The organism is Adlercreutzia sp. ZJ138 (genome assembly GCF_011038935.1).
In the GTDB taxonomy this organism is placed as follows: Bacteria; Actinomycetota; Coriobacteriia; order Coriobacteriales; family Eggerthellaceae; genus ZJ141.
In genome coordinates this window covers 1-57,671 of the sequence record NZ_JAAKEA010000006.1, presented here as the reverse complement: position 1 = coordinate 57,671, position 57,671 = coordinate 1, and the positions used below count along the sequence as shown (strand labels likewise).

The 57,671-nt window shown below is 56.9% G+C and carries 60 protein-coding genes (1 of these 60 running past the window's edge); 8 read left to right on the top strand and 52 right to left on the bottom strand.

Annotation, left to right across the window (positions count from 1 at the left end; all coding sequences use genetic code 11):
- The 16 genes from murJ to G7Y43_RS04045 all read right to left on the bottom strand — a co-directional run.
- Window positions 1-1,273 carry the 5' portion of a murein biosynthesis integral membrane protein MurJ gene (murJ, locus tag G7Y43_RS04120; RefSeq protein ID WP_165044377.1) on the bottom strand. The gene continues 437 nt to the left of window position 1, outside the view, so only the first 1,273 of its 1,710 coding nucleotides appear in the window; the start codon lies at window positions 1,271-1,273; the stop codon falls past the left edge of the window.
- Window positions 1,274-1,279: 6 nt separating this feature from the next.
- The gene (rsfS, locus tag G7Y43_RS04115) at window positions 1,280-1,801 is read right to left on the bottom strand and encodes a ribosome silencing factor (RefSeq protein WP_165044375.1); all 522 of its coding nucleotides are present in this window, start codon (window positions 1,799-1,801) and stop codon (window positions 1,280-1,282) included.
- Window positions 1,798-2,583 carry a bis(5'-nucleosyl)-tetraphosphatase (symmetrical) YqeK gene (gene yqeK / locus G7Y43_RS04110; RefSeq protein ID WP_241158149.1) on the bottom strand — a complete coding sequence of 262 codons (786 nt, stop codon included), beginning with the start codon at window positions 2,581-2,583 and terminating at the stop codon, window positions 1,798-1,800. Before yqeK ends, rsfS begins: the two co-directional genes overlap by 4 nt.
- Complete coding sequence (nadD, locus tag G7Y43_RS04105; RefSeq protein ID WP_241158148.1) at window positions 2,576-3,301, bottom strand: nicotinate-nucleotide adenylyltransferase; 726 nt, start codon at window positions 3,299-3,301, stop codon at window positions 2,576-2,578. The genes yqeK and nadD overlap by 8 nt, the downstream gene beginning before the upstream one ends.
- Window positions 3,301-4,590, bottom strand: coding sequence for a glutamate-5-semialdehyde dehydrogenase (locus G7Y43_RS04100; RefSeq protein ID WP_165044373.1), 1,290 nt, complete (start codon window positions 4,588-4,590; stop codon window positions 3,301-3,303). Before G7Y43_RS04100 ends, nadD begins: the two co-directional genes overlap by 1 nt.
- Before the next feature lie 88 nt (window positions 4,591-4,678).
- Window positions 4,679-5,872 carry a glutamate 5-kinase gene (gene proB, locus G7Y43_RS04095; RefSeq protein ID WP_165044371.1) on the bottom strand — a complete coding sequence of 398 codons (1,194 nt, stop codon included), beginning with the start codon at window positions 5,870-5,872 and terminating at the stop codon, window positions 4,679-4,681.
- Entirely contained in the window at window positions 5,872-7,266 is a 1,395-nt protein-coding gene (gene obgE, locus G7Y43_RS04090; RefSeq protein WP_165044369.1) for a GTPase ObgE, read from the bottom strand. Before obgE ends, proB begins: the two co-directional genes overlap by 1 nt.
- Before the next feature lie 140 nt (window positions 7,267-7,406).
- A complete protein-coding gene (gene rpmA, locus G7Y43_RS04085; RefSeq protein ID WP_165044367.1) occupies window positions 7,407-7,670 on the bottom strand; it encodes a 50S ribosomal protein L27 in 264 nt (87 codons plus the stop codon).
- A gap of 17 nt (window positions 7,671-7,687) precedes the next feature.
- A complete protein-coding gene (rplU, locus tag G7Y43_RS04080; protein WP_165044366.1) occupies window positions 7,688-8,071 on the bottom strand; it encodes a 50S ribosomal protein L21 in 384 nt (127 codons plus the stop codon).
- A 278-nt stretch (window positions 8,072-8,349) separates the two neighbouring features.
- The gene (polA, locus tag G7Y43_RS04075; protein WP_165044364.1) at window positions 8,350-10,977 is read right to left on the bottom strand and encodes a DNA polymerase I; all 2,628 of its coding nucleotides are present in this window, start codon (window positions 10,975-10,977) and stop codon (window positions 8,350-8,352) included.
- Window positions 10,978-11,065: 88 nt separating this feature from the next.
- Window positions 11,066-11,740, bottom strand: coding sequence for a winged-helix domain-containing protein (locus tag G7Y43_RS04070; protein ID WP_165044362.1), 675 nt, complete (start codon window positions 11,738-11,740; stop codon window positions 11,066-11,068).
- Between the two features lie 21 nt (window positions 11,741-11,761).
- Window positions 11,762-13,111, bottom strand: a complete 1,350-nt coding sequence (glnA, locus tag G7Y43_RS04065; RefSeq protein WP_165044360.1) for a type I glutamate--ammonia ligase — start codon at window positions 13,109-13,111, stop codon at window positions 11,762-11,764.
- 206 nt (window positions 13,112-13,317) lie between these two features.
- Window positions 13,318-13,656, bottom strand: a complete 339-nt coding sequence (locus G7Y43_RS04060; RefSeq protein ID WP_165044358.1) for an AzlD domain-containing protein — start codon at window positions 13,654-13,656, stop codon at window positions 13,318-13,320.
- Window positions 13,657-14,385 (bottom strand): AzlC family ABC transporter permease, encoded by a 729-nt coding sequence (locus tag G7Y43_RS04055; protein WP_165044356.1) that lies wholly within the window; start codon window positions 14,383-14,385, stop codon window positions 13,657-13,659.
- 163 nt (window positions 14,386-14,548) lie between these two features.
- Window positions 14,549-15,592: a deoxyguanosinetriphosphate triphosphohydrolase gene (locus G7Y43_RS04050; RefSeq protein WP_165044354.1), complete on the bottom strand. Its 1,044-nt coding sequence runs from the start codon at window positions 15,590-15,592 to the stop codon at window positions 14,549-14,551.
- A 111-nt stretch (window positions 15,593-15,703) separates the two neighbouring features.
- Complete coding sequence (locus G7Y43_RS04045) at window positions 15,704-16,093, bottom strand: GtrA family protein (RefSeq protein WP_165044352.1); 390 nt, start codon at window positions 16,091-16,093, stop codon at window positions 15,704-15,706.
- 116 nt (window positions 16,094-16,209) lie between these two features.
- Here G7Y43_RS04045 and G7Y43_RS10715 point away from each other — a divergent pair, with 116 nt between their 5' ends.
- Entirely contained in the window at window positions 16,210-16,335 is a 126-nt protein-coding gene (locus tag G7Y43_RS10715; protein ID WP_255464313.1) for a hypothetical protein, read from the top strand.
- Here the strand turns inward: G7Y43_RS10715 and G7Y43_RS04040 are convergent.
- The 8 genes from G7Y43_RS04040 to G7Y43_RS04005 all read right to left on the bottom strand — a co-directional run bounded on the left by G7Y43_RS04040 (window position 16,332) and on the right by G7Y43_RS04005 (window position 23,897).
- Window positions 16,332-18,005 carry an RNA-binding domain-containing protein gene (locus G7Y43_RS04040; RefSeq protein ID WP_165044350.1) on the bottom strand — a complete coding sequence of 558 codons (1,674 nt, stop codon included), beginning with the start codon at window positions 18,003-18,005 and terminating at the stop codon, window positions 16,332-16,334. The genes G7Y43_RS10715 and G7Y43_RS04040 overlap by 4 nt on opposite strands.
- Window positions 18,006-18,237: 232 nt before the next feature.
- Window positions 18,238-18,462 (bottom strand): hypothetical protein, encoded by a 225-nt coding sequence (locus G7Y43_RS04035; protein WP_241158147.1) that lies wholly within the window; start codon window positions 18,460-18,462, stop codon window positions 18,238-18,240.
- A gap of 467 nt (window positions 18,463-18,929) precedes the next feature.
- Window positions 18,930-20,231, bottom strand: coding sequence for an MFS transporter (locus tag G7Y43_RS04030; RefSeq protein ID WP_165044452.1), 1,302 nt, complete (start codon window positions 20,229-20,231; stop codon window positions 18,930-18,932).
- A 21-nt stretch (window positions 20,232-20,252) separates the two neighbouring features.
- Window positions 20,253-20,954, bottom strand: a complete 702-nt coding sequence (locus tag G7Y43_RS04025; protein ID WP_165044346.1) for a DUF6179 domain-containing protein — start codon at window positions 20,952-20,954, stop codon at window positions 20,253-20,255.
- Window positions 20,938-21,504, bottom strand: a complete 567-nt coding sequence (locus tag G7Y43_RS04020) for a DUF6323 family protein (RefSeq protein ID WP_165044344.1) — start codon at window positions 21,502-21,504, stop codon at window positions 20,938-20,940. Before G7Y43_RS04020 ends, G7Y43_RS04025 begins: the two co-directional genes overlap by 17 nt.
- A gap of 366 nt (window positions 21,505-21,870) precedes the next feature.
- Window positions 21,871-23,139 (bottom strand): HipA domain-containing protein, encoded by a 1,269-nt coding sequence (locus G7Y43_RS04015; RefSeq protein WP_255464312.1) that lies wholly within the window; start codon window positions 23,137-23,139, stop codon window positions 21,871-21,873.
- A gap of 5 nt (window positions 23,140-23,144) precedes the next feature.
- Window positions 23,145-23,390, bottom strand: a complete 246-nt coding sequence (locus G7Y43_RS04010; RefSeq protein ID WP_165044340.1) for a helix-turn-helix domain-containing protein — start codon at window positions 23,388-23,390, stop codon at window positions 23,145-23,147.
- 300 nt (window positions 23,391-23,690) lie between these two features.
- Window positions 23,691-23,897, bottom strand: a complete 207-nt coding sequence (locus tag G7Y43_RS04005) for a hypothetical protein (RefSeq protein ID WP_165044338.1) — start codon at window positions 23,895-23,897, stop codon at window positions 23,691-23,693.
- 202 nt (window positions 23,898-24,099) lie between these two features.
- On the opposite strand from G7Y43_RS04005, the gene G7Y43_RS04000 reads away from it, so the two are divergent.
- The 5 genes from G7Y43_RS04000 (at window position 24,100) to G7Y43_RS03980 (ending at window position 28,364) form a co-directional block, all read left to right on the top strand.
- Window positions 24,100-24,831 carry a phosphatase PAP2 family protein gene (locus tag G7Y43_RS04000; RefSeq protein ID WP_241158145.1) on the top strand — a complete coding sequence of 244 codons (732 nt, stop codon included), beginning with the start codon at window positions 24,100-24,102 and terminating at the stop codon, window positions 24,829-24,831.
- Window positions 24,801-25,403: a helix-turn-helix domain-containing protein gene (locus G7Y43_RS03995; RefSeq protein WP_165044337.1), complete on the top strand. Its 603-nt coding sequence runs from the start codon at window positions 24,801-24,803 to the stop codon at window positions 25,401-25,403. Before G7Y43_RS04000 ends, G7Y43_RS03995 begins: the two co-directional genes overlap by 31 nt.
- A 331-nt stretch (window positions 25,404-25,734) precedes the next feature.
- Window positions 25,735-27,054 (top strand): AAA family ATPase, encoded by a 1,320-nt coding sequence (locus G7Y43_RS03990; RefSeq protein ID WP_165044335.1) that lies wholly within the window; start codon window positions 25,735-25,737, stop codon window positions 27,052-27,054.
- Window positions 27,055-27,516: a PD-(D/E)XK nuclease domain-containing protein gene (locus G7Y43_RS03985; protein ID WP_165044333.1), complete on the top strand. Its 462-nt coding sequence runs from the start codon at window positions 27,055-27,057 to the stop codon at window positions 27,514-27,516.
- 47 nt (window positions 27,517-27,563) lie between these two features.
- Entirely contained in the window at window positions 27,564-28,364 is an 801-nt protein-coding gene (locus tag G7Y43_RS03980) for an EFR1 family ferrodoxin (protein WP_165044331.1), read from the top strand.
- A gap of 51 nt (window positions 28,365-28,415) precedes the next feature.
- Here G7Y43_RS03980 and G7Y43_RS03975 read toward each other — a convergent pair whose 3' ends face one another.
- The 4 genes from G7Y43_RS03975 to G7Y43_RS03960 form a co-directional block, all read right to left on the bottom strand.
- On the bottom strand, window positions 28,416-28,871 hold the full coding sequence (locus G7Y43_RS03975) for a hypothetical protein (RefSeq protein ID WP_165044329.1): 456 nt from the start codon (window positions 28,869-28,871) through the stop codon (window positions 28,416-28,418).
- A 2-nt stretch (window positions 28,872-28,873) separates the two neighbouring features.
- Window positions 28,874-29,332, bottom strand: coding sequence for a DUF3990 domain-containing protein (locus G7Y43_RS03970; RefSeq protein ID WP_165044327.1), 459 nt, complete (start codon window positions 29,330-29,332; stop codon window positions 28,874-28,876).
- 54 nt (window positions 29,333-29,386) lie between these two features.
- A complete protein-coding gene (locus G7Y43_RS03965; RefSeq protein ID WP_165044325.1) occupies window positions 29,387-29,686 on the bottom strand; it encodes a hypothetical protein in 300 nt (99 codons plus the stop codon).
- A gap of 107 nt (window positions 29,687-29,793) precedes the next feature.
- The gene (locus tag G7Y43_RS03960) at window positions 29,794-30,396 is read right to left on the bottom strand and encodes an HD family phosphohydrolase (protein ID WP_165044323.1); all 603 of its coding nucleotides are present in this window, start codon (window positions 30,394-30,396) and stop codon (window positions 29,794-29,796) included.
- Window positions 30,397-30,639: 243 nt separating this feature from the next.
- On the opposite strand from G7Y43_RS03960, the gene G7Y43_RS03955 reads away from it, so the two are divergent.
- The gene (locus tag G7Y43_RS03955; RefSeq protein ID WP_165044449.1) at window positions 30,640-31,494 is read left to right on the top strand and encodes a deoxyribonuclease IV; all 855 of its coding nucleotides are present in this window, start codon (window positions 30,640-30,642) and stop codon (window positions 31,492-31,494) included.
- An 83-nt stretch (window positions 31,495-31,577) separates the two neighbouring features.
- Here G7Y43_RS03955 and G7Y43_RS03950 read toward each other — a convergent pair whose 3' ends face one another.
- The 19 genes from G7Y43_RS03950 to rpmF all read right to left on the bottom strand — a co-directional run bounded on the left by G7Y43_RS03950 (window position 31,578) and on the right by rpmF (window position 52,665).
- The gene (locus G7Y43_RS03950) at window positions 31,578-32,531 is read right to left on the bottom strand and encodes a spermidine synthase (RefSeq protein WP_165044321.1); all 954 of its coding nucleotides are present in this window, start codon (window positions 32,529-32,531) and stop codon (window positions 31,578-31,580) included.
- An 80-nt stretch (window positions 32,532-32,611) separates the two neighbouring features.
- On the bottom strand, window positions 32,612-32,845 hold the full coding sequence (locus G7Y43_RS03945) for a hypothetical protein (protein WP_165044319.1): 234 nt from the start codon (window positions 32,843-32,845) through the stop codon (window positions 32,612-32,614).
- On the bottom strand, window positions 32,842-33,621 hold the full coding sequence (locus tag G7Y43_RS03940) for a Fic family protein (protein ID WP_165044317.1): 780 nt from the start codon (window positions 33,619-33,621) through the stop codon (window positions 32,842-32,844). Before G7Y43_RS03940 ends, G7Y43_RS03945 begins: the two co-directional genes overlap by 4 nt.
- A 245-nt stretch (window positions 33,622-33,866) precedes the next feature.
- Window positions 33,867-36,584, bottom strand: coding sequence for a pyruvate, phosphate dikinase (ppdK, locus tag G7Y43_RS03935; protein ID WP_165044447.1), 2,718 nt, complete (start codon window positions 36,582-36,584; stop codon window positions 33,867-33,869).
- A gap of 63 nt (window positions 36,585-36,647) precedes the next feature.
- The gene (locus G7Y43_RS03930; RefSeq protein WP_165044315.1) at window positions 36,648-37,550 is read right to left on the bottom strand and encodes a pyruvate, water dikinase regulatory protein; all 903 of its coding nucleotides are present in this window, start codon (window positions 37,548-37,550) and stop codon (window positions 36,648-36,650) included.
- Between the two features lie 2 nt (window positions 37,551-37,552).
- Window positions 37,553-39,643, bottom strand: coding sequence for a glycine--tRNA ligase subunit beta (gene glyS, locus G7Y43_RS03925; protein ID WP_165044313.1), 2,091 nt, complete (start codon window positions 39,641-39,643; stop codon window positions 37,553-37,555).
- Window positions 39,636-40,607 (bottom strand): glycine--tRNA ligase subunit alpha, encoded by a 972-nt coding sequence (locus G7Y43_RS03920; protein WP_165044311.1) that lies wholly within the window; start codon window positions 40,605-40,607, stop codon window positions 39,636-39,638. Before G7Y43_RS03920 ends, glyS begins: the two co-directional genes overlap by 8 nt.
- Before the next feature lie 42 nt (window positions 40,608-40,649).
- Entirely contained in the window at window positions 40,650-41,216 is a 567-nt protein-coding gene (gene lepB / locus G7Y43_RS03915) for a signal peptidase I (protein ID WP_165044309.1), read from the bottom strand.
- Window positions 41,217-41,284: 68 nt separating this feature from the next.
- The gene (gene trmD, locus G7Y43_RS03910) at window positions 41,285-42,184 is read right to left on the bottom strand and encodes a tRNA (guanosine(37)-N1)-methyltransferase TrmD (protein WP_165044307.1); all 900 of its coding nucleotides are present in this window, start codon (window positions 42,182-42,184) and stop codon (window positions 41,285-41,287) included.
- 9 nt (window positions 42,185-42,193) lie between these two features.
- Entirely contained in the window at window positions 42,194-42,685 is a 492-nt protein-coding gene (locus tag G7Y43_RS03905) for a 16S rRNA processing protein RimM (protein WP_241158144.1), read from the bottom strand.
- A gap of 27 nt (window positions 42,686-42,712) precedes the next feature.
- Complete coding sequence (locus G7Y43_RS03900) at window positions 42,713-42,967, bottom strand: KH domain-containing protein (protein ID WP_165044303.1); 255 nt, start codon at window positions 42,965-42,967, stop codon at window positions 42,713-42,715.
- A 4-nt stretch (window positions 42,968-42,971) separates the two neighbouring features.
- Entirely contained in the window at window positions 42,972-43,217 is a 246-nt protein-coding gene (gene rpsP / locus G7Y43_RS03895; RefSeq protein WP_165044301.1) for a 30S ribosomal protein S16, read from the bottom strand.
- A 234-nt stretch (window positions 43,218-43,451) separates the two neighbouring features.
- Window positions 43,452-44,255, bottom strand: a complete 804-nt coding sequence (locus G7Y43_RS03890; protein ID WP_165044299.1) for a GNAT family N-acetyltransferase — start codon at window positions 44,253-44,255, stop codon at window positions 43,452-43,454.
- A 12-nt stretch (window positions 44,256-44,267) separates the two neighbouring features.
- Window positions 44,268-45,686, bottom strand: a complete 1,419-nt coding sequence (gene ffh / locus G7Y43_RS03885; protein ID WP_165044297.1) for a signal recognition particle protein — start codon at window positions 45,684-45,686, stop codon at window positions 44,268-44,270.
- Window positions 45,687-45,711: 25 nt separating this feature from the next.
- Window positions 45,712-46,635 carry a signal recognition particle-docking protein FtsY gene (gene ftsY / locus G7Y43_RS03880; protein ID WP_165044294.1) on the bottom strand — a complete coding sequence of 308 codons (924 nt, stop codon included), beginning with the start codon at window positions 46,633-46,635 and terminating at the stop codon, window positions 45,712-45,714.
- 176 nt (window positions 46,636-46,811) lie between these two features.
- Window positions 46,812-50,378 carry a chromosome segregation protein SMC gene (smc, locus tag G7Y43_RS03875; RefSeq protein ID WP_165044292.1) on the bottom strand — a complete coding sequence of 1,189 codons (3,567 nt, stop codon included), beginning with the start codon at window positions 50,376-50,378 and terminating at the stop codon, window positions 46,812-46,814.
- A gap of 2 nt (window positions 50,379-50,380) precedes the next feature.
- On the bottom strand, window positions 50,381-51,247 hold the full coding sequence (rnc, locus tag G7Y43_RS03870; RefSeq protein WP_165044290.1) for a ribonuclease III: 867 nt from the start codon (window positions 51,245-51,247) through the stop codon (window positions 50,381-50,383).
- Window positions 51,248-51,344: 97 nt separating this feature from the next.
- Window positions 51,345-52,337 carry a phosphate acyltransferase PlsX gene (gene plsX / locus G7Y43_RS03865; protein ID WP_165044288.1) on the bottom strand — a complete coding sequence of 331 codons (993 nt, stop codon included), beginning with the start codon at window positions 52,335-52,337 and terminating at the stop codon, window positions 51,345-51,347.
- Window positions 52,338-52,485: 148 nt separating this feature from the next.
- Window positions 52,486-52,665: a 50S ribosomal protein L32 gene (rpmF, locus tag G7Y43_RS03860; RefSeq protein WP_165044286.1), complete on the bottom strand. Its 180-nt coding sequence runs from the start codon at window positions 52,663-52,665 to the stop codon at window positions 52,486-52,488.
- A 626-nt stretch (window positions 52,666-53,291) separates the two neighbouring features.
- On the opposite strand from rpmF, the gene G7Y43_RS03855 reads away from it, so the two are divergent.
- The gene (locus G7Y43_RS03855) at window positions 53,292-54,392 is read left to right on the top strand and encodes an AAA family ATPase (RefSeq protein WP_165044284.1); all 1,101 of its coding nucleotides are present in this window, start codon (window positions 53,292-53,294) and stop codon (window positions 54,390-54,392) included.
- 194 nt (window positions 54,393-54,586) lie between these two features.
- On the opposite strand, the gene G7Y43_RS03850 is transcribed toward G7Y43_RS03855, so the two are convergent.
- The 5 genes from G7Y43_RS03850 to G7Y43_RS03830 all read right to left on the bottom strand — a co-directional run.
- Window positions 54,587-55,318 (bottom strand): molecular chaperone, encoded by a 732-nt coding sequence (locus G7Y43_RS03850; RefSeq protein ID WP_165044282.1) that lies wholly within the window; start codon window positions 55,316-55,318, stop codon window positions 54,587-54,589.
- Window positions 55,319-55,477: 159 nt separating this feature from the next.
- Window positions 55,478-55,870, bottom strand: coding sequence for a GntR family transcriptional regulator (locus G7Y43_RS03845; RefSeq protein ID WP_165044280.1), 393 nt, complete (start codon window positions 55,868-55,870; stop codon window positions 55,478-55,480).
- Between the two features lie 86 nt (window positions 55,871-55,956).
- On the bottom strand, window positions 55,957-56,913 hold the full coding sequence (locus tag G7Y43_RS03840) for a slipin family protein (RefSeq protein WP_165044278.1): 957 nt from the start codon (window positions 56,911-56,913) through the stop codon (window positions 55,957-55,959).
- Window positions 56,914-56,924: 11 nt separating this feature from the next.
- Window positions 56,925-57,512, bottom strand: coding sequence for an NrfD/PsrC family molybdoenzyme membrane anchor subunit (nrfD, locus tag G7Y43_RS03835; protein ID WP_165044276.1), 588 nt, complete (start codon window positions 57,510-57,512; stop codon window positions 56,925-56,927).
- Window positions 57,499-57,671, bottom strand: a 173-nt coding sequence (locus G7Y43_RS03830; protein ID WP_165044274.1) for a transposase, incomplete at its 5' end; no start/stop codon positions are given. The genes nrfD and G7Y43_RS03830, both read right to left, overlap by 14 nt.

Here is a 57,671-nt window from a genome sequence, read left to right as displayed (position 1 = left end):
CGATCTGCGCCGCACCTGCCAACACGTTGAAGGCAGCAAACAGGTGCATAATACGCAAGCTGCTACACACCTTCTGCATGTAGGTGAACACAGCGTAAAACGGCAGCGCCACAGCAAACGCCGCAAGGAAGCTCGCGATGGTCGACACGCTGTCGAGCGAAAACGCCCCCACGTGGTACAGCGTAACAAGCGGCAGCGAGAATACCGCCAGATACAAGGCAAATGGAATCATGAAGAACAGAATTTGGTTCGTCCCACTCACAATACCGCGCTTCACGCCTTCGATGTTGCCTTCCGCCTGCATATCCGAAAGCTCGGTGAACATCGTGGTGGTAATAGGCACCGCCAAAAATGCGTACGGCAGCGTAAACCACAAGCGAGAATACGCAATAATGGACGGCCCGCTATCGGTGAATGCGTACGATGCCGCATTCTGCACCGACACCACCACAAACGAACAAAGCATCACAAACACAGCCGGCACACCGATACTCACCGTTTCACGCAACGCCGGATCATGCAGATTGATGCGCGGACGCAAACGAATGCCGTTGCGCTTGAGCGCGGGCCATTGCATGAGCGCCTGCACGATAACACCCGCCGGGTTGCCGATAGCAATAATGTAGAGCGCCACTTCGGGCGCGCGCGGTGCCACAACCGCATACGCTACGAAGGTTACAATAACGATAAGGTTATTCGCCACGGGGGCAATAGAGGACCACAAGTAATCGCGATTGGCGTTGAGCAGCCCCGACAGAATGGCACTGATGCCATAGAACACAATTTGAATGGCGAAGAACTGGAAAAAGAACACCGACTGCGCCATTTCGGCCTGGTCAGACAGAAAGCTCTGCGTGTAGATGACCACACCCGGAAACACCATACACAGAAGCGACGCTGCGCCGAGCAGCACCACCACGATGGTGAGCAGGTTCGATGCGTAGTCATTGCCCGCATCGTTGCCCAAGCGCTTCTTGACCGACATGTACACCGGCAGAAACGCCGTAACCAACATGCCCCCCACAACCATCTCGTAGAGCATGTTCGGCAGCGTGTTGGCCACCTGATACGAGCTCGACAACAGCGTGGCGCCTAAGGCGAAAGCCATAGCCCACGTGCGCAGAAAACCCGTAATGCGCGACACGAGCACGCACACGCTGATAAGCGCCGCTGACGACCCTACTGCAGCAACATCGTCGGCGGGCTTGACCACCTCCGCGCTCGATGCACTACGGGCGTTGGGCGCGGACGGTTTGGCAGACAAGCGCGTCATGACTGGCTATTCCCCAGCAACGCTTTCAGCAGGCACCGCCTGGCGATCGGCAGCAGGCTTACCAGCATCAGCGACATCGGCGACATTGGCGGCAGGCTCGCGCCGATCGAGCATCTTTGCGATGCGATCGGAGTACTCGACATCAACAAGCCCCGCTTCGGCCGCCAAGTCGATAACAGGAGCGTCATTCCACAGATCCTCAAGGCGGTAGAACTCGCGTGTTTCGGGCTGGAACACATGGACAACAATGTTGCCGTAATCTAACAGCGCCCAGGTACCATCCTGCGTTCCCTCGCGATGCAGAGGCTTCACCCCACCGTCAACACGCAGCTTTTCTTCAACCTCGTCGATAATGGCGTTCACCTGGCGGTCGTTGCGTGCGGTGGCGATAACGAAGTAGTCGGTGACGCCGATCAGCTCGCGCACCTCCTGCACCATGATGTCAGTCGCTTTCTTCGCATTAGCCGCCTTCGCAGCAATGAGGGCACACTCGCGCGAAGGTGCCTCGTTTGTTTGCTTTTTGGTCACCGGTTATCCTTTCCTTGTGATGCGTACGCAATGGCACTCTGCTCAGCAGAAGCTCGCTTGCGGGCCCGCATCATATAATGGTTCCATACGCCCACCGTGGGCGTGTACAGCAGTTTCCTTCGTCTGACCAGCATTCGCATCACATGTGCGAATGAAGCGACGAACAACTCTTCGAGCGACGTGCGCCCCACGAGAGCCCGCAGCTCATCGAGTCCGTCATAGCACCGGCCCGGCTCGATCATGTCCGCTACGTACACAATCATGTCGAGGTCGGTCATACAAACGCTTCCTGTCGTATGAAGCCGCACCGCTTGGAGCACCTCGTTCGGAATGCTGGGGTACTCTGCGGCGAGCGCCGCTGCGGCAGTTGGACCGTGCAGCAGTTGAGGCATCGACTCCATCATATCGGCATGCACCTCAGCATCTACGCCAAACTCACGCGCGCGAGCTCGAATGCCGTCATCATCATACGCCTTGTCCCAATCGTGCAGCAGCGCAGCCAGACGCGCCATCGCAATATCGGCCCCATACTCACGCGCCAGGCACTCAGCGGTTTCCACCACGCCCATAACATGAGCGAAGCGCTTCTTCCCCACACGCCCAGAAAGCTCGGTTTTACGCGCGCAGAAAAACTCGTCAGACAGGGCGTCGGGATCATGCGTGCCCAATACACCGAAAGCGGTTTGAGGATCGGTGGCACACATGCTCGCGCTTTTGGAAGCACGCTCGACGCACGCGCTGCGCTTTGACGCTCGCTTCTTTCGCTTGCCTACATCAGCCACGCACCGCACCCCCCTTGCCACATTGCTTCGCTTTCCATTCGCCTGCGCAACGGTACAGGCCGTGCGCGCTCACGTAATCATACACGTTTGGCGCCAACAGATCGCGAACCGATTCGCCCTTCGCAAGCTTTTCGCGAATGGCACTCGACGACACGGGGTAATCGGCCACGCGTACGTAATCGACGGAGAAGCCTTGCACCGCAAGACTCGCCCGGCACTCCGGCGCCACGATATGCCCTGGACGCGTCATAGCGATGATGCGCGCTGCACGCGCAATAGCTTCGGGTTCGTGCCAGCTACCAAGTGTGGCTGCCGCATCGGCCCCAACGATGAAGAAAAGCTCCACGTTTTTCGGGTAGTGCGCCCGCAGCTGCCGCAACGTGTCTGCAGTGTAAGAGTCACCGGGACGGTTAACCTCGATGGCGCTCACGTCAAGCCCTGAGTGTGCGGCAACGGCCAAGCGGCACATGTTCAAGCGGTGCGCAGCTAGCGCAACATCGCGGCCCTTCTTGAACACCGACACACCCGCAGGAACAAGCAGTACGGCATCGAGCCTGCAGATGCGGCGCACTTCATCAGCACACGCCACGTGCCCCACATGAACAGGATCAAACGTACCACCCATGATGCCTAAACGCCGTGGTGCACCATCGGCCCCTAATCGCTCGAAGCGCTGGCTCACCACAACGTCGGCCACACCATCAAAGAGGGTATCCACTATGCGCGCACCTGTCCGTTGCCGCGCAGCACGTACTTGTATGAGGTGAGCGCATCAAGCGCAAACGGCCCGCGCGCATGCAGCTTCTGCGTGGAAATGCCGATCTCAGCTCCCAAACCGAACTGCCCACCATCGGTAAACGCCGTCGACGCATTCGCATACACCGCTGCCGCGTCAACCCGTGCCAGAAACGCCTCAATGGCCGCCACACCCGCTGCAGACGCTTCATCTGCAACAATGGCTTCGGAATGCTTCGTGCCGTAGCGATTCACGTGTGCGATGGCCTCATCGACACCACAAACGCACTTCACCGCGATTTCAGGTGCTAGATACTCGGTAGCCCAGTCGTCCTCGGATGCGCTCACGCAGCGCACGTTGTTGCCCGCCGCCAACGCGCAGGCGCATGCCGTCTCATCACCATGCACGAGCACACCGCGCTCGGCGAGCGCCGCAAGCACATCTGGCAAAAACTCATGTGCAACTGACGTATCTACGAGCAGCGTTTCAGCGGCGTTGCACACACCGAAACGGCGGCACTTCGCGTTCACCACGATATCACGCGCCCTGTTAAGATTGGCAGATTCGTGCACATACACATGGCAGTTGCCTGTACCCGTTTCGATGACCGGCACCTTCGAGCATTCCACGCAGTGGCGGATAAGCCCCGCCCCTCCACGTGGAATAAGCACGTCGACTATGCCGTGGAGCTGCATAAGTGCGTCAGTCGCTGCGCGGTCGGTAGTAGTGATAGCGCAAACAACATCGGCTGGCAAACCAACGCTTGCCGCCGCTTCAGACAGCACCCGTGCGATAGCCTCATTCGAATGCGCCGCCAAGCTGCCGCCGCGCAGCACGACCGCATTACCGGACTTCACGCAAATACCTGCCGCATCGGCCGTCACGTTCGGCCGTGCCTCGTAGACCACGGCAACCACGCCAAGTGGCACGCTCACGCGCGTAAGCTCAATGCCGTTGTATAGCGTACGCTGCGCCTGCACACACGCAAGCGGATCTTCAAGCTCGCGCAATTCCTCAAGCGCACACGCCATGGCATCCACGCGCGCCGCATCGAGCATCAACCGGTCGAGAATCGCCTCAGACGTGCCCACCTTACGAGCAGCTTCCATGTCGCGCTCGTTTGCCGCAACAACGTCTGCCACATGCTCTCGCAACGCCGAAGCCATCGCGGAAAGGGCATTGTTGCGCGCCTGACCACTCGCAGCGGCCAGTGCCACGCTTGCGTCGCGCGCCCGCAGCGCTAACGCGCGCACCTCTTCCTCAACACCCATGTTGCCCCCTTTCGGCTGCGCCGGTTTCCAGATCTATCAAATGTCAAACTCACAGGTTTCCTACTACGTCAGCGAGAGCCTTTGATAGTTACTCAAACACTACCAGCTCGTCGCGGTGTACGAGCTCGCGATCGGCCAACTGTGCCAGAATGGCGTTCGCACGCAGCTGTGCGCGAGCTCTCCCAACAGCAAGATCAACCAGGTCGGCATCGGCACGCACACGACCGCGGGCAAACACGTGCCCGGTCGTGTCCTTTATGTCCACAATGTCGCCTTCCAAGAAGCGCCCTTCCATACCACACACACCAACGACAAGCAACGAGCTACCCTTGTCAATGAGCGCCGCTTTTGCGCCCGCATCCACCATAAGCGACCCTCGTGGAGAATCGGCGAGCGCGATCCAGAGCTTTTTCGCCGTAACCTCATGCGGCTTTTTCTCCGCCGTGAACCGCGTACCGATGCGCTTACCTGCGGCAGCGTCCACAATGCAGTCGGGCGTGCGCCCATGGCAGATGACCATGGGGATGCCCGCCACCGTAAGCACACGCGCGGCCTTGATTTTGGTAACCATGCCACCTGACCCTACCGACGACCCCACGCCTCCTGCAACCGACATGATGTCGGGCGTGATGGCGCCAACCTGCTCGATCAGACGCGCCGTGGGACACGTGTGGGGATTCGCATCATAGAGTCCGTCGATGTCGGACATAATAACCATCAGATCAGCATCGATAAGACACGCCACCAAAGCCGCCAACGTGTCGTTGTCGCCAAAGCGAATTTGTTCAACCGACACCGTGTCATTCTCGTTCACAATAGGAACCACACCAAGCTCCAACAGCCGGTTGAAGGTGTCGCGCGCGTGCAGGTAGGCCGTGCGATCGGCTGTATCGCGCCGCGTGAGCAGCACAAGCGACGTTCCTACACTGTATGCGGAAAACGCGCGGGAGTACGCAGACGAAAGCACGCTTGCACCAACCGACGCAGCCGCCTGAAGGCTGGGCATGTCCTTCGGCCGCACCTCAATGCCCATGGCTTCAAGCCCGCACGCAATAGCTGCCGACGTAACGATAACCGGATCCCACCCCGCCTCGCGAACGCGGGAAATCTGATCGGCAACTGACGACAGAAATGCGTAGTCAACCTTACTTTCCGACGTAGTTAGCGTCGAGGACCCTATTTTCACGACGAGACGCCGACGACGAACATCGCCACCTTGCGAACACGAACCGATACCTTCACAATCAGTCGGCCGCGCAACCGCTTGCTCACAGCCACCCATTACAGATCAAGCTCCTCGTAGTCGTCGTTTGCCATGCGGGCCGACTCGAAGTTGAATGCGTACCCGAGAATGCGTATCTCGTCACCATCGACAGCACCGGCGCGCTCAAGCTCCTTATCAACACCCAAACGCTTGAAACGGTGCTGGAAGAAGGCGACAGCTTCCTCGTTTTCCCAATCGGTCTGCACAACCATCCGCTCCACCTGCGGACCCGACACGCGGTAAACACCATCGCTGAGCATCTCGACAGAAAGTGTCTTGTCTTTTGCTGCGCGACGATGCTCCCATACCTGGTCATAGCTCGCCTCACTCGCCACCGCATCGCGGGCCGCCTCGCGAAGCTCGCGAACCTTGTGCGCAATGGCAGCTTTCAGGCTCTCCACCCCTTCGCCAGTAAGCGCGCTGATACGATAGAGCTTCGGGTCGATCGGGCTTGGCGCGAACTCATCACCACCAGCAGCCGCAATAGAATCGGCCAGCACCATATCGGCCAACTTGGCCACAACTACATCGTCATGCGCAGCGTCAATTTTGTTCGCCACAACAATGCGCGGCCGAGCTGCCAATTCATCGGCATACAGCGCCAATTCATTGTTGATAACACGATAGTCTTCGAGCGGGTCGCGCCCTTCCCAGTCGCCCGTTAAGTCTACAATGTGCACGATAAGCGCCGTGCGCTCGATATGCCGAAGAAACTCATGCCCCAGCCCACGGCCTTCATGCGCGCCTTCGATTAGGCCCGGAACGTCGGCTACTACAAAGCTGTAGTCGCCGCTCGTCGCCACGCCTAAGTTCGGCACGAGCGTGGTGAAAGGGTAGTCGGCGATCTTCGGACGAGCAGCACTGATGCGCGCGATAAGCGACGACTTGCCAGCTGAAGGCATACCCACCAGCGCTGCGTCGGCCATGAGTTTCATCTCAAACTCAATCCAGCGTTCCTGGGCAGGCTCGCCCAGCTCGGCGAATGCCGGCGCGCGGCGTGTCGAGGTGACGAAGTGGATGTTGCCTCGGCCGCCCATACCACCATCAGCCACGATCACGCTCTCGCCGTCGCGCGTGAGATCAGCGATCGTCTCGCCGGTTTCCTTCGTTTCTTCGAAGTACTCGCGCACGATGGTACCCACCGGCACCTTCAACACCAAATCATCACCTGTGGCACCATGCATGCGGCTACCCTTGCCATGCACGCCACGCTGCGCCTTAAAATGATGCTTGAAACGGTAGTCGATCAGCGACGACAAGCTGGCATCGGCCTTTACCACCACGTTACCGCCATGTCCTCCATCGCCGCCGTCAGGCCCTCCCTTCGGCACATGAGCCTCGCGACGAAATGACATGCAGCCCGCACCGCCGTCGCCGCCCTTCACGAATATCCGAACCTTGTCTACGAACATGCAAACACCCTTCTTTAGATCATTGGCTCAAACGCTTCATTTGCACATCAGGCACAGACACCCGCACTCGGCGCACTATGCAAAGTGCCCCCTGATGCGCAGGGGGCACTCGAAATCATACGATATCGTTGAAGACGAGTTTACGCCTCGGCCTCAACTTCGGGACGCACGTGAACACGGCGCTTCTGCCCGCGCGTGAACTCGAGCGTACCATCGCACAGAGCGAACAGCGTGTCGTCGCCACCACGGCCGACGTTCTCGCCCGGATGGATGTGCGTGCCGCGCTGGCGGACGATAACATTGCCGGTGCGCACCTTCTGACCGGCAAACATCTTCACGCCAAGTCGCTTCGAATGGGAATCGCGACCGTTTCGAGTAGAGCCAAGACCTTTCTTATGTGCCATGACTATCCCTCCTTCGCTTACTCGGCATCGGCGGCTGCAGGTTCCTCAGCGGAAACCTCAGCCTTCTTCGCTGCGGCCTTCTTAGGGGCCTTATCAGCACCGACAGATTCGATCTCAACACGGGTCAGACGCTGGCGATGACCGCGCAGCTTCTTGTAGTTCTTGCGCTTCTTGAACTTGAAGATCAGCTGCTTGTCACCCTTGAACTGCTCGATGATGACCGCGGTCACCTTCGTCTGCGCAGCCTTGGCGGGGTCAACTTCAACCTTGTCGCCGTCAACAATGCAAATTGCCTCGAGCTCGATTGTGGCGCCAACCTCAGCATCGATCTTCTCGATGTTGATCCTGTCGCCTGCGGCAACCTTATACTGCTTGCCGCCCGTTTTCACGATTGCGTACATGTTTTCTCCTTGTATGAAAAGTCGCATGGCGATAACTTGTCAACGTGTCCGTAGCATGTTGCCAAAGCGGTTTGCACGGTCCGCGTGTATCATCGCGCTCTTCCTACGCTGTGCCCATTTGGGCGCAACGTTTGCATGGTACCAGAAAACCCCCGCCCACAAAAGAGAAACTTATGGTTTTTTCCTACTACAAATCACTACAAATCGCCACATACGAAAGTAAATCTTCGCCAAACATGAAAAAAGTTCGCCTACGTCTGCTCGTACCACTCGTGCCGCTAGTGGGCTTCGGCCCAGGTGGTGCCAGCTGATACGTCTACCACCAGGGGCACGCGCAGCGAAACGACGTTTTGCATGACGTCAGTGACCATGCGAGTCAAGGCATCTACCTCGTCAGCTGGCACGCTGAAGTCCAGTTCGTCGTGTACTTGCAGCAGTAGCTTTGCGCGGAAGCCTTCTTCGCGCAAGCGACGGGCCACTTCCAACATAGCTAGCTTTATGATATCGGCTGCACTTCCCTGCATAGGATGGTTCATGGCTGTACGCTCACCGAACCCGCGCTGCGTGGCGTTGCTCGCGCGCAGTTCGGGAATGTGTCGCTTGCGACCGAACATCGTTTCGGCGTAACCATTCTCCTTCGCCTGATTCACGGTTTCATCCAAATAAGCGCGCACGCCCGGATACGCCTCGAAATAGCGATCGATCATGTTCTTCGCTTCGCCAAAGGGAATATCCAAGCTTTGTGAGAGGCCATACGCCTGCTGACCATACACAATGCCGAAGTTTACGGCCTTCGCGCGGCTTCGCAGCGTTGGTGTCACCTGATCAACCGGCAGCCCAAACACACGCGCGGCGGTGCTGGCATGGAAGTCCTCACCTGAATTGAACGCGGCCACCAGGTGCTCGTCGGCCGACAGGTGTGCAAGTAACCGCAGCTCGATCTGCGAGTAGTCAGCCGATAAGAACAGACTGCCCTGCTCAAGCGGCACGAAACACTCGCGAATCTGACGTCCGAAGTCGGTGCGCACAGGAATATTTTGTAGGTTCGGGTTCGACGACGACAAGCGGCCCGTCGCTGTAACCGTCTCGTTGAACGACGTGTGCACGCGCCCATCACTTGCCCGCATAGCCGGCAGCGCATCGATGTAGGTCGACTTGATCTTTGCCAGCTCGCGATAGCGCAGCACCAGCGCGGGCAGCTCATGCACCGAAACGAGCTCCTTGAGCACACTGGCGTCGGTTGAATACCCCCGGTTCGTCTTCTTCTTGGCGGGAAGACCCAGTACGTCGAACAGCACATGCCCAAGCTGTTTAGGTGAATCGATATTGAATTCCTCGCCCGCCGCCTGATGAATAGTCGTCCGCAGCGATTCGAGTTCTTCGCCCGTCGAGCGACCAAGCTCAGCCAAACGATCCGTGTCGATAGCGGCCCCCGTGCGCTCCATATAAGCGAGCACGGGTACCAACGGCAGGTCGATATCGGTATACGTCGAAAGGCTGCCATCACGGCGAAGCACGCTGACAAGCGGGTCAACTAGCGTTCGCGACGCCGCGGCCGCCAAGACGGCTCGATCGGCATCAGTTTTCGCCTCGGGTATGCAACCACCCGCGTATTCTTCCAGCAGCGCATCGAGCGAATAAGCCGACTGCGACGAATTGAGCACATACGCAGCTAGCCCCAGGTCGAAGAAATCGGCGTCAAACAGCTCTTTTTCTCCGATGAGTGTTTCCGACAGCGAATCGGCCGGAAAGATGCGGTGTAGATCAGACTTCACATCGAGCGAGGCGAAGCGGCACCGACCCACCACGTCAGCAAACGCGCGAAGCCCGTCGTCGCCATCAAACACAGCAGTGCCAGCACTCGAGTTTACCGCAAACACTACTTCGCCACCGAAAAGCGTTGTCTGTTCCGGCTCAGCGAACGCCACACCCACCGTTGCTGCGCCCTCGCACGCACCGCGCAGCAACTCCCATGCATCCTCGCCATGCATTACAGGTTCCCAAGAAAGCTCCGCCGACTTCTTCACGGGTTCCTGCCCCACGAGCTTCAGAATGCGCGCCAGGTGGGAATTCAACCGATACTCACCAAAGGCCTCTGCCACCGCCTTGGGATCAAAGGAGGGAAACGACGCCTGCTCAAGATCGCATTCGACGGTAAGGTCACGCACGATAGTTGCCACCTCACGGCTCAAGTATGCCGCCTGCTCGTTGTCAACCAGGTGCTCTTTCTGCTTACCCTTCAGCTCGTCAATGTGCTCGTAGATACCCTCGAGGCTTCCAAAACGCGAAAGCAATTTGGAAGCAGTTTTCGCACCAATGCCAGGAACGCCAGGAATGTTGTCGGATGAGTCGCCCATCAATCCTAAGAAGTCGGGGAACTGCTCGGGCGTGACACCGTAGCGCTCGAACACCTCTTTGGGACCATACACGGCAATGTCGGTGATACCCTTCTTGGTGGTGACCACGCGCGTGAGTTCACTCGTCAGCTGGTAGACGTCCTTGTCGCCCGACACGAGCAGCGTTTGATAGCCGAGCCGCTCACCTTCAGCCGATATCGTTCCCAACACATCGTCGCCTTCCCAACCGTCCACGCGCACAACCGGCACATTCATAGCGACGAGCAGCTCTTCAATGATGGGAAACTGTGTTTTCAGACTCTCATCCATCGGCGGGCGTTGCGCCTTGTACTGGGCAAGTGCCTCGGTACGAACCTTCGGACGCCCAGCATCGAACGCACACACAATGGCGTCGGGTGCAGCCACATCCACGAACTTGAGCAGCATTGACAGAAAGCCGAACACAGCGTTCGTCGGCCGCCCATCGGGAGCGTTCATGGTAGGCGGCACCGCATGAAACGCGCGATGCATGAGAGAATTACCATCGATGACAGCCACTTTTTTAGGCATGAAAACAAACCTCCGTCGCTTTGCGTCTTGCGGCTTTCAGTATATGCATGCTTACCACCATCGCGGCGCGCATCGTGCTTTAATAACCCTATGCGTTCCACAAATACCCGACGCCGCGCACCGTTTCTAAGCGCTGTGCCAACTCGGGGCCAAGCTTCGCTCGAACGCGGCGCACGTGCACGTCAACCGTGCGCGACCCGCCGTAATAGTCAAAACCCCACACGCGGCGAAGCAGCGCATCGCGCGAATACGTGCGACCCGGATGCGTAACCAAAAACGACAGCAGAGCATATTCCAAATACGTAAGGTCGAGCGGTTCGCCACCAACCGACACCTGATAGGTTGCCAAGTTCACCGTCATGCCGTCGATAGATATATAGTCCGACGATGACGACTCGTTGCCCGGCCACAAAAGCTGCCGAATGCGCGCTGTACATTCCTCACTCGTTGCACCGCGTACCACGAAATCGCTCTTCAGCTGCAACGGAAGACGGAAATCGACCAGCTGTTCGGCCGATAGAATAACCAGCAGTGCCGCTTGCGTATCTTCCAAAATAGCCTGTTCGATACCTGACACGTCGGCACTTGCGTCGGCACGCATTTCGTAGATAACCAGATCGGCACCGGCATGCTGCACCAGCAGCTTTTTAAACTGCATCGACGAGCCCGCCACCACATCAACATCAAAATACGAAAGCACCTGTTGGAACTTATGTGCGTTGTCCAGGCTGTCCGCCACAAAAATAACTGTCTTACGTTGCATGGGTTGCACCTTCCCTCCCGCCTACAACACGGCGAGGAAGCGATCGCGCTCCCATTGCGAAACGAACCCCTGATAGTCGCTCCATTCTTTCCGCTTCGTGTCGACTAGGTAGGAATGGATGTGATCGCCGAGTGTCTCACGCATGAGGTCGGATGCGGCGAACAGATCAATTGCCTCGCCCAGGCTCTCGGGCAGCGTACGAAGCCCTTGTTCGCGCAGTTCCTGACGCGAGTAGCGGAACAAGTCTTGACCTTCCACAGGACACACGAGTTCAAGTTTGTCTTCGATACCGCGCAAGCCCGCCGCCAGCATAACCGAAAATGCCAGATAAGGGTTCGCTGCCGGATCGGGGCTGCGCAACTCGATGCGACACGCCGACTCATTTCCGGGGCGATACCCCGGCACACGCACGAGCGTCGAACGGTTAGAACGGCCCCATGACAGATACGTCGGCGCGTTGCCGCCTGCGGTCAAGCGCTTGTAGGAGTTCACGTACTGGTTGGTGACCAGGCAAAACTCCGGCGCGTACTTCAAAAGACCTGCCAAGTAGTGCTTGGCAAGCGCCGAAAGACCGTAACCTTGCGGATCATTTGCGTCGAAGAAGGCATTGTTTCCGTCCATATCGAACAAGCTCTGATGAACGTGCATGGCGCTTCCCGGCGCATCGGAAAGCGGCTTAGGCATAAACGACGCGTACACGCCATGCTTCATGGCGACTTCCTTCACCACCAGCTTATACGTCATCACGGCATCAGCCATGGACAGCGCGTCGGTGAAGCGCAAATCGATTTCGTTTTGGCTGGGGCCGGCCTCATGGTGGCTGTATTCCACAGGAATGCCCATGCGCTCGAGCATAAGTACGGTATCACGTCGCAGGTCGCTGGCGGAATCGAGGCTGGTCAGATCGAAGTAGCCACCGCGATCAAGCGGCTCGGGGGCAGTTGCGCTCGCGTTCGCGAAGTAATAGAACTCAACCTCGGGTCCAACGTTGAACACGTAACCCATCTGAGCTGCCTTGTCTACCATGCGCTTAAGTACGAAGCGCGGGTCGCCCTCAAACGCGCGCCCATCGGGCGTGCGAATACTGCAGAACATGCGCGCTACCGCGTTATCAGACGGACGCCACGGCAGCACTTGAAACGTTGAAGCATCGGGAAATGCAAGCATGTCGGATTCCTGCATACCGGAAAAACCGTTGATACAACTGCCATCGAAACCCATTCCTACCGAAAACGCATCCTCCATCTCGCTGGGTATGACAGCGAACGACTTCATGGCACCCAGCACGTCGGTGAACCAGAAACGCACGAAATGGACATCGCGAGTTTTGATGGTTTTCAGGACGAAATCCTGATCGGGATTCGACGGCATGCGCCTACGCCTCACTTTCGATCATATGGTATCGGGCCACAACAGGCAGCTTGTTTGCAAAGCCTCGACAGGCGGCTTGTTGGCAGGGCCGCGACGAGTGGTTTGTTCGAGCCGCAACGGACAGCTTGTTCGAGCCGCAACACACGGCACGCTCCCACGTGCACGGTGGCATGCGGTGCGTGTCACATCTTACCAATTCGCCGGCACTACAGCGGAATGGCCATCAGAAGCGCATACGCGATAACACCCGCAATGCCGCACCACAGAAGCGAATGTGTACGCTTCGCAACCACTACCACCACGGCTGCGGCAAGCAAGGGAATAGCCGCTGGCCACAAGCCCGCATCGAACATGTTCGGCGACAGCAGGTCGTTGGCCACAAGCGCCGCAAACGCCGCCGGTGGGATAAAGCCCAGCGCCCGCTCAACATGTTCAGGTAGCGCACGGCCCTTCAGCAAAAAGAGCGGTGCCACGCGGCAGATGATCATAGTCACCGAACAGCAGGCGAACACGATGAAAAACTGAGTCCAACCCATTGGTTCCATCTAGCTCACCTCCGCTTCCCTGCTACCGTCAGCCTCACCGTGAAGCGACTCGCCCCGAACCGTTGCGAACACCATGGCCGCCACCACACCACAAACCGCACCAATGAGAATGGCCGGGCCAGAAAGCCCCACGCACTTACACACAAACACGCCTATGAACGCCACCACGATGGCAACCACGTTCGACGGCGTCATCTTCTGATCAAGCAGCAGGCAAATGAAAATGGAGGTCATAGCGAAGGCGGCCACAGCAAGCGGGATACCAATAGCGTCGCCCACCAGCACGCCCAGCACATTCGAAAGCGTCCATGAGCTATTGGAGAAGGCGTTCACCATTGTGGCTCGCGCCACCGTCCAGCCGCCTTCCTCAAACTTGATCACATTCACGCCGTAGCTCTCGTCGGTTACCGACGCTGCAAACATGAACGACAGCAGCTTATTCGCCGTTCGACACACCGGCGCGAAGGCTGCGGAATACAGCATTTGACGCGTGTTCACCAACGACACGCTGGCGATGATGGAAGCCATGGGAGCACCGGCAATCCACATGTTAGGAATCATGAACTGGCCGGCGCCCGAGTAGAACACGATCGACATGACAAACACCTGCAGGGCGTTCATACCAATAGAGTTGCTTAAGATGCCACAGGGTATGCCAATAGCGACGTACCCCAACATGATAGGAAACGCCGCCTGAAACGACTGTCGTATGTCATCGCGAGAAATCACAGCCCCCGATTATAGCGGTTTTGAGCATGTGAGCAAGATATTTGATCCCGCGTAGAACAACCCCACGGAAACGCCGGTTACAAGCCGGTTACAAGCCGACTGCTGGCGTGCGGGTGTTGTCGCACCCGCACAAAACCCGAGACGACCTTACAGGCAGCTATCCCTAAAACCCAATGGATGAGGGCGAGAACAAGCTATGGAACTGGGTTTTCGCGTAACGGTCGGTCATGCCAGCAATGTAGTCTGTCACCGCACGCAAATCATCGCCTCCAGATATGGCTCGGTATTCCTCGGGAACGTCATCCATATGAGAAACGTAATAGTCAAACAAACAGTCGATGAGCCGGGTTGCCTTGCCCACCTCGGCCACCACCACCGGCGCGTAATACACGCGTTCGAACAGGAAACGCCTCAGCTCCATCATCGCGTCCCATACCGCAGGACTCATGGCAATCTCGCCCGCATCCGCCGAAGTTGACACCATGTCGAACACCAACCGTTCAATGCGCGAGGAATGATCAGGTCCGAGCACACGATGCGTAGATGCAGGTAAATCGCTCTCGCACAAGATGCCAGCGCGAATAGCGTCGTCAATGTCGTGGTTCACATACGCAATGCGGTCGGCCGTAGCAACAATGCGGCCTTCCATGCTCTCGGCACGCAAGTCGCCTGTGTGGTTCACAATACCATCGCGCACCTCGGGCGTGAGGTTGAGCCCCTTGCCACCGTTCTCGATAACCTCAACAACGCGCAGGCTCTGCACGTTGTGTTGGTAGAGCAGATGCACACGAGGGTCGTCGGGTGACATTCCCCGATGTCGCGCGATTGAGCGAGCAAGCGCTTCCTCGCCGGTATGTCCGAACGGCGTGTGCCCTAAGTCGTGACCGAGCGAAATAGCCTCGGTTAGATCCTCGTTTAATCCCAGCGCGCGGGCAATGGTGCGGGCAATCTGCGCCACTTCCAGCGTGTGTGTAAGCCGCGTGCGGAAGTGGTCGCCCTCGGCCGCAAGAAACACCTGTGTCTTGTGCGACAACCGCCGAAACGACTTCGTATGCAAAATCTTGTCGCGATCGCGCTGGAAATCGTTGCGCAAGATGTCGGGTTCAGTTGATCGGTCGCGCCCCTCCGATTTGTCCGCGAACATCGCCGCCGGGTCAAGCACAACGTGTTCGCGCGCCTCTTGATCTTCGCGGTAGATGATGCGCATGATGAAGCTCCTAACCCCTCTGCCCGCCGAGCGCCTTCACTCCCCCGTTCGACGGTTCCACCTCTGACGGATCGCGCTGCTCAACGGGAATCTGTGCGCCATTGTACGCCGCTACTTCCCGCCGTCTAAAAACTTCTTCCGCGTGACGAAATTCCATACCATAACCACCGCAGTAGCCGCGAACTTAGTAATGCGATAATCGATGCCCAAAAGGTCAGTTCCCGCCCACAGGCACGCATTGTTAATAAGAAGGCCCGCAACCGACAGCACCACGAAGATAATAAACTCGCGACGGCGGCTCATACCTTGCTTGTGTGAGAACACGTAGCGCATGGACGCCAGATAATTGAACACTACCGACACCGTAAACGAAATAGTAGCCGACACCAAATACGGTATGCCGAAAAGCTCGGTGAGCAGCACCAACAAACCGTAGTCAATGACGAACGCTAACACGCCCACCACGCCGAATTTCATTATTTGTGCAATCAATCTTCCCATGGGCGTAAATTGTACAACGCAAGCGCGTCACACAAGCCCGAACTTCCCTCGCCATCGCGATTTCACGAATTGAAGACGAATTGAGAAATGGTTCGGCGGGGATCGACGGGAGTTCGGTGACAATCTGGCAGAAATTCGGCGTGGTGGGCGTGTTAGCGTTCGTCATTGACTACGGTTTGTCGGTGCGCCATGATCCATCAACCAACGCAGGCGGCAAAAGCTTCTACAGTCCTTACTGCTAGTCGGCGATGCGCCACTCGGCAGCCGACGTGCTCCCCGTGTTCGTGATCCGGCCCGCCTTGCGCAGCGACTGGAGCAGATAGCTCACGTGGTCACCCTTCTGCTTGGCTGTGAGGTCAGCCGGCAGCGCGTGGTCGAGCTCGGCGATGATCTCCGCACGCGAGCACGGACGCACTCGCAGCAGCTCCAGTATTAGCTCCTTGAACACGCTGTTGTCCAGCCCCTTGGTCCTCACATAGTCGCCGTGTGTGCCGGTTGCCGCAGCCACCTCAGCCGATATCGTGAGCTTCGGGTAACGTCCCCTCACGAGCTTGCTCTCATGCAGCAGCCGCGACTGGTCCTTAGTGATAGGAATCCCCTTCTGCACCAGGTCGAGCAGAAGAACCGTGACGAGGTCCAGGTTGGGGTCTTTGGCGAGCAGTCGGGAGTAGTCCTCGTTCAGCACGGTCCCGTAGAGCGTCACCGACACGCGAGCCGGCTTGGTGAGATCGTAGGTGGGCATGGGCAACAGGCGGCCGCGCTGGATGTCGAAGACGTTGCGGATACCGATGGCGTTACGGTCCATCATCCCCGTCTTGTTCATCGCACTCGAAAGCAGCGGATTGCGGTAGTAGGGAGGCTTATAGCCGCTCTCGAGTGCCGCCTCTATGGTCTCAGGAATGAACGTGCCCTCGTTCTTGAACACGAGTCTATCCTCATACTCCAGCACGTTAATCTTGCCCGACATCCGGAAATCCTGATGCGCTATCGCGTTGTGTAAAAGCTCGCGGATGACCTCAGGACTATAGCGGTACGCCTCAGTTGGGAACAGCGTGTCCTCGCGGTCGAAGAAGCGGTACTTCTCGTTTCTAATCTTGCCGAGCACGCAGTCGACCTGCATGATGAAAGGTGGCTCGAAGTGCTCGTATGCAATTGTGGAGCCGTCGCTCGCGTAGAGCGTCCAGGTGATGCGGGGTTCTATGCCACCCAGAAACACGCTCGACTCCGACTTGCCCAGAAGAACGAGTGCAGCGTTCGTCACATGCCCATGGATGATGAGCCCCATCTTGCTCAGGATGGAGACCTCGTCCAGGTCGCGGACGGCTGGCTGATTCTCCTCGAACTTCTCCACATACTTCTTGCAGGCGAACGACACCGCATCAGGGTCGAGGTCATCAAGGTTCGCCTCGAACGCGAGCTGCCGCGACCAGTCAGGACGGCTCTGCCCGTAGATGGCCTCTAGCTTGAACTTGGGCATCTCGGCGAGTGACTCGTTCTCGCGCGACCAAGGAATGCCATGCCAGGTGGTCGGCGTTGCGAAGGTTCCCGCGGGAATCTGGAAGGCGACGATGCGCTTCCCCTCCATCTCGAACTCGTATATCTCCTCGAAGGTCATGCCCTCGTTGGTGAACTTTGCAATCTCGCGCTTGAGGCGGTGCAGCCCGACGCTAGGCATCCTCGCCTCCTTACGGTAGGCGGTGCCATTGATCTTTCGGTCGTTCGTGATGCCGAAGAGGAGCCACCCGCATTCCGTGCCGCGAAGGTTCGCCTCGTTGCTGAGCGCCGAGAAGTACTTCCCGATATCCTCGAAGTCGTAGTTCTGCTTCGCGGTCTTGTACTCGACGACCTCCGTTTCAACGTCTCCGATGAGACGCAGAACCAGGAAAGGCATCTCGCTCAGCTGTCGCATCATGACACTCCCAACTAATGTAATTCCATTTCAAAACTAATGTAATTTTACGCCCATTTACATTAGTTGGTAAAGTCCCCATTTCGGTTCTCTCCAAGAGCCCACAGGACAAACTAATGGAGGAGAGAGCACCTCCATTACTGGACAAGCTCATGACCTGCGAATATCAGTAGATGTTGGATGGAAACTAATGTAATGGCGCATGGAAACGCTTTGTTACTCAGCCGATTTTACATTAGTCCGCACGCACCTCAGCAGACGCGCTTTTCTTGCCCAGTTCCCGCGCTGCCAACTTGTTCGAGCTGGCAGGAATCACGGCTTCTAATTCTCCTACAAGCTGTTGGAGTAATTCGTTCTCAAATCCGCTGGCATCGAACCGATACCATTTCTTCATGTACCACAGGTTCGTAATGCTGAATGCCTTGGCGTCTGGATACTCGCTTTGCGAATCGAGGCTCACCTGCGCCTCCTGTTGCTCTTGGCCCTGCTGTTGCGACGCGTTCTCCGCAATCAGATTTGCCGAAGGGGATGGAGATAGTCTCGCCCCCGCTCTTCTCCCTGTCAAAGAGCACGTCGGAAAGGAACACGCGCATCTTGCTCAGGTCAAAGCGTTCCTGGCGCTATCCGTGGACGTGGAGCATTTCGCCAAGATGAAGGTCTCCCGGGTGGCGGGGTCCGCCTTTGTTCCCACCAGAAGGCCGTGCAGAGCCACGGTCGTCACCAGCTGCTGGGTGCGGCGGTTGCGCAGCGTCGCGCGGGCACGATTCTTGACTCTTTCTTTACCGAAAGGATGCAGGCAGACACCCCAACCCAAAAACAAGCCGTCTACTTGCACCTTTGCAAGTGGGATTCAGTTACAATCCCAACACACAAAATACCCTGACCCTATTGTCGCAGGGGAAGTAGGTTCGGGCGAATCTTGCGCGCTCACCTTCTGCCTGAGCCGGTATCCTCATCAAGAGCTCGGATGGCCTTCGGAAGATAGGTGACGCAGCCCACGACAAGGCAGATCAGGCCGTCGATTATGAAGAACGGGGCAACACCAACTGCTTCGGCCAGCACGCCGCCGAGCGCCACGCCCACTGGCGTGGCCAGCCCGAGGGCCGCAGTGATGAGCCCCATGGCACGTCCGAGCTTTTCTTCTGTAACCGTACGCTGCACAAGCGTCATAAGGGGCCCGTTGAACCAGGCACACGCCACGGCCATGATGGCGACGAGGACAACAAATGTGCCGAACGCGTCCGATGGCAACAGCCCACATGTAGCGGTGGCCAGACCAACGACGATGGCCGCCGCCGCGATGAGCGCCGCCAGACGCTTGCCACCGCCCCACACCATAAGCACGACCGAACCCGCCAACATACCGATACCGAACGCTGCCTCCGTAAGCGACGCCGCGTAGCCGTCGCCGCCGAAGTGATCGTAGGTCATGAGCGGGAACACGGCCGAAAGCGGCCCGAAGGTCATCATGCCCGCGGTCACCATCACGATGAGCAGCCCGAGCCCGCGATGGGCGGTCACAGCGCGCCAACCGTCGCGCAGATTGGCAAGGACGTGCTGCTGCTTTGCCGCCTTGTCGGTCACAGTCGGCACCTTCGCCAGCGCAAGCCCCAGAATGGCGAACACCGCGCCTGCGAAATCGAGAAACATCACCGACGAGAACCCCAGCGTGGTGTACAGGAATATGCCGAGCGCGGGTGCCCCGATGGACGTGAGGGAAACCAGCAGTTGGTCGAGCACGTTGATACGCAGCAGATGCTCGTCGGGCACAAGCAGTGGCATGGCCGCCATCATGGCCGGAGAGTGGAAGGCCTGGGCGACTGCGCGGGCGATACACACCGCAAGCAGAAGAGGGAGGGACACGTCGCCCGCAAGGATGAGCAGACCAGCGACAAGCGATATGAGCCCGACCGCTCCGTCGGCGGCGATCATGATAGCCTTGCGGTTGTGCCGGTCGGCCACCACCCCACCAAACGGCGAGATGAGCCCCGTTGGCAGCAAGACGCATACGGTCATAAAAGCCAGCACGAGCGCGCTGCCAGTCGATTCGGTTACATACCACACCACGGCGTACCCCGCGGCACCGCTCGTCAACATCGACATCGCCTGACCGGCCCAGATGAAAGCGATGGTCGCAAGCCAGCGTTTCGGTAACGGCAGGCCGGCGGCACTCACAGGGGCAGGACGGCCGACGTGTGACGCGGGCGAAACGCTTTTGTTTTCGGTCATGATGATCTCCTTCAAGCCAACCTATCCCACGACGTAGTCCCAACACATTTCGACTGTCAATAGAGCAGGACCCCCTACCCGGGTGAGTTTGTCTTCCTGAGGAAGCAGCAGGTCGTAGAGATTTACGTGCAGGCCGCGATAGTCAGGACAGACGCGCTCAAGTACAGTCACGCAGCTGGCCGTATCGAATTGTGCGATCCAGCGCGTCTCGGCAAGGAGCTGCGCCAGCCACACTTCAACGTAGTCGAGTCCCAAGAGGCTTTGGTCTACAGGCACACTCAACTGGTAGTCGATGTCACAAGGGACCTCGTGCGCGGCGAAGTACACATTGTAGCGTTTCTTTATATTGCCCAGGCTTGCCAGGGTATCGCGAAGTGCGACGTTGCGAATGGGCGGCATGGTCGCCACCGCCTCGCGCCAGAGAGCCAGTGCGTCATTGGTGCGTCTTTCCAGATCTTGGATGGCTTCGCGCCACAGCGCGACAGGGTCGTCCACGTCAAGGATGCGAGCGGCCTCATCAGGTGTGGCGTCGGCGACACCAAGCACGTAGGCCACTGACGCTGCCAGCTCGTGCGCTTCGTGGGCAGATATGCTCGAACATCCGCCCGCGCAGTACAGGTCGACAACGTGCGCCATAAGGTGGGCGAAGCCCTCCGACGCCCTGCCGATGTCGGGGATGCGCTGGCTCTGTTCTAGCCCATTTCCGCTAATCGTCCCAATCATCGGCCCATCCCTCTCCGTTCCATCCGTCGGCCTGTTCGTCATAGTCCCACTTGACGGGGTCGAACGTGTATATGTGTCCCTCGTCGTCTGTTATGCGGTACGTCTCATAGTTCTCCGCTTCGGCCACTCGCACGTATTCAGCGGAAAAGCGCATGATCTCATCTGATGGCATCGAAGTGACTGTGGCGACATCGCCCCATGCGTCCAGGCAGCCGCGCATGGCTTCGGCAATCTCCGTGTCGGGCACGTCGGCCGGCAGCTCGTCGCGTATGGCATAGAACGCGTCCTGTAGATCGGCCAGGTCGCGGGCAAGACCATCTTGAAAAAGGCAGGGCGACGTAGCCACGGCCTCCGTCACGATCGCGATCGCGGGAACCCCAAACTCCACCCGTCCGGTCTCTCTCAGCGCTTCGTCTCTGCGCTCTGCAAGCATCCGGGCGTCTTCGCAGGAGATGGACAGCCCTCCTGCGGCCAGCCGCCCGTTCACCTCGGCAAGCATCGAATTCGCCCGTGTCCGCGCCGGTGCCGAAAGCCATGCGTTTGCGTCCATGCACACCATCCCTTTCAAATCGCTGACAATGCTTAATACCGCGAAGGGATGCACAGTTCAAGACTGCAATTTCAGGCATAAAAATGGTAATGTAGGCGGTATCAGAGAGCGATTCTCCACGAAATCCTTTGCAGTGGTTGTAGAGTCAGGTGCTTGCGCCATGCCTGATACAGGGTGACAATAGGTGACAGTAGGGTCGGGGGCATTCTTTCGCATTTTCCCCAGGTCGGAGTGAGTAGCATCAGGCACCTCGGCGCGCCTGTGGGACTTGGCCTTTTCAAGGAAAGGCGTGGCGGCGGTTACAACAATTACAGCAGTCTCACCAGCAACATTGTCGTAATGCGCACACGCTATTCGCATCCTCTATCAATCACGGCAAAGGAGTTCCCGTCGCTCTTTGAAGCTTTCCCCAATGTTTTCTCCCACGCTCTGAGCCGCCAGAAAACCATCTTTACAAACAAGGTCGGTGGCTTTTTTTAAGGCATCGGGAAATGTCTCCAAAAGCTCATTAAGCTCGTTGTTGGCGAACTTTTCGCCAACTCCACAAGACCGGGCAGTCGTCAAAACGTCGTCACGTGTTACTTTGTCTATACGGCGAGAACGTCCGAACGAAACCCCCATCTCTCTATCTACCTCAGGGTAGATTGTTGTGCAGGTAATGTCGTACAGCGGCGACACCTCTCGCGACGACCAATCCTCGCTCCAAAGCATCGAGTGGTTTTTCAAATGGTTGTCAGCATTTCCCAAAGCCCAGTCAAGCAGCAGGCGCGAGAAAAGCAGCCTTCTATCGCCAAATGGATTCCGACTTTCCTCGCTGATGAGTCTCGCGCAATGGTTAGCATAGTTTCCATCGGTGGGTTCGTATTTGTCATAGAAATGCGGCAAAGCTTGGAAGAAATCCTCCTGATGTCGACGATGCAAGAAGATGTCGCCGACATCGTAGCGATCGAATCGCTTGACGGCGATAAGGGGATCGCGGCCGGCAATAGGGACAAGACGACATGATGCCGCCTCGAAGCCAAGCAGCGAGACAACTTTCATACAAATAGCTTCGTTGATTGTTTGGTGAGGGAAACTACCGTCGCATGCTTTGACAATATGGCTTGAAGGAGCTGATCCTTCCGGATAAAACCAGCTGTTTTGCGCGTCATCAAAGAAGAGGCCTACCTTCATCTGAGCTCCCGCCAAAGACAGCCTTGAACGGTGTGCGGCGCGCGGCGCAAATTCTCGCGGGTGTTCCGTAAAACGCCCAAGATCACCCTCATCCAGAGGAAGATATCCGCGATTTGCACTTGGTGGTTCCCCGTCGGTCTTGAATACCAACGCACCAGCAGATTCGTTGTTCAAGTGCTCCAGAAAAGAGTGTATGTCGCCGATATTGGCGTGAAAAGCGCGACTCAGGCTTTTCCGCATGCTTCCCTCCGGCAATATACCTTCGAAAAATGATGTCGCCTCACTAGAAGGGAAAGCCCCTTCCCGCAAAGGAAACACATGGGAAATCGACTGAGCGGTTTCGTTTTGAAGATAGCTGTCGGAGTAAGAGAAGCCAACGCCTTCCTCGGTAGACACCACGCGTCCCACCTCTTCGAAGCTGCCGCAGTACTCGCGATATACGATAAGGTCTTGGTTTGCCATGAGCGCTACCTCTCGAACGCGACAATGTCGATACCCATTGCTGTTGCATAGAGCAGGATTTTGCCGATCCCTACCGTCTCTCTGCCGCGTTCTATTTCTCCTACCAGCCGTGGACTGAACCCCAGCATGTCAGCGACGTCTTCCTGCGTGTACCCTAACTTCTTTCGACGCTGGCGAAGAGCTGCGCCTATGATGGCCACCTTTGTCACGTGCGTACCCTGCGCCAATATCTGGTCGCGACTTATGTTCATGTGAGCCCGATTCTTACATATAGGTATGGTAATTCGTCGAGTTCATAGTATCATACCTATGCGTAAGATATTGTTTGAAATCCGCTATATCTTACCTATAGGTAATCTATCGACTCCGACTATTGTGCAACAGTTTAACCAACCGAACACCGTCCATTTTGTTATGGAATCCCTCCCTTTACCTCTCTGATACCAGCCGCTGTGCCGTCCGCACCGTCCGCAATTGGAGACCGTCACTCGTGTGACAAAATGTTACGTCTATTGTCACAGGGGAAGTAGGTTCGGGCGAATCTTGCGCGCTCACCTTCTGTCTGAGCCGGTATCCGCATCAAGGGCGCGGATGGACTTCGGAAGATAGGTGGCACAGCCCACGGCAAGGCAGATCAGGCCGTCGATTACGAAGAACGGGGTGACACAAACTGCTTCGGCCAGCACGGTTTCGTTTCCTGCGGCTAGACTACATACACCAGAGATGCCGCTGACGCCGAATCTCGCAAACTGCGGCATTTGAGCAAAACTCCTGGAAAACGGCGTGAGACACGGAACGTATCGTCGATGCGACGTTGCGGCTCTTTCCAACGCCGCCCGCACCTCCTACCTTTGATCTCGCATCAAGGGAAATGCTGATTAACCCCGCCAGCCTCACACAGACGTGGCACGACGACGCCAGTCAGCGTTTCCCTCAGCGAGACGAAGGGAAGTGGTGCACGTGTCGAATACAACAAGCAAACGCAACGTAGGAGGAAAAGAACTGATCGCGGGGTTGGGGCTACTGGTCACCTTCACGCTGTGGACTGCGCTCATCCAATGCGTGGACATCCGTCCCGTCGGCCAGAACGGGACGGATGTCGGCTTCGCGACGTTCAACGTGTGGTTCCACGGACTGACGGGCGTACACATGGGGGTCTATTTGATCACGGACTGGCTCGGCCTGGTGCCCATCGCGATATGCGCGTGTTTCGGCGCATTGGGCGCTGCGCAGCTGGTCAGGAGAAGGAGCCTACTTCAGGTGGACACGGACCTCCTTCTGCTGGGCGCCTATTACCTTTTCGTTATCTTCGGGTACCTGATCTTCGAAATGATCCCGATCAATTACCGCCCCGTGCCCATAGACGGGATGATGGAAGCGTCGTATCCTTCTTCTACGACACTCCTGGTCTTAAGCGTCATGCCGACGCTGAAGTACCAGGTCGACCGCAGAGCGAAGAGTCCCGTTCTCAGGAGTGCCACAACGGCGTTCGTGGCCGCGTTCTCGGTACTCATGGTGCTCGGACGGCTGGTGTCGGGCGTACACTGGGCGACGGACATCGTCGGGGCGGCTCTTTTGGCGGCCGGGCTGTTCGTGATGTACTTGTCGGCCGTCACGTTCGCAAACCACAGAGGGACAAAGCCTGACACGGAGGGACGAGGATGGAGTTTTGCGAGAAGCTGCAGGAACTGAGACGGGCACAGTCTCTCACACAGGAGGAGCTCGCACGGGCCCTTTACGTCTCCCGAACGGCGGTGTCGAAGTGGGAGTCGGGCAGGGGCTACCCGAGCATCAACTCGCTCAAGGAGTTATCCCAGTTCTTCTCCGTGTCCATAGACGAGCTCGTATGCCCAGACGAGCTCGTCGCGGCAGCAGACGAGGACAAGAGGGAGCTTGCCGGCAGGTACCGCTCCCTTATTTGCGGCGTGCTCGACGTGCTGCTTGTTGTGCTTCTATTCGTACCCGTCTTCGGCAACGGCGCGGACTCCGACGCCGCAGTGGCACTGGCGGATCTAACCAGCATCAGCCCCTGGCTGAAGGCCGTGTTCGCGGTGCTTATCTGCGCCACGGTTCTGGAAGGTGCGCTCGAGTTGATTGCGGCCAACCTCGACAAGACGGCGTGGGCCAAGGGTCTGCTTGCTGCGGGCATGATCCTCTCGATCGCGGGCGTCGCGGTATTCATCGCTTCCAGGCAGCCGTATGCAGGCATCGTCTGCTTCGCCTTGCTGGTGGCAAAAGGCTTCTTCATCTCCCAGGGGAAGTAGGCTTAGACGGACCTTGCGCGCTCGCCTTCTGTTCCGACAAGCATTCTCGTGGTGAGCCATATGTTTGCATCCATGCGCAACACCCCTTTCAAATCGCAGACAATGCCTAATACCGCGAAGGAGGGCGCGGTTCAAGACTGCAATTCTTGGCGAATACGTGGTAATGTGGGTAGCATCAGGGAGGCGATTCTCCACGAAATGCCCTGTTGTCACACGCTCCCCTTCAAACGTGCAAACGCTTCGGAGTGCGTATGCTCTGGTATGATGGGATTGCCCTGGGACGGGGCGCAATCGCGTTTGCGAGCGACTTGACGCGTGGAGGTAATTGCTCATGGCAGACACAACAGCAACTTACGAGAACGGCATCTACCGGGTGGGCAGTGTACGCTTGTCAGACCTGGCGGGACGCAAGGCGCTGCCCATCGGGGTGAGCAACTTCCGCATGGTGATGGAAAACTACGTGTTCATTGACAAATCACTGCTCATAGCCGACGTGCTTCGCATGCCGGGAACCTCAAATTTGTACTGCCGCCCGCGCCGATTCGGTAAGTCGCTCAACCTCGACATGCTTCAAACCTTCTTGGAAGCCCCCGTGCTGGGCAGCCCAAATGCGGCCGATCCGCGCCCCCTTTTCGAGGGACTTGCCATATGGGATGCCGAAGACGGGCGCTTTCGTGAACACTGCGGTGCCTATCCGGTAGTGCGCTTCTCGTTCAATGATGTAAAGAAGGCCGATTGGGATCTTGGGTACGGCGTCGTGAAGGCGGCGTTATCCATGGAGTACGGGCGCCATGGCTATCTGCTTAACAGCAATGCATTAAACGATACTGAGAAAGAGCGCTTCGGTCGTATTGTTGCGGGGAAAGCTAGCGATGCCGATTATGCCGCGTCGCTTCTCTTCCTCACTCAGCTACTGCAAAAGCATCACAACAGGCAGGTAGTCGTGCTCATCGACGAGTATGATGCGCCGGTCATGGCTGGCTACACCTACGGCTACTACGACGAGGTGGTAGCTTTCCTTAAAGGCTGGCTCACCGGTGCCCTTAAGGATAATAACGCTCTGGCCGTTGCGGTGCTCACCGGGGTACAGCGCATTTCGAAGGAGTCCATCTTCTCGGATTTAAACAATCTTCGCGTGGACACGTCTCTGAATGTCGCCTCAGACGAGCGCTACGGATTCACTCAGTCGGAAGTGGATGCCCTAGCGACATACCGTAGTCAAACGGAAGGCCTTAATGAGGCCCGCACGTGGTACGACGGCTATCGATTCGGGAATGTGGACGTATACAACCCCTGGAGTGTACTGAGCTATCTCAACCACGAATGTGCGGCTGATGTTTACTGGGGTAACACCTCGGGCAATGGCGTGCTCGCCGACATGGTGCGCGATGCCAACGAGGAAACATTGGGGAAACTCTACCGACTGCTGGAGCCCAGCGGCACAGTGGAAGAGCCATTGGACACAAGCGTAGTGTTTCCTGATGTGGGAGTTCGCGAGGGAGCGATTTGGAGCATGCTATACCTCGCTGGATACTTGACTACCGACGATACGTCCTTACCGGGAATGACCCGGCGTCTGCGTCCTTTGCGCATTCCCAACGAAGAGATAGCGCAGCTGTATCGTGGCGAAATAATTGACCGCTTCACGTAAGTGGCCGGCGGGCGCGACCGCCTGGCGGCGCTGCACCGGGCTTTTGCGGAGGGCGACGAAGACGGAGTAACCGCCGAGCTTGCCGACATCCTGCTGCGAGCACCAAGCTACTACGACCTTGCCTCTGAGAACAGCTACCACATGCTCGTGCTGGGGCTTCTGTTCAACATGCGCGGCTACGATACGCCTGTCTCAAACCGCGAGGCCGGCCGTGGACGCTTCGACGTGCGCGTGATGCCTGAGGAGACGGACGGAGGCCCAGCGGTGCTGGTCGAGGTGAAGTGGGCACGGCCCGGCTCCCCAGAGTCCACCGACCTGCCTGCCCTGGCCACTACTGCCCTCGCCCAGATTTCCGACCGCAACTACGCTGCCGATCTGCCCGCAGGCACCACGGTGCGCCTATGGGGTCTGGCCTTCTCGGGGAAAGACGTGGCGGCGGTTACGACATCCACGTTATCGTAGTGCGATAATAGGCCTTCGAACGGCGCATACAAGAGAGGTTAAACGCTATGATCTACTGCTTCTCAGGAACGGGAAACTCGCTTTGGGCGGCACGCGAGCTGGGCTCGGCTCTTAACGAACCTGTTGAAGGTATCATCTCGTATCGCAGCACAGAGCGCGTCATCTGCAATGACAACGTTGTCGGCTTTGTATTCCCCACTTATATGAACGACATTCCTTGGATCGCCAAGGAATTCCTACTGAAATTGCTTGTGCGTCCCAACTGCTACGCCTTCGCGGTAATGACCTCAAGCCGTGGAGTCAGCAAGAACTCGTTCGAGAATATCGACGCAGCGCTCTGTGCAAACAACGCGAAGCTCTCAGGGGCATTCAACCTGCAAATGCCCGGCAACTGCATCCAAAGCAGCCACGAACAAAACGCCGAGCGCCTCGCCGACGCACCGTCTCACGTGACACACATCGCGCGAGAGGTGAGTTCGCGCACAGTCAACTTCACGTCCGTCGACAAACCACCAAAACGTAACTTCATCGAAAGCTCGTTCTATTATGGAACGAAACGTTTGGGACACTTAAACGCTATGAAGCGCTTTGAGATCACCAATGCCTGTAATGGATGCGGCGATTGCGCGCGAGCGTGCCCAACCGGCAACATTCGCATAGCAAACGGCACTGCAGAACACGACACGAACTGCGCAGCTTGCTACACATGTCTGCACTGGTGCCCGCAGCATGCCACCCGCGTCAAGCTGCCGAGCCTGCGCAATCGCTTCCAGTACCACCACCCCGCCATCACACTGGATGACATCGAGCACGCAAATGCCCACACCGAACATCCGAGCTCGGAATAGTTTCGAGCAGAACGACTGCAAGCAAAAGCAAGAGAAGCACGACGGCAGACGCTAATCCAGTTCGCCGTACTTGTATGCTACAAAAATAGCTTGCGGTGACTCGTAGAAGAAACTGCTGTTGTAGTCGTCAATGAGTTTGCTCACAGGTGAATTGTATGCGCGCAGAACCGCTTCCTCATCACATACCTGTTCATCTTCAGCAATGTTAATCACCAAACGCTTGTACACTTTTCCGATATCCCAGTGGCTCGGAACTGCATAGCGAGCTGAGGATACATTATCGAAACAACCCGCAGAAATACCAGCATCTTCGATAAATGAATCGCTCACAGCATCAATGTTGTCACTGTGATACACATCTGCAAGCTCGATTATCTTGCCGATACGCTTCACTCCAAGCGCGTTGGCCACATCGCTTCGACGATTGGTTGTCTTCCTCGCTATGTAGTCAATGAGACTGCACGTGAAGAAAATGGCATTCGCTCGCTCACTTTCCCTTCCCTCCATGATCACGCCCTCTCACTTGAAACGAACTCGAGACAACGGAGTGCCTTCTGCGAGCAAAAGGCGATTTGATGAGTAGGATATTTAAACTTCGCAAGCACCCAGAATTGCTCTCGCGTGATAGACCCATCAAGATAGTCCGATACGAAGTTGTATATTTGGTCATCCGCCATCGCGCCGATCACGATATCATGACAATGAGGCTCGCCATGCCGACACGCAATAATAAAATCGAGCCATTCCTCTGTCATCTCATGAAAGTTGAGAATGTCCAGATCGGAACCAAAATGCACCGTGTATGTGTTGACGACGGGAGTGTCAAATCGCTTCGCCCAACGTTCGGCCTGTTCGCGAATGATAGTACAATAAAACCCCGAACCGAAGTCTTTCGTGTACCGTCCAACGCGGACTTCCGGATGAGGAACCGTCACCCCGCTCCCGTGGTAAACCGTCATCTTCGACATGAAAATCCTTTCCATTGTGCAATGCCAGTATCCCTTTCGGCAGGAAGAAGCTACTTAGTCATCCGCAGAATTAGATGAAGTCTCAATGTGCTCAAATATCCCATCAACGTAATCCATTAATTCCTCAACAGCAAGTCGATAGTTTGGGTCAGGCAGTGAACCTGCATTAAACTGCCACTTATATGGCACACCTTTATCATGTAGTTGATCACGTAACTCTTTGGGCAGATCAAGCCAAACATCGCAAGACCATGTATCGAGCTCACTCTCTAATGAAAACGTTAACCCCCTGTATTGATAACGGCGTCCCCTTAATTCGATGCTTTCGAAGTTATCGCGGGTGATTTCAATCATTTTGTTTCCTGTCTTATTGTGGGAGCGCGGACTATTTCTGTTCCTTAGATGCGTCACAGTGATACTTAGCCTAATGACATTAGCTGTGACTCTGTCGTGGGTGGTTTCTACTCTCCGGGCACAAACGTATCGCGATCGGGAGCGAAGGACTGCATGGCCTCTATAGTTCGAGCGAACAACTCGTCGAGCTCCCAGCCGAGCATCTCGGCACCGCTGCGAATAACGTCGCGGCTTACGCCGGCGGCGAAGCGCTTGTCCTTGAATTTCTTCTTGAGCGATTTCACGTTGAAGTCTATCACCGAATTACTCGGGCGCATGACTATAGCCGCACCGATAAGCCCGGTAAGCTCTTCGGTTGCAAATAAGATCTTTTCCATCTGCAACTCAGGTTTCGGCAGGTCAGGATTGAAATCGGAGGTGTGCGACTGGATAGCGCGCACAAGCTCTGGCGTGCCACCCGCAGCCTCAATGAGCGGCGCGGCATACAACGTGTGCTTTTCGGGTTCGTCGTCGTGTTCTTCCCAATCCAGATCGTGAAGAAGACCTACGATGCCCCAGAATTCCTCGTTTTCAGGATCGAACTTGCGGGCGAAGTAGCGCATGGTCTGCTCAACCGTCTCACCGTGTTCGATATGGAACGCATCTTTGTTGTGTGCAGCGAGAAGCGCATATGCCTCTTCTCGAGTCATACCGGCCTGCATAGTTGCCATCCCAGACTCCTTTCAATGCTGCGTAGCGTAAACTGACCGTCATCTTCAGTCTGAAAGCCCTTTCCATCGGGCAATGTAAGTATACGCTCTTCATATGTCAAAAATGCGACCTCGGTCTTTTAGATGTGACTGGTACTTTACCCTCAAAAGTCACCGGTCATTTTGCAAGCCTTACAGAGTCGGAAAGGAACCGCTATGTTCGAGAAAAACCCCGATACCACACCGGTTGCCACATCGGCTTCGATGGCACACAGCTCTGAGTTCACTATCGGTTGCCACCTTTCGAGTGCGAAAGGCTATGCGCGTATGGCGAAAGACGCAGCTTCCATCGGGGCAAACACATTCCAGTTTTTCACCCGTAACCCCCGCGGCGGCCGCGCGAAGGCCATTGACCCCGCCGACATAGCATCGTTTCAGGCGCTCGCCGAAGAGCACGGGATCATACGCTTTCTGGCACACGCCCCCTACACCATGAACCCGGCAGCTGCAAAGCCGGAAACACTCGAGTTCGCGCTGCAAACGCTGGCCGATGACCTCGTGCGCATGGAACACACGCCGCATCAGCTGTACAACATGCATCCCGGATGCCACGTAGGGCAAGGTGCGAACGAGGGCATTCGTAAGATTGCCGATGCCTTGAACACCGTGCTCGCACCACAACAAACCACCACGCTGCTATTGGAAACTATGGCCGGAAAGGGAACCGAAATCGGCGGTCGGTTCGAAGAGCTGGCCGCTATCATCGAGCGCATTGAGTTGTCCGACCATGTGGGTGTATGCCTGGACACCTGCCATGTATGGGATGCCGGCTACGACATCGTAAACGATCTCGATGATGTGCTCGAACAGTTTGATCGAACGCTGGGGCTACGCAACCTGCGCGCCATCCATCTGAACGACTCCAAAAACCCGCTCGGATCACACAAGGACCGTCACGAAGTCATCGGCAGCGGATTCATTGGCGCGGCGGCATTTGCGCGCATTATCAACCACCCCGCACTGCGCGATCTACCGTTTTTCTTAGAAACCCCGCACGATGCGCTCGACGGATGGGCCCAAGAGATTGCCATGCTGAAAGAAATGCGCGCAGACGAATAACGAAACAGCACTGTCACGATGCACGTCGTATCCCATGCGTTTATTATGCGTCCGTGCACACGAAGCAGACGGTCAAAGGTACCTTACTGTTGCTTGACGCCGCCTACTGGTATGACGTCCGAAAAATGGTATTTAGCATCTGATGCAATGACCAGGTAGTTATCTTTGTTGCTGAACCTATCGTCTGTTGCCAGAATAACATCTGCAAAAGCGAACTGGCGATCAAGCTCGTTCAGTAGGCGAACAAGATGGCGAAACTCACGCCACTCGCTGCCACTTACCACATTTACCAGATACAGACCGCCGGGATTCAAGCGGTTCTTCACCGCTCGGATACCCATTGCGCTGGCAAGATCAGCTGCTGCAGCTTTTCCGGAAAACGCGTCGTTAACAATGGCGTCATAGCGTTGCTCGCAGCCGGCAAGGTAGGCCAGGCCATCGTCGTTGATAAGGCGGAATCGATCGCTTGAGCCTTCTCGTTCGCACAGCACGCGCACAAGCTCGTCCACATAGAAGTAGCGCTTTGCAACGTCGATAATGACCGGGTCCGACTCAACAACGTCAACGTGCACATCAGGCCGCCCCATGAGCACGTGCTTAGGCCACGCGCACCCTCCGCCACCGATCATCAGCACGTCACGGATGCAAAATGGCGCGACTTCTCCATCTTTATCACCATTGCCGTTGGTGTTTCCATCACCATGTTCAGCCTCAAACATATGATCGAACGCACGGTAGTACTCGAGCACGGGTTCATGCCAGCGCTCCCCAAAATACGTGGCCGACTGATATGCTCCCCCAACCGAAAGAACACGCACCGGTTCTTCCGCTTCGTCGCGCACGGTACGCACCACCGCCAAGCCAGCTTGAGCATGCGGAATCAGGTGAATATCCTGGCGACGCAACGTTTGTACGGCAGCAAACCCGGCAACCGCGCCCGCCACACCTGCGGCAACGCCGGCAACACAAGCACCCCTGCGCGCAAAGGACGTAAACATCTTTCCCGAAACACTCTTCCCCGACCGTGCCTTTGTCATAAACCCCTCCTATCGAACGGCTTTCGCCAGTGTCATGTAGCGTACTCCCTCGCGGTGTATGTAAGCGCGCAACATGATCCTTACGGCAGCAAATAGTCTTTCAGCGTTCGCGGAAAAACTCTTGCATCGGAGCAAGCAGGGTCTTGATCGCATTGCGTGTGATTCATTTCACCGCGCCCACTTTCTCGCCCACATTCCACCAGACGCACGTTGCCTGCAGCCGCAGCTGCTTCTAAGCTTCCGTAAGCCGCAATATAGCGAACAAGCGCTTCGTCAGTAATGAGTGCTCCGGTTGCATCTTGCCATATTCTCACGACAAACCCCCTGTATGACCAGTACAACCAGCACGTTCACCCCAGGTTTTCACCAACTCTACTTTAAGAAAGCTAACGAGTGGGTCCAGATCGCCATCCACATCGAATGCATCGAGTGCACCGTAATACGAAAGACGATCGGCTTCATCGATAGAAATAGGCGGATGCCGCAACGTAAGCAAAATGAAGTTCCCAAGCAACCGCGCCGTACGGCCATTTCCATCAGCAAACGGATGAATACGCGCAATCTGTGCATGGAGGTACGCAGCGATAACGAGTGCATTCTTCGAGGCATTCGAAGCATTTAGCGCTTCTCGAATCTCAATAAGCACGTTACCAATCGCCTCCGGAACGTCGCACGCAGCAGCTCCTGTGTCACGTGCGCCCACCACGTAATCGCCAAGCTTGAACGTTCCCGGACGCTCGCCTTTTGCCCATCGATCCTCATCGTAAGTACCCCAAGTTAGCAGACGGTGCGCCTCGAGCAGAAAAGTTTCATCAATGAAGACACCGTTGCGCACCGACAAAAGCAACCACTCCCACGCCGTTTTCGAGTTTTTAATCTCAAAGAGCGTACGCAAGCTCCCGGTGTACGACGTCACACCATCCCTATCGAATACCTCATGCGTATCACGGAAAGTAATCTCATCGTTTTCGATCTTTCCCGAGTTGTAAGAAAACCGCACCGCAAACGCATCAAGCGCCACAGCACGCGCATCGTCATCAAGGTCGCGCCACCATGAGATCACTTTGTTGCAGGCATCGTGCATAGTCATCGTTTCACCTCGGTTCCATCAATACGCGCTTCTGAACCATTCTACCGCAGAAACATATCTTCGCTTCCCGTTCAATAAGCTGGTGAACGAACAACGAAAGCAACCTACACTGACTTTGTAACTTCGGACGATGTTCGCAATCGATTGTATAACGATAGCGTCGCCAAATCCTCGATGCCATGCAAAAAGGTGCGCCGCTCGAAGACGACGCACCTTTTTCATTCAGACTAATGCTTGTGCGTTGTTTACTTGTCGGCCAGTGCAGCCTGTCCGGCAGCCAAGCGAGCCAGCGGCACGCGGTACGGCGAGCAGCTCACGTAGTCAAGCCCGATCTTATGGAAAGTCTTAACAGAATCGGGGTCGCCACCATGTTCGCCACACACACCGCACATAAGATCGGCATTGCCCTCATGACCCAGCTCAACACCCATCTTCACGAGCTTAGCAACACCCGGATCAATAGTTGCGAACGGGTTGTAGGGCAACAGGCGCTCGGCCAGGTACTGCGGAACGAACTCAGCCTCTACGTCGTCGCGGCTGAAGCCGAACGTAGTCTGCGTGAGGTCATTGGTACCGAAGCTAAAGAAATCAGCATGTGCAGCAATCTCGTCGGCAGTCACGGCGGCACGCGGCAGCTCGATCATGGTGCCGATAGGAATCTCAAGCTCAACACCCTGCTCTTCGGCAACCTCGGCGATAGCCTTCTCGGCAACGCCGCGCAGCTTCGCCAGCTCGGCCTCAACCGACACGAGCGGAATCATGATCTCGGGCTTCGGATCGAGACCTTCCTTCTTCAGCTTCGCCATTGCGGTGGCGATAGCACGAACCTGCATGACCGGCAGGATAGGATAAACAATACCCAAGCGGCAGCCGCGCATGCCCAGCATCGGGTTTTGCTCAGCGAAGCCGTCGATCTGCTCCATCAGCTGACGCTTCTGGGCGATAACAGCAGCGTCGCCACCCGTCGCTTCCAGCTTGGCAATCTCAACGTCGAGTGCGCGCGCATCCTCCAGGAACTCATGCAGCGGCGGATCGAGCAAACGCACGATAACCGGCAGGCCATCCATGGCCTTGAACATGCCGTAGAAATCACCCGTCTGAGCCTCAAACAGGTCGGCGACAGCCTTTTCGCGAACAGCAGCATCCTCGTTCAAGATGAACGTCTGGATAATCTGCTTGCGGTCACCCAAGAACATGTGCTCGGTACGACAAAGGCCGATGCCCTGCGCACCAAAGTCGCGCGAGAGCTGCGCGTCAGCCGGATTGTCGGCGTTGGCACGAACACCCAGCGTACGGAATTCGTCGGCCCACTCGAGAATGGTGTCCAAATCGCCCGTAAGCTCGGGAAGCACCAGCTCAACAGCGCCCAGCACCACAATACCCGACGTACCGTCGATGGAGATCATGTCACCTTCGTTGATAACCACGTCGGTACCGGCAACAGCAGCCTGTTTCTTTTCTGCGTCGATCTTCAGCGCTTCAACGCCGCATACGCACGGAGCGCCCATGCCGCGGGCAATAACGGCAGCATGGCTCGTCTTGCCACCATGGCTGGTCAGAATGCCTTCGGCGGCAATCATGCCAGCAAGGTCATCGGGGTTCGTTTCCCAACGCACCAGCACGCACTTGCGGCCCGCTTCGGCGGCAGCCACAGCGTCGGCGGCAGAGAACACAGCCTCGCCCACCGCAGCACCAGGACTGGCGTTCAGACCGCGAGCGAGCACGTCGTAGGTTGCGCTCTTGTCGAACTGCGGGTGCAGCAGCTGGTCAAGCTGCTCGGGGTCGACGCGCATGACAGCCTCTTCCTTGGTGATGAGGCCCTCTTTCTCCATCTCAATGGCAATGTGCAGCGCGGCGGCGGCGGTACGCTTACCCACACGGGTTTGCAGCATCCACAGCTTGCCCTGCTCAATGGTGAACTCGATATCGCACATGTCACGGAAGTGGTTTTCCAGCACGACGAAAATATCCTCAAGCTGACGACCTGCCTCTTCCAAACCCTCAACGTTTTTGAGTTCTGCGATGGGACTGGTGTTGCGGATGCCAGCAACAACGTCCTCGCCCTGGGCGTTCACCAAGTAGTCGCCGTAGAATTCCTTGGCACCGTTCGCAGGATTGCGGGTGAAGGCTACGCCGGTTGCTGAGGTGTTGCCCTTGTTGCCAAATACCATGGACTGCACGTTTACAGCAGTGCCCAGATCGTCGGCAATCTTGTTCTGCTTGCGGTACAGCACCGCACGCGGGTTACCCCAGCTGCCAAACACAGCTTCGATGGCCAGCTTCAACTGAACCATGGGATCCTGCGGGAAGGCAACCTGACCATCCACTACAAGGCTCGGATAATCTTCGGCGCTCACGTTCTCAGCGAAGATCTGCTTGAAGTCGGCAACGAGCTGCTGCAAGTCTTCAGCGGTCAGATCGGTGTCGGATGCTGCGCCGCGCGCGTTCTTCATGGCGGTGATGGCATTCTCGAACAGATCGCCATCGAGACCCATAACCACGTTGGAGAACATCTGGATGAAGCGACGGTAGGAGTCCCATGCGAAACGCGGGTTTTCCGTCTGCTTGATGAGACCATTGATGGACTGATCGTTCAAGCCCAGATTAAGCACGGTGTCCATCATACCCGGCATAGACATAGGCGCGCCGGAACGCACAGACACGAGCAGCGGATCTTCGGCGTCGCCAATCTTCTTGCCCATACGGGCCTCAAGATCGGCACGATACTCGGCAATGGTGTCGAGCGCCCCCTCGGGCCACGTGTTGCCCGCATTCGAATACTCCATGCAGGTTTGACACGTGATGGTGAATCCCGGGGGAACCGGCAGGCCAATGTTGGCCATTTCGGCGAGGTTCGCACCCTTGCCTCCCAGAATCATCTTCATGTTCGTGTTGCCCTCGGTAACGTTGTTACCCTGTGCATCTTTGCCGAACGCGTAAACACGCTTCACTGCCTCGGTCACTTTCTTCTCCTTCAACGAGTTCCTCGTTCTCAGACACCCCACCGCATGCGAATGCGAATGGAATTACCCCATCATATCCGAAGGTGGGTGAACAGTTCCATAGTAACGCAAAATCTCCTGCGCGGTTTCCTCAACGGCCTTGTTCTCGGTGTGTACCACAATGCAACCGAGACGGCGCATAAGCGCACGAGCGTGTTCCAAGTCGTCATACACGTATGCTTCGTCAGCATAGGAGGACGCTGCAGCTTGCGCGCGCCCAAGACGTCGTCGCCGAATACCCACCAACACATCGGGTGTGGTCATAAGCCCGAACAGGCGCGTACGGTCAACATCAAACAACTGGCTCGGCGGGTCGGTTGCAGGGTCAAGCGGTACGTTGGCAACCCGGTAGCCCTGCTGCGCCAGGTAAATACTGGTAGGCGTCTTCGATGAGCGAGATACACCCACGAGCACGATATCGGCTTTTGTGAGGTCTTGCGGGTTGCGGCCGTCGTCGTGAGAGATAGTGAACTCGATCGCGTCGATGCGGTCGAAGTAGTGGCTGTCGGGAACATGCCTGCCACCTGGCGTAATGGAGGGCTCACGGCCAGTCATGTCGGAGAGCACCTGAATAGGACGCGACAGAAAATCGATGAGCACGATATCATCGCGCGATGCAGCGTATTCCATGACACGTCGCGACAGATCGACGTCAACGAGCGTGATAAACACCAGAATACGACCATCGCCCGCCAAGTCTCGGCCCGCCGAAACTTGTTCGGCATGGTAGGCGCAGTGATCATTGAGAAAGCCGACGATCTCGTCGTAGGTTCGCGCATGTGAGAACACTTCGACATTCGGGTTCGTTACGCCGAATTGGCCAGCGACCGCGTGCGCCAAGGCGCGTGCGGTCGCTCCGGTTGCATCACTGATCACGTGAATCGTGGGCAGCGCGGTAGAGTTTTCCCGAATCTGGAAACTCCCCATGCCTACTTCGAACCCTTGGCCATCTTGCCGAAGTCGGCAACGTTAGCAAACACCGCCACAAAACGATTGAGCAAGCGCAAACGATTCTCGCGCACAGCCACGTTTTCATCCATGACCATAATTTGTTCGAAGAATTCATCGATGGGCTTGCGCAGCGCCGCCAACTCAGTAAGAGCGCACGCATAGTCGTTTTCCGCAAGCGCCCGCCGAGCGCGGTCTTCCGCCTGTGCAACAGCGCAGCTTAAGGCCTGCTCAACCTCGCAAAGCATGCTTTCGTCAACATCGACACCCAGCTTGGGATCGCGCAGATTGTTCGCACGAGCGAACGCCGTAGCCAAATTGGCGAACGTTTCGGGCTCGTTCGCGCGCGCCGCCTCGAGCGCACTCACGCGACGAGCCAGCTCCACCGGCTCTACTACGTCGCATGCCAGCACCGCGTCGATCGTGTCTTGCGACGCGCCACCATCACGCAGCATTACCGTAGTGCGCGTAGTGAAGAACGCAAGCACCTGCTCGCGCACTGCCGCAACGTCGAATTGAACTCCAGCGTCTTGGTAGGTGGCAAGCGAAGCATCCACTGCCTGCACGAGCGACACCGGAAGCCCCGCCTGCAGCATGTTCACGATGCCAATAGCGCTGCGGCGTAAAGCAAACGGATCGGATGAACCCGTGGGACCTTGCCCCACCGCGAACAAACCACAGATGGTGTCAAGTTTGTCGGCAGTCGCCACCAGACGGCCTACCGTGGTAGCAGGCAGCTCGTCGCCGGCGAAGCGCGGGCGGTAGTGGTCGGCGATAGCCTGCGCCACGCGCGCGTGCTCGTTCGAAGCGAGCGCGTAGTACGAACCCATGATGCCCTGCACGCTCGTAAACTCCACCACAGCATTGGTTACCAGGTCAGCCTTGGCAAGATGCGCCGCACGCACCGCGTCTGCCGCTTCATCGGCGGGCAGCTCGGCGGCTTCCGCTAACTTTTTCACCACACGCTCTGTACGCTCGGTCTTCGCTTTCATGGTGCCCAAGCTCTCCTGGAACACCACTTCGTCAAGCCGGTCGACGTACGCTTCAAGCGGACGTTTCAGGTCTTCCTCATAGAAGAACTTGGCGTCTGACAAGCGAGCGCGCACCACACGCTCGTTGCCCTGTGTGATAGTAGCGGCGCATTCCGGATTGCCGTTGCTCACCACGATGAAGTTATTCGTAAGCTTGCCCGCCTCGTCGTACAGCGGGAAGTAACGTTGATGCATGAGCATGGCGTCAACGATAATCTCTTCCGGCACGCGCAGGAATTCCTCGTCGAAGGTGCCTACCAAAACGGTGGGCTGCTCGCAGAGGTTCACTACCTCAAGCAGTGTCTTTGCCGGCAGCTCGGCACGAGCGCCGGTTGCGCGCTCCGCAAGCGCCACGCCGGCACGAATGGCAGCCTTACGCGCCGCCTCGCTAGTAACCACGTGCGCCGCTTCCACCACAGACAGCAGATCAGAAGCAGTTTTTACCTCGTGCGGGCCAGGTGCCAAGAAGCGATGACCATAGGTAAGGTTGCCCGCAGCAAGGCCGGCGAACTCCACCGGAATCACGCGCTCGTCAAGCATCGCCACCAGCCAGCGCACCGGACGCGAGAAGTACTCGCGCGTAACACCCCAGCGGCACGACTTCGGCCACGAGATATCCTCGATAACGCCGCGCAGCACGCTGGGCAGAAGCTCGGCCACATCACTCGCCGCCACCGTGCGGGTAGCGAATACGTAATCTGTGCCGTTTTCCTCGCGACGCACCAAATCGGCAACGTCGACACCTTTGCCGCGCGCGAAACCAATGGCGGCCTTTGTGGGGTTTCCCGTCTCGTCGAACGCAATCTTTGCCGACGGGCCGCGGAACACCTCTTCGAGGGCTTCTGTAGTATCTGCAACATCGGCCACGATCGCAATCAAGCGACGCGGAGTAGTGTAGATAGAAACATCGCCATGCGGGATACGTACAGCATCAAGCGCTGCGGGTACCAACTTCTCGAGCTGCCCTGTGGCGCTATGCAGGTCAAATGCGGGAATTTCTTCGGTACCTATCTCGAAGGCAAGCGTATGCAGATTAGCCACGAGCGGCCTCCTTCCCTTCAGCGGTTGCAGATGCAGGCATATCGTCTTCAACCTCGATACCCACCACGTGCTTCATGTACGACGCACACACCGCCTTAGCTAACGTGCGCACGCGCAGGATGTAGGCCATGCGCTCGGTGGCAGAAATCACACCACGCGCATCCAGCAGGTTGAACGTGTGGCAGCACTTCAACACGCTGTCGTAAGCCGGCAGCGGCAGCCCCGCTTCAAGCGTGCGCATGCACTCGGCCTCGCGGTCGTTGAACTCCTGGAACAAAAAGTCAGTGTCAGCAACCTCGAAGTTAAACGTCGAGTACTGGCGCTCGTTTTCCAAATACACATCGCCGTAGGTGAATTCCACGCCGTCGGCACCGCGGCTCCACACGATATCGAACATGCTGTCCACGCCCTGCACGAACATAGTCAGGCGCTCCAAACCGTAGGCAATCTCAACCGGCACGGGCGCGCATTCGAAACCGCCTACCTGCTGGAAGTACGTGAACTGAGTTACTTCCATGCCGTCGATCCACACTTCCCAGCCAAGACCCCAGGCACCGAGCGTCGGCGACTCCCAGTCGTCTTCCACGAAACGCACGTCATGCGCGTCGACATCGACGCCGATGGCGCGCAAGCTTCCCAGATACAGATCCTGAATATTGTCGGGCGAGGGCTTCATAAGCACCTGAAACTGGAAGTAGTGCTGGGTGCGGTTGGGGTTTTCGCCGTAACGGCCGTCGGTGGGACGGCGGCTACCCTGCACGTAGCAGGTGCGCCACGTGTCGGGCCCCAGCGAGCGCAGCGTGGTGGCAGGCGCGTTCGTGCCGGCACCCACCTCGTTGTCGTACGGCTGCAGCACCACGCAGCCCTGGTCGCCCCAGTAGCGCTGCAAATTCATGATGACGTCTTGGAACGTCGGCGGCTGCTCGCACGCAGCGCATGCGAGACGATCACCTATGGTGGACATCGATGTCCCCTCCTTCTCCGTATGCGTAAACCCTACTGCTCACTATTCCAGCAGGCCAAAGCTCGTAATGGGCCAATATACCAGCGCAGCCTTGCCCGTCACCGACGAGATGGGAACTGCGCCGAAATAGCGGGAATCTTGGGAGTTCGTGCGGTTGTCACCCATGACCCAGATGCACCCAACAGGCACGGTATACGGGAACGACACGCCCCCCGAAAGCGTATAAGACGGCTCACCGTTCACGTACGGCTCATTAAGTGGCACGCCATCAACGTAGACTAACCCGTCGGCGTCATTGATGTTGATGGTTTGCCCCGCGGTCGCAATGCATCGCTTGATGAGAATGCGGCCGGGAATTTGCGGATCATTAAACGTTACGATGTCACCTGGTTCAGGGTCACGCAGGTAGTAGCTGATTTTCTCGGCAAACACCATGTCACCAGGCATGATGGTAGTCTCCATCGACCCCGAAGGAATTTCGTAGGGCTGGAACACGAACGTCCGAAGCGCCCACGAGCAAGCCACCACAAAGGCGACCATAATGATCAGGCTAAAGAACGACCTGATGATGCCGCCACGTGGGCGATCGGCGTGCCTGCCGGAATCCATACCCCAAACATCCTTTCACATAAAAAACGCGCCGAAGACAAGCCCGGTGCGGAAATTGACGTGGCTGTTTATGATAGCGCGTCGGATGCGCACCGCTCCCCGATTGACAAAGATTGCAGAAATTCGAGGTCGGCGTTGGGCAAAGACATACCTTCAAGCAAATCGGGTCGCATGCGCGCCGTACGTTCAAGGCTTTGCTCGCGGCGCCACCGATCGACCTTCCCGTGATCTCCCGATAGCAGAACAGGCGGCACTTCCATACCCCGAAACACCGCTGGGCGAGTGTACTGAGGGTATTCCAGCAAGCCGTCGACGAAGCTTTCAGTTTCTGCCCCTCCTTGAGCCCCCAGCACCCCAGGCAGCTTGCGTACCACGGCGTCGATAATCACCATGCTGGCAAGCTCACCTGAGGTAAGCACATAGTCACCAAGCGATATCACTCGATCAGCCAGCGCATACGCTCGCTCGTCAATGCCCTCGTAATGCCCGCACACGAACAACAGGCGCTCTTCACGCGCCAGATCGCACGCCAACGCATCATCGAAACGCTGGCCTTGCGGCGCAAGGAAAATGATGGTGGGCTTGGGAGCGTTGACATCACCCCGTTCCTCAGGTGAAGGTGTGCTCACTAAGCGAGTTCCGCACGAGTCAAAAGCGCCAGCGGCACTTTTGTGCGAACAGGACTGTCTGAGCGACTGAGCGTTCCTTTGCCCGAGAAGCGGGGTGACGAGAGTAGAGTTGCCAGCAATATCATCGACAGCTTCGAAGATTGGCTCGCACTTCATCACCAGCCCAGCACCACCGCCATACGGCTCATCATCGGTGGTGCGATGCTTATCATGCGTCCAATCGCGCAAGTCGTGCGCGAAAAAATCGATAATACCCTTCTCTTGGGCAATGCGCATCATCGAAGAACCCATCACCGATTCGTACATGCCGGGAAAGGTCGACAGCGTTTCTATGATCATGGAAGTCCCCTACACGTCAAGCAAGCCTGCCGGCAAATCCATCAGCACCGTACAAGCGTCCTCGTCCCATTCAACCAGAAGATCATCAACCAACGGAACTAACACCACGTCCGCGCGTCCGCAATCGACCTCGAGCAGCAACTGACCGGGGCTGCTTATAACGTCCGTGATGGTTCCCACCGGCCCCAACGTGCAATCGATCAGGCAAAAGCCCACGAGGCCCTCTCCTTCAAGCATCAGCGCATCACCAGGCAGATCAGCGCGGCGCACCAGGCAATGACACCCCACCAACCGCTCGGCAACATCGATACTCGAAACGCCCTCGAACGTGACCACATAGGCCCCTCGACCCTCATCGCGTACGTGCGAAACGCGCGCGCGACGAGGAGCATCTAGCTGCGGTGGAACAAACGCAACAAGCAGGCCCTCATGCAGCAAAAAAGGAAGACCCGATGCGCTTCGCGCAACGAGCCCTCCCGTCAGCGTTTTCGTTTTCGTCAACTCGGCGACGTTGGCCCATGCATGCATTTAATCGATAAGCTCCACTTCGACATGGACTCCCTCGCGGGAAGCCGCCGCGCGCGCAAGGGTACGTATAGCCTTGATTACGCGCCCCTGGCGCCCGATAACCTTGCCTGCATCCTCTTCGTTTACGCGAATTTCCACCAAAATGGAACCATCAGCGCTCTCGCTGCCCTCAAGTTTCAGATCATCAGGAAACTCGACGAGCGGACGCACGACCACATCTACCAGGCCGACGATATCATCCGTCAGCTCAGCCATATGACTACGCGTTCTCGCGAGCTTGCTTAATCAGCGAAGCGACCGTATCAGTGGGCTGCGCACCGTTACCAAGCCACTTGTCCAGCTTTTCAGCGTCGAACTCAACGAGCGCAGGATTGACACAGGGGTTGTAGCGGCCAATCTGCTCGATGAAACGACCATCGCGCGGAGCGCGAGAGTCGGCAACAACAATGCGGTAGTACGGACGCTTCTTAGCACCGTGACGGGCGAGACGAATCTTAACGGCCATGAAGAAAAACTCCTTTTACTTCTGTATGATCAAACCAATTGCGTACGCAGGAGTACATGCGCAAGCATGTAGCAGCGCAGCGAAAACAGCAGTTGCTTATGATACGGCTCCGACGGCGGTTTGGCAAGCGCTGCCGCATCTACCTCGAAAAAACACACTCCGCCTGCGACATCCGATGACCCATCCGATGACAGACCCCTATGACGATGTCCTACGGTGTAGTGCATCCATAAGCTACTTGCTGTGTTTTTCCTTCTTTTCCTTCTTCGCTTTCTTTTCCTTCTTTTGCTTCTTACCCTTGGAATCCTTTTTCTTCCCGGACTCTTTCTTAGGCTTTTTACCCTCGGTTACACTCTCGTCGGCATCCGCTTTCTCAAAGCTGTCATTATCCGAGGCTTCTTCCTGCTGCTGTGCTTCGCCCTTTGCGCATGACGCCTCGCTCGGCACATCCGGCTCATGCGGCGCGGCCGATGTGTCCGACACATCCGGTGCAGCTGTTTGCTCCACATCCGACGCGCCCATAAGAACGGGATGCATGGCGTCAGGTGCTTCCACACAGTGCCGATAGAAGATATACACGGGCTCATAAGCACCCACGCCGTTCACGTAACCACCGGGAATAGTGCCAACGCGAACGAATCCGAGATCTTCATACAAGTGAATGGCTACAACATTGCTCGACACCACGGCGTTGAATTGCAATCCGCGAAAGCCCGCTTTTCTCGCCTGTTCGAGCGAGTCCTTCACGAGTTCGCGGCCTAAGCCGAGTCCGCGCGAGGGAGATGCCACCGCGTAGCTCGCATTAGCAATGTGTGCGCAGCGCCCGACATTGTTCGGGTGCAGAATGTACATTCCGAAGATGACGCCGTTTACATCGGCCACCTGTGTTAGCGTTTGCCCGCCAAAGAACTCACGTGCCGCATCGACGTCAAGCGGACTTGTTTGCGGGAAAGCGTCGCCCGCCTCAACCACTTCATTCCATATCTTACAAATTGCCGGAAGGTCTTCCTCCCGAAATGCCCTATATACGATCGCCATGTTGTTTTGCTCCTATTCGCTCATCATGTCTTGAAGTTTGCGCAGGTCAGACATACTCATGCCTCCCATGCCAGGAATACCCATGCGCCTGTGGCCGCGACCACGCTTTCCCTTCTTGCCCTTCTTGCCGCCCTGCATATCCTCCATGGCAGGCATCATCTTCTTCATCATCTTCTTGGTTTCGTTGAACTTCTTGATAACCTGGTTCACGTCAGTTACGGTAACACCCGCGCCTGCAGCAATGCGCGCGCGGCGGCTACCGTTGAGCACTTCGGGGCGGGTGCGCTCTTCCTTTGTCATGGAGTTGATAATAACCTCCATGCGATCGAGCGCGCCTTCGTCAACCTGACCCGACGCGTATGCCTTGTCACCACCGGGAAGCGCACTGATCAGTTTCGAAATGCCGCCCATTTTGCGGATCTGACGATTCATGTCAATGAAATCGTTGAGCGTGATTTGCGATTTTGCCAGACGCTCGGCAACTTCCAGTTCTTCTTGGTCTTGCTGGACTTTCACGGCGCTCTCGATAAGGCTTATCATATCACCCATGCCGAGAATGCGCTTGGCCATGCGATCGGGATGGAATTCCTCCAGCGAATCGGGCTTCTCACCCGAGGATATGAACTTGATCGGCTTGCCGGTTACCTGGCGCACCGACAGCGCACCACCGCCTCGAGCGTCGCCATCCATCTTCGACATGATCACGCCATCGAAGTCAACCCGTTCAGCGAAGGCGGCCGCTACGTTCACCACGTCTTGGCCAGTCATGGCGTCAACTACCATGAGCACCTGATCAGGCTTTACGGCGCGCTTAATTGCCTGTGCTTCTTCCATCATCTGCTCATCCACATGCAGACGACCCGCCGTGTCCACGATGACCACGTCGCGCAGACTGTCGATAGCATCGCGCACACCCTCTTGTGCGATACGCACCGGATCGGCCCCATCGCCACGGTACACACGCACGCCGATTTCCTGACCGAGCGTTTGCAGCTGATCGGCCGCAGCAGGGCGATACACGTCGCACGCCACCAGCAAAGGCGAGTGATTCTGCTGCTTGAGCAGGTAAGCCAGTTTCGCCGCCGCAGTGGTTTTACCAGAACCCTGCAAACCTACCAGCATGATGACATTCGGAATGCGACTTGACAGTACGAGCCGCGAATCGGTGCGACCGAGCAACTCGGTAAGCTCGTCGAGCACGATCTTTACCACATTCTGCGTGGGCGTGAGCGATTCGAGCACTTCGGCCGTAAGGCAGCGCTCTTTCGTGCGCGCAACGAAGTTCTTGACCACCTTGAAGTTGACGTCGGCTTCAAGCAGCGCCATACGGATCTCGCGCATGGCGGCGTTGATGTCGTCCTCGGTCAAACGACCTTTGCCTCGCAGGCCGGAGAAGATGCCTTGTAGTCGTTCGGATAGGTTTTCTAGCATGGAATACGACTCCTTGTCTCGCTGCCTAGTTTTGGCGAGCGTCGAAATTGCCGATGAGTGCACGGGCGAAATCGTGCGCGTCGAAATCGCGCAGGTCGGACAGACCCTCACCCACGCCGATCTTCACGATAGGAAGCTGCAACTCGTGGCTGATGGCAAGTGCGATGCCACCTTTCGCTGTCCCATCGAGCTTCGTGACGATAAGCGCATCCAAGTCGAGCTCGCGATTGAACTCACGCGCCTGCGCAAGGCCATTCTGGCCCGTGGTGGCGTCGATGACCAGCACCGTGTAAACCGGCAGCTTCGAACGCTTGCGAACAACGTTTACCACCTTGCCCAACTCGCGCATGAGGTCAGCTGAGGTATGCAAGCGCCCAGCCGTGTCGATGAGCACCAGGTCGGCACCTGTTTCTTCCGCGCGTTCAATAGTGGCGTAGCACACACTCGCTGGATCGCTTCCCCGCTCGCGCGTGACCATTTCCACCTGCGCTCGGCGGGCCCACACCTCAAGTTGCTCGATAGCCGCAGCGCGGAATGTATCGGCACTACCGAGAATTACGTTGCGCCCCGCATCAGTGGCTTCCTTTGCCAACTTGCCCACCGTAGTGGTTTTACCCGTGCCGTTGATTCCCACAAACAGCACGAGTGCCGGCTCTCCACCGAAGACTTGCTCACCGCCCTCGCAGAACTGCGAGGCAATCTGGTCGTTCAGTAGATCGAGTACCGCATAGGCATCAGGCAGCGCCTTACGCGTTGCCTGATCGCGCAGGTTTTCTACCGCCTCACTTGCCGCCGCGCAACCGATGTCGGCCAAAATGAGCGTTTCCTCGAGCCCATCCCAGAATTCGTCGTCAACGTTGGGTCCACGGTCGAGCAGCACGTTCATTTGCTCGGTGAAGCGCTCGCGCGAGCGGGCCAAACCTTCGCTGATGCGATCAAAAAAACCCATGGAAAGCTCCTATCATGCACGTTTACCGCGCGCTAACCCATTCGTACAAACAGCGAAGCGCGCAGGCAAACCTTTGTCTTTCAACGCCGATAGTGTAGCGCAAACAGAGCGAGTCTTATGCCTGCGGCAAGCACGGCAATTATTCTACGGAATGAGCGATCGCGATTATGAGCGGTTTATTGCGCGCTACGCAGTGCCTGATCGAGCTTCTGACTAATCACCTTCGTCACACCGTCGGCCTGCATGGACACGCCGAACAGTACATCTGCCATCTCCATGGTGCGGCGCTGATGCGTGATCATAATAAGCTGCGTCGAATCGCGCAGGTTTTCCAGATACGCTGTCAATCGCCGCAGGTTGGAATCGTCAAGCGCCGCCTCAACCTCATCGAGAATATAAAACGGCGTGGCGCGGATGCGATACACCGCAAACAGCAGCGCCAGCGCCGTAAGCGACTTCTCGCCGCCCGACATGAGCATCATCTTAGTGATGCGCTTGCCGCGGGGCTGGGCGCTTACTTCAACGCCTGCAGGCTCGCCGTCGGAAGTGTCGCCAACAAGCGACAAATGCGCCGATCCACCGGGGAACAACACCGCGAATATTTCTTGGAAGTTCTGGTTTACCGCTTCATAGGTGCGCATGAAGTCGTCTTTCATGCGTTCATCGATAACCCGAACGATCTTCGCGAGTGTTCGGCGCGCGCCCTCCAGGTCGGCAAGCTGCGCAGCAAGATAGTCGTAGCGCTGACGCACCTGCTCGTATTCTTTGGCCGCATCGGGGTTGATGGTTCCCATGTTGGCAATGCGCCGACGTAGCTTGAATGCCGCTTCTTCCGCGCTACCACGGTCGGTAAGTTCAGGGGTTACCAGCGCGTGATCGAGCGGCGTGCCGCACTCTACTACTACGACGTTGACCGCCGTATCAACCTGCACCTCAAGACGACCCTTGTTCACCTTCGCCTCGGATAGCCGCGCGTTACAAGCGTCAAACGCATCGTGCGCGGCTTTCGCCTGAGCGCGAGCCGTATCAACTTGCCCGTGCAACCCCGACGAGACGTTTTGAGCAGCTTCGGCCGCTTCGGCGGCGCGACGCGCCCGCGCTCTCATAGCAGCGGCGAGCTCTTCAAGTGTGGCCAAAAGCGGCTCGATGCGCACCTGGGCCGTCGCCTTGCGCGCACACGTTGCGCGCGCAGCAACTTCGGCTTCGTCAATCCGCGCAATATCGTTGCGCCGCGCGTCAACCAAACGCGAAGTATAGGTTTCTCGCTCGGCAAGCGTCGCCGCGCGCAACTTCGCCTCGCCCAATGCGTCCCGCACTCGCGCGGCCGCTTTACGCAACGGCACGACCTCGGCTTGCGCTCGTTCGCTTGCGCGTGCACCATCTTCGGCGCGTTTCGTTGCATGGGCAAGCCGAGCTTCGAGCGACTCCACCGACGGCCGAGCCTGAGATACGGTCTTTTCCGCATCTTTGCGCTGGTGCTGCACGCTTTCGAATTCGCGCCTGACGGCACCGAGCTGCTCTTCAGCACGGCGTGCTTCATTGCGTGCCGACTCGGCGGCACCACGCCGCTCGGCAAGCTCTTGTGCGGCCTGTAAGCTTTCAACTTGTACGCGGCGAAGCGCCTCTTCTGCTTCCGACAGCGCAGCAGCGGCCTTGTCGCGCGTCTTTTCGGCCTCGGCACACGCAGCCCGTGCCTGGTCGAGCGCCCGCGCCCGAGAAAGCGCACCCTCTGCATCTGATAATGCTGCCGAACAGATGCTCACCTTCCCGTTTGGCCATACAACACAGCCGTCAAGGGTCGCAATGCGCAACCCGGCGCACTCTCTGCGTTCATGTGCCGCAAGCGCTGCGTCTACGCTGTCACACACCACTACATCACCCAGAAGCGCATCGAGCGCCTGCCGCAACTCTTGCGAACACGATACCTTGTCAGTGAGAGCCCATCCGCCGCATGCTGCAGCAGCCGCACGTGCATCACGCACGGTTCGCGCGCTATCGGCACGCGGCACCACAGAGACCTCGCCTTGCTGTTCGCTTGCCAAAACGCTGTGCGCAACGTCAAGCGCCGATACTGAATCATCCACAAACAGCGCCGCCACATCGGGGCCCAGCAGCGTTTCTACCAGCGCTTCTGTCCCTTCCGAAGCGCGAACAGCATGCGAGAGCGGCTGCATTGACCCCGGCAGGTCGCGCAAGCGTTCACGCACCCATGCATGCGCAGGGTTGCCAGCAACACTTGCTCGCTCAACTTCCTCGATTCCCCGCACTTCGGCTGCCACCGCCGCAGCGGCGTTGCGGGCGTCGTCAGCTGCGACCTGCGCCTTGTTGCGGGCGGCAAGAGCGCTCGCAACCGCGCTCCGCAGCTGAGCATCGCGTGAGTCGGCCTGCTCTCGGTCACGATCTGCTGCAGCACGCCTTTGCGCTGCACGTTCGGCGTCTTCCTGAGCGCGTTTAAGCTGCAGCTCGAGTTCTTTCCCTCGCGTTTCAACGAGCTTCATGTGAGCGATGCCACTGGAAAGCGTCTCTTGGGTTTCGGCAAGCTGCTTGCGAATGCTCTCGCGATCGCGTTCGGCTTCCTTTCGCTCGCGTTCGGCCTCGTCGGAGCGCTTCTCGAGCGCACGACGCTGCTCGGCGTTTGCCGCTTGGTCCTGCAAAAGTTTGGCCACCGAAGCATCGGCTTCAACACGCTCAGCAGAAACCCGGGCGAGTTGTTCGAGCGCGCGGCTAAGCTCGGTATCGGCATCGATCCGTTTCGCCTTGTCCGACTCCAATTGCACCCGCACATCGGCTTCGGCGCGTTGCGCCGCACGGCGCTTCTCGTGCAAAAGCAGCATCGCGCCGTCAAGCCGTTCAACCGCCGCATTCGCGCGACCGCCCGCACGTTCCAGCTCACCAGCATTGGCAGCATCAAGGCGCACCTGCTCCTGCAGCGCGCGCATGCGCTCATCGGCATCAGCAATGGCCACGCGATGACGCTCAAGCTCCTGCTCGATGTCGCGCTCGGTCGCACACGCTGCCTCCCAGGCTCGCTTGAGCGCCCGCAAATCGTCGACAGCAAGCGCAAGCGTTAACTCCGCCAGCTCGGCTGAAGCCGACTCGTAGGCCTTCGCACGCTTCGCCTTGCGCTCGAGCGGGCCCAACTGCCGCTCGACTTCGCGCACTACATCTTTCGCACGAGTCAAATGGATATCCATCTGCTGAAGTTTTCGTTCGCTTTTCGCCTTGCGCTGCTTGTGCTTCAGCACGCCAGCGGCCTCTTCAATAAGAGCCCGGCGGTCTTCGGGTTTCGACTGCAGAATAGAGTCGAGGCTTCCTTGACTGATGATGGAATGAGTGCCGGTACCCAAACCCGAATCGTGCAGGATGTCGAGCACGTCCATGCGCCGGGCTTGGCAACCGTTGATCAAGTACTCGCTTTCGCCGCTGCGGTACATGCGGCGCGTTATTGCAACCTCGTCGAACTCGACAGGAAGTGTGCCGTCGGAGTTGTCTAACACCAGGTCGACCTCTGCCAAGCCTGTTGCCTTGCGCGCCGACGAGCCCGCAAAGATGACATCTTCCATGGCTTGGCCGCGCAGATGCTTCGCGTTGCGTTCGCCAAGCACCCACAGCACAGCATCGGATATGTTCGATTTGCCCGACCCATTCGGCCCCACTACAGCAGTGATGCCCGGCTCGAGCGTGAGCACGCTGCGGTCGGCAAACGACTTGAAGCCTTTGAGAACCAGTGATTTCAGGTACACGGCTACTCCTGAGAGCGCTGCTTCGCCTGAGATTGCTCCTGTTTGCGGCGCGCCTTTTCCTCGGCCTTTGCGGCAGCAGCCGCCGCCTTTGCGGCAGCCTTTTCGGCCTTAACTGCATTCTTTTTCGCCTTAGCGGCCGCCTTTTCCTCTTCGCTCACGTAGAAACCGAAGAACTCGGATAGCTGAGCCAGCGTACTTTTGGCAGCTTGGCTTTCAGCCTCTTTCTTCGTGCGGCCCGTACCACGCGCCAGCCCCTGCGAACCAGCAAACACTTGCGCTACGAACGTGCGGTCGTGCGGCGGCCCCTGTGTTTCGACCAGCTTATACGTGGGAGTGATGCCGTCTTCCTGCAGTTTTTCTTGCAGCGCACTTTTGGGGTTTTCCGGTTCTTTGGCCATATCCACCGACATGCGGGGAATAAGCGTTCGTTCCACAAAAGCAAGGGCAGCATCCATACCGCCGTCCAGGTACAAGGCGGCAACCACAGCCTCGTACACGTTTTCAAGCGCCGAGTGCAAGCCGCGCTTGCCCGTGCCGGTTTCCGACGAGCCGAACACAATGATGTCAGCGAATCCCAGCCCCGCAGCGACGTCAGCCAAGCTCGCACCCGAAACGAGCGCCACTTTGATACGCGTCAGCCCTCCCTCGTCGAGATCGTGGAAGCGATCGAACGCAACCATAGCAACAATAGCGCCCAAAATGCTATCGCCAAGAAACTCCAAGCGTTCATAGGAATATTTCACCGGCTTGCCTTCGACAGCCGACGGGTGCGTGATCGCCGAAAGAAGCAGACTATCATCGTGAAAGCGATACTCCAAGACATCTTGCGCGCTGTTCAGTTTTTCGATTTGCTCATCAGTCAGATTCATATCGCACACGGGCTTTCATCGTCATAGGGGGCTTTCTCCTTCAAGAAAAAGCCCCCTCGTATCGTCTTTGCACGTACATACCATTGTACATGGTGGGCTAGTCGTCTCGTACCATTTGCTCGATTATTCCAGAAACGTCCGCACGCACGACGGCAGCCGACGTGAGCACGCCATTTTTGATGGCGGTAGCGTTTGACGAACCGTGCCCCACAATGCACGCACCTTTCACGCCAAGCAGCGGTGCGCCACCATACGTGTCGGGGCTCACACGGGCCTTCAGATCGGAAAGTCCGCCCTTAATAGCCAACGCCGCAAGCTTGGTTGCTAAGCTTGCGTATAGAACGCCTTTGATTTCCTTGAACAGCACTTTTGCCGTTCCTTCGATGGATTTCAAGCAGGCGTTGCCAGTAAACCCGTCAGCCACAATTACGTCGTAGGTACCAGCGAGCAAGTCGCCCCCTTCGGCGTTACCTGCAAAGTTCGGTACGCATTCGGCAAGTAGGCGGTGTGCCTCTTGAGCAAACTGCGACCCTTTCGTTTCTTCCGCTCCAATGTTGAGCAGCGCAGCCTTCGGATCGCGCACGCCTAAAACCTTTTCAGCATACACCGTTGCCATGTTCGCAAACTGCACCAAATACTCGGGCTTGCAGTCGGAGTTGGCACCAACGTCACACATGACCACCGGTTTTGCTGGTGACGGCAAAACCGTAGCAAGCGCCGGACGCGCCACACCCCTGATTCGCCCGATGACGAGCGTGCCGGCCGCAAGGCAGGCACCCGTTGACCCAGCGGAGAAAAAGCCGTGCGCAGCACCTTCCTTTACCAAGCGGCATCCAACCACGATCGAAGAATCTTTCTTGCGTCGAACGGCGTTTGCCGGATGCTCGGCCATGTCGATAACTTCAGTCGTCGCGCGCGCTTCGCAACGCTCATGCGAGCGTGCAAAGGGTTCAACTACCTCGGCCGGACCACAGAGCACAACGCTTAACGCCTCATCGGCGGCAAGCGCCTGAGCCACGCCGTCCAGTACGACGCCAGGCGCATTGTCGCCACCCATAGCATCGACAGATATCACAACCATGTCAGCCATCTCAATCCACTTCCTCACCGCGCAAGCCGCGCGCAAACGAACGCTGGTAAGATTCTTAGCAGCCGGAGCAAACAGAAAACCTCCCGGAAGGTGGAGCACATCCATCTGTCCGGGAGGTTGCTACGCAGATAATCTGCTCGTGAAGCGTTTACTCAGTCTCGATCACTTCACGATTCTTGTAGAAGCCGCAATTCGGGCACACGCGATGCGGAAGCTTCATCTCGCCACACTGCGGGCACACGGAACGCGAGGGAGCCGAGATGCGGTCGTGGATGCTACGGCGCGCATGGGTACGGGCGCGGCCCTGTCGTTGCTTAGGTACTGCCATGGTCTATCTCCTTCTCCACACCGGAGCAGCCCAAACTGCGCTCCGCTGATACTCCTGTAAACACGCGTAATGGTATATTAACAAAGGCCGCGAAGCGGTGCAAGTACTACACGCAACTTTCCCAAACATCACAGCAACTGCAAATTGTTGCTCCCTGTTGCTCCCTGTTGCCCCCCCAAGTCAAGCATGCAACTTGTTCGCGAGGAAGCTCTATTATCCGGAGAACTATCACGCTTGCCGCTGGAAAACGAGCGTGTACACATACGCCGTGTCGGTCTGTTCGAACTACTCGTAGAAAACATCCGACATCCGACCCATCCGACAATCAAGCCATCCGACATACCGTTCGGATTTTGGTAATTCCCAATTCGGATTTTGGTAAACGCTAAAGGAGTTCCAAGTGACCCAACCGTCAGTCAAGCCCCAAGGCTATCTTCCACGTCTTGTCGATGAACAGGTGTGACATTAGGGTCAGGGCATTTTGTCACGGGGGTGCGGACAAAATGACAATCAACCGGTGTTTAGTAATTAACGGAATAGCGCTCATTTTTTGGCGCTAGGAACATCTTCCTTGATAAAACATGATAAAACATGATAAAACATGATAAATGAAGACAGGAGAGCCCATGGATAACCTCTTTCACCCCAGCTTCGGAAGCCGCCCCGATCGTATTGTGGGCAGAGACGATGCCATTGAGCAATTCATCGAAGGCATCAAGCGTGAGCCCGGTCATCGCGATAGGGCAACTCTTATCCTTGGACAACGCGGAACAGGCAAAACAGCCTTGCTTCTCCAGCTCGCCGATGAGGCGAAAGCTCGAGGCTTCGTAGCAGCGCGCGTAACTTCAGGCGAAGACATGCTTGAAGAGATCATTGAGTCGATTCAACTTGCTGGGTCAGAATATATCTCAAAGAAGCAAACAAAGATAAAGGGGTTTTCAGCTGGAGCTCTTGGTTTTTCCCTTGGTCTTACCTTCTCTGAGGAAGTTCGCGAAAACTACGGATTCCGAACAAAGCTCACCCTCTTATGCGACCGGCTCGCAGAAAACGGGAAGGGGGTTATTCTGCTTGTAGACGAGGTTCAGCCCAACTCCGATGTCATGCGAACCCTTTCCTCCACCTATCAACACCTAGCCGGAGAAGGAAAGAATATCGCCATCGTCATGGCAGGCCTACCTCATGCTGTATCAGATGTATTGAACGATCGGGTGCTTACGTTCCTCAATCGGGCAAGGAAACTCCATCTTTCCCCATTGTCTTTAAGTGACATCATCGCGTACTACTCGGATGCCTTCCGAAGAGGGAACCGACTGATTACAGAAGACCAGATCAAGCGGCTTACCGAGGCCACTCGTGGCTTTCCTTATCTTCTGCAGCTTATTGGCTACTACGTTATGGAACTGAGTGCCAAAGGGGAAGCACTAACCGATGAAGGCGTCGAAAGCGCCATCAATGCGGCACAAGCAGAGCTGGAGGCCGATGTTTTCCAGCCAACACTCCATGAGCTCTCTCGTAAGGACATCGACGTGCTAACAACTATCGCCCGTCAAGGCGATGGGGCTGTATTGGTAAAAGACGTGCTTGAGGATTCCCAGCTTACCAATAGCTACTTTCAACAGTATCGCGCAAGGCTTTTAGCGTCCGGCGTTGTCGCGTCTCCGCGCAACGGAGAGCTTGTTATCACTGTTCCGTACCTGGCAGAGTATTTGAGAGGCGCCAACAAATAGAGCAGAAACAGCTTTTTGGAGCACGTATCGCGTAAACTAAGCGCATCACTTCGATAGCACCAAAGCGGCATCATGAACGATTGCTTCGTGCCACCCTACGACTCACAACACCGACGCACCATGAGAAACATTCTGTTGCCAAAAAGCGTCTCACATGGCGAAACGGGCATCTCGGCGTGAGAAAGCTTATATGTCTAGCCGATGAACGCCCCCAAAAGGTTAGCAGCCTGACGGTAGAAGAGCACGCGTGATTGTTCGACTACGGCTTCGGCAAAGCGCGGCATCCAGACCTTTGCGTGATCGGCCATGAACTGATTCCACGCCGCTTCGGGGCTTCCGCCAGGCAAATCGGCCGAAGTCACTACATCGCCGGGCTCTTCATCGGTATCTTCGCCTTCACCTTCGTCTTTATAAAGCGTGTCACCCTCTGTCTCGGCGGCATCTACAGCAGCTCGCAGAGCCAAATATTCCAGAAGCTCAAGTTCGGTCGCCACCGCATCGAGCGGCTCGTTGGTTCCCTCGGGACGACCCAGACCACACGCCTTACAGAAACGCTCAACTTCCATGGAGTGCGGGTTTACGAACAAAAGCGCCTGCACGCCGTCGTCAGCCGCACGCCACACGCCCTCATAAGGGCTCACCTCGGGCTTCGGCGCGCCCACGAACAGTCGCGTTGCCTCAACACGCAGCATCTTGTGTAGCTCAGCCGGGTCACACAGCGCTAAGTTGCCTTCGGTCGGCGCATCCGCTGTCGCCTCATCGGTCGACCACGCAAGCCCCAACGCTCCAGCAATCTCGTCAGCTGCCTCGTACCACTCACCCGATGCCACCACTTCGGCCAGCGTGTCCTCTGGGTAGCGCAGCGAGAGCGCCAACAGCTCGCACATGGCAGCACGGGCCTGCCAAGTATCTGCAGAAATGATCATTGAAGCCTCCTTCAAAGAAATAATTTGCGACAAGCGTATCACAACACATCGAACACAACCACACCCAGCGTCACACCGGGCTCAAACGGCGTGGGTAATTGACCATGGGATGCAGATACCCGCCAGACCCGACTCCTAGACATCCGAGACCCATGGGAACTATATTCTTCTGTAAGCCAGGCGCGCCTTAACCATAGTAAGAATATCGTCATCATCCATGCCCGCGCTTGAGCATGCACGGATCATATCATCGATAACAAGTTCAACAGGGCTATCGGTTAGGCGATTGGCACCAGCATTTCGCTGCTCTGCTACAAAAGTACCTCGACCCCTTCTCGTAGTTATGTACCCCTCACGCTCGAGATCCATATATGCACGATTCACCGTGTTATAGGAAATATCAAGGTCAACAGCCAAACTGCGTACGGTGGGAAGCTTCTCACCCTCGGCGAAAACACCCGTTCCAATAAGGTAGGCAACGCGATTCTTAACCTGAATCCACGTGGGCAGCCCGTTGTTGTAATCTATTTCGAATGATTGGAGGGGATTCATGGAAGCTCTTTCTAATCGTTTTATCGCTGATTCTATCGGATATCGAAAGCCCTTGTTGCCCCTCGTAATTCCCTCCACGAAACCAGCTAGTGTTGCGGTGAGCGTGAATGGTTAGGCTCCACAAAACCATCACTCATAGACGTGGGCACAGTAACCACTGAACCTTTGGACTTTTTCACCGTCTCGTACTGCATGAGCATGGCGCGAAGACGCATAGCCACCTCCGGGTCACCGTAAATATCGGCAGCTTCCTTCAACATCTCGGCGATGTCAGCTTCAGCCCCCACCACCGTCATGCGCGCGCTACGCTCACGGTCAGCCTGCGCCTCAAGACTCATCGCCTCCTGAAGTTCCTCGGGGATCACGATGTCGCGCACCTTCACGCTTATAATGTCAACGCCCCAGCCAGCAGTTTCCTTCTCAATATCGGCTTTTATTTCGGCGTCAAGCTGATCACGACGGAGCGCCACCTCGGCCACCGTCGAGCGACCCACAGCCTCGCGCATGGCCGTTTGAGCGAGAAATCCTACAGCAGAGTAGTAATCCTCAACCTCGGTACAGGCCTTTTCAGCATCCCATACCATCCAGAATAGCACTGCATCAATATTCACCGGCACGAGATCGGCAGTAAGCGTTTTCTCTGCATAGAAAGGGGATGCGATAGTACGCTGATCGATGCGAATGGTCCCATGCTCGATAACAGGCAACGTGAAGTAAAGACCAGGGCCCACTACTCGGTTCACCTTGCCAAAACGCAAAACGACCACTTTCTCCCACGAAAGCGCAATATGCGTAGAGGAGAGCACTATCAACGCCACGATCATCGCAAACAGAATAGCCGCGAAGCTGATACACCCCGCAGCTAGATACCATACCGCAAGCACTACGGCACATGTAGCGACAAACACGGCGATGCCGAAAATGAGCGTACCGTTTCGGGAAGACTTGCGCGGAACATAACTCGTGGCCGCGCGAACCTCGGCCTCCTTATCGGTTAGCTCATACGGCACGTCGATCTTTGTACGACGATTTCCTTTGGACATAACCAGACCTCCTACGCTGAAATCAACAATGCGGCCGCCAATTCGCCCATTGCACCGGACATCTGGGTGACGTCGTAGGCTCCCGCGGCTACAATACAGAAGCGCAATGCAAAGCCGCCTAGCAGTACCGCAGCAGCAATCCATACCAGCTGCGTTCGATAGTTCATACGAGACACAAAACGTTCCATTACGAAGGGAGCAACAAGGCCAACCGCAAAGACAATTCCCCAGAACCAGAGGCTAAGATCCCCTGTTACAAGTGCCCAAGCCACCGACGCCGTTCCGTTATCCGAAAGCCCCCAAGCAAGGTAGAACGCGAGGATAACAGCCTCCATTACAATCGCCACGCTGTCGATTCGTATCAGATTCATCAGCGGTCTCGTGACCGACTGACGCCCTTCTACAAAGGCCATTGACAAAAACACGCATGCTATTCCGCACGAGAGGGCAGACGTGGTGAATAGTATCGGGAGGAAAGCGGTCTGCCAAAACAAAACCGAAGCCAAACTGGAGAGAAGCACACCCGTATAAGCGATAGAAGCAAGGCCAGAAACTAGACCGATAAAAGAAGGCCCTTCGCGGTTTTTAGTGGGTAGCACAGGGTGTCAGCTGTGGGAAGTGTAGTTTTCCCAGGTTCAGGTAGATGATGGTCTTGAAGTACTCCAGGTTGCTGAACCCGCGGGCCTGTCTTTTGGCCGATTGGATGATTGAGTTCATACCCTCTAACACGGCATTGGTTAGCCTGTGGTCGAAGTAGT

Coding starts and splice junctions, on each gene's coding strand:
- proB (WP_165044371.1), bottom strand. CDS start 5,872: ATGGGTGGCTGTGAGCAAGCGGTTGCGCGGCCGACTGATTGTGAAGGT.
- obgE (WP_165044369.1), bottom strand. CDS start 7,266: ATGTTCGTAGACAAGGTTCGGATATTCGTGAAGGGCGGCGACGGCGGT.
- G7Y43_RS04020 (WP_165044344.1), bottom strand. CDS start 21,504: ATGGACGCAAACGCATGGCTTTCGGCACCGGCGCGGACACGGGCGAAT.
- polA (WP_165044364.1), bottom strand. CDS start 10,977: ATGCCTAAAAAAGTGGCTGTCATCGATGGTAATTCTCTCATGCATCGC.
- G7Y43_RS04050 (WP_165044354.1), bottom strand. CDS start 15,592: ATGCGCATCATCTACCGCGAAGATCAAGAGGCGCGCGAACACGTTGTG.
- rnc (WP_165044290.1), bottom strand. CDS start 51,247: ATGAATCTGACTGATGAGCAAATCGAAAAACTGAACAGCGCGCAAGAT.
- trmD (WP_165044307.1), bottom strand. CDS start 42,184: ATGATCATAGAAACGCTGTCGACCTTTCCCGGCATGTACGAATCGGTG.
- G7Y43_RS03975 (WP_165044329.1), bottom strand. CDS start 28,871: ATGGAGGGAAGGGAAAGTGAGCGAGCGAATGCCATTTTCTTCACGTGC.
- G7Y43_RS04060 (WP_165044358.1), bottom strand. CDS start 13,656: ATGGAACCAATGGGTTGGACTCAGTTTTTCATCGTGTTCGCCTGCTGT.
- G7Y43_RS03900 (WP_165044303.1), bottom strand. CDS start 42,967: ATGGCTGAGCTGACGGATGATATCGTCGGCCTGGTAGATGTGGTCGTG.
- G7Y43_RS03840 (WP_165044278.1), bottom strand. CDS start 56,913: ATGTCCAAAGGAAATCGTCGTACAAAGATCGACGTGCCGTATGAGCTA.
- G7Y43_RS03970 (WP_165044327.1), bottom strand. CDS start 29,332: ATGTCGAAGATGACGGTTTACCACGGGAGCGGGGTGACGGTTCCTCAT.
- G7Y43_RS03920 (WP_165044311.1), bottom strand. CDS start 40,607: ATGTCCACCATAGGTGATCGTCTCGCATGCGCTGCGTGCGAGCAGCCG.
- G7Y43_RS04030 (WP_165044452.1), bottom strand. CDS start 20,231: ATGACCGAAAACAAAAGCGTTTCGCCCGCGTCACACGTCGGCCGTCCT.
- G7Y43_RS03930 (WP_165044315.1), bottom strand. CDS start 37,550: ATGGGGAGTTTCCAGATTCGGGAAAACTCTACCGCGCTGCCCACGATT.
- G7Y43_RS03850 (WP_165044282.1), bottom strand. CDS start 55,318: ATGATCATTTCTGCAGATACTTGGCAGGCCCGTGCTGCCATGTGCGAG.
- rpsP (WP_165044301.1), bottom strand. CDS start 43,217: ATGGCCGTTAAGATTCGTCTCGCCCGTCACGGTGCTAAGAAGCGTCCG.
- rpmA (WP_165044367.1), bottom strand. CDS start 7,670: ATGGCACATAAGAAAGGTCTTGGCTCTACTCGAAACGGTCGCGATTCC.
- G7Y43_RS04045 (WP_165044352.1), bottom strand. CDS start 16,093: ATGGGAAGATTGATTGCACAAATAATGAAATTCGGCGTGGTGGGCGTG.
- G7Y43_RS04010 (WP_165044340.1), bottom strand. CDS start 23,390: ATGAACATAAGTCGCGACCAGATATTGGCGCAGGGTACGCACGTGACA.
- G7Y43_RS03980 (WP_165044331.1), top strand. CDS start 27,564: ATGATCTACTGCTTCTCAGGAACGGGAAACTCGCTTTGGGCGGCACGC.
- rplU (WP_165044366.1), bottom strand. CDS start 8,071: ATGTACGCAATCGTGAAAACGGGCGGCAAGCAGTATAAGGTTGCCGCA.
- glnA (WP_165044360.1), bottom strand. CDS start 13,111: ATGCCGTCGAATCCCGATCAGGATTTCGTCCTGAAAACCATCAAAACT.
- ffh (WP_165044297.1), bottom strand. CDS start 45,686: ATGCTAGAAAACCTATCCGAACGACTACAAGGCATCTTCTCCGGCCTG.
- G7Y43_RS04025 (WP_165044346.1), bottom strand. CDS start 20,954: ATGATTGGGACGATTAGCGGAAATGGGCTAGAACAGAGCCAGCGCATC.
- plsX (WP_165044288.1), bottom strand. CDS start 52,337: ATGGCTGACATGGTTGTGATATCTGTCGATGCTATGGGTGGCGACAAT.
- G7Y43_RS04005 (WP_165044338.1), bottom strand. CDS start 23,897: ATGCCGCAGTTTGCGAGATTCGGCGTCAGCGGCATCTCTGGTGTATGT.
- G7Y43_RS03890 (WP_165044299.1), bottom strand. CDS start 44,255: ATGGCGATCGTATATAGGGCATTTCGGGAGGAAGACCTTCCGGCAATT.
- G7Y43_RS03955 (WP_165044449.1), top strand. CDS start 30,640: ATGGCACACAGCTCTGAGTTCACTATCGGTTGCCACCTTTCGAGTGCG.
- G7Y43_RS04015 (WP_255464312.1), bottom strand. CDS start 23,139: ATGGCAAACCAAGACCTTATCGTATATCGCGAGTACTGCGGCAGCTTC.
- ftsY (WP_165044294.1), bottom strand. CDS start 46,635: ATGGGTTTTTTTGATCGCATCAGCGAAGGTTTGGCCCGCTCGCGCGAG.
- G7Y43_RS03855 (WP_165044284.1), top strand. CDS start 53,292: ATGGATAACCTCTTTCACCCCAGCTTCGGAAGCCGCCCCGATCGTATT.
- G7Y43_RS03940 (WP_165044317.1), bottom strand. CDS start 33,621: ATGACTATGCACGATGCCTGCAACAAAGTGATCTCATGGTGGCGCGAC.
- lepB (WP_165044309.1), bottom strand. CDS start 41,216: ATGGATTCCGGCAGGCACGCCGATCGCCCACGTGGCGGCATCATCAGG.
- G7Y43_RS03990 (WP_165044335.1), top strand. CDS start 25,735: ATGGCAGACACAACAGCAACTTACGAGAACGGCATCTACCGGGTGGGC.
- G7Y43_RS03965 (WP_165044325.1), bottom strand. CDS start 29,686: ATGATTGAAATCACCCGCGATAACTTCGAAAGCATCGAATTAAGGGGA.
- G7Y43_RS03995 (WP_165044337.1), top strand. CDS start 24,801: ATGGAGTTTTGCGAGAAGCTGCAGGAACTGAGACGGGCACAGTCTCTC.
- G7Y43_RS04040 (WP_165044350.1), bottom strand. CDS start 18,005: ATGATGCGACAGCTGAGCGAGATGCCTTTCCTGGTTCTGCGTCTCATC.
- rpmF (WP_165044286.1), bottom strand. CDS start 52,665: ATGGCAGTACCTAAGCAACGACAGGGCCGCGCCCGTACCCATGCGCGC.
- G7Y43_RS03950 (WP_165044321.1), bottom strand. CDS start 32,531: ATGACAAAGGCACGGTCGGGGAAGAGTGTTTCGGGAAAGATGTTTACG.
- G7Y43_RS04100 (WP_165044373.1), bottom strand. CDS start 4,590: ATGGGTGTTGAGGAAGAGGTGCGCGCGTTAGCGCTGCGGGCGCGCGAC.
- G7Y43_RS03960 (WP_165044323.1), bottom strand. CDS start 30,396: ATGGCAACTATGCAGGCCGGTATGACTCGAGAAGAGGCATATGCGCTT.
- G7Y43_RS04070 (WP_165044362.1), bottom strand. CDS start 11,740: ATGCAACGTAAGACAGTTATTTTTGTGGCGGACAGCCTGGACAACGCA.
- G7Y43_RS03845 (WP_165044280.1), bottom strand. CDS start 55,870: ATGAATCCCCTCCAATCATTCGAAATAGATTACAACAACGGGCTGCCC.